Origin of the sequence: Oceanicella actignis, from assembly GCF_900111545.1 — a bacterium.
Lineage (GTDB): Bacteria > Pseudomonadota > Alphaproteobacteria > Rhodobacterales > Rhodobacteraceae > Oceanicella > Oceanicella actignis.
Genome location: NZ_FOHL01000002.1, coordinates 78843 through 135002, shown reverse-complemented (window position 1 = coordinate 135002; position 56160 = coordinate 78843). Strand labels below are relative to the sequence as shown.

48 protein-coding genes, 1 tRNA gene and 1 pseudogene (1 of these 50 cut by a window edge) are annotated in these 56160 nt (G+C 71.0%); 21 read left to right on the top strand and 29 right to left on the bottom strand.

Going from position 1 to position 56160, the window contains the following annotated elements; translation table 11 throughout:
- Positions 1–484, bottom strand: partial view of an NAD kinase gene (locus BMW67_RS03290; protein ID WP_072746105.1) — the 5' portion only. The gene continues 305 nt to the left of window position 1, outside the view; only the first 484 of its 789 coding nucleotides appear in the window; it begins with the start codon at positions 482–484; the stop codon falls past the left edge of the window.
- A 387-nt stretch (positions 485–871) separates the two neighbouring features.
- Between BMW67_RS03290 and glyA the strand changes: the two genes are divergently transcribed.
- From glyA to ilvN, 5 genes are all read left to right on the top strand, one after another.
- Positions 872–2170: a serine hydroxymethyltransferase gene (gene glyA, locus BMW67_RS03285; protein WP_072745959.1), complete on the top strand. Its 1299-nt coding sequence runs from the start codon at positions 872–874 to the stop codon at positions 2168–2170.
- A 138-nt stretch (positions 2171–2308) separates the two neighbouring features.
- Positions 2309–2773: a transcriptional regulator NrdR gene (gene nrdR, locus BMW67_RS03280; RefSeq protein WP_072745960.1), complete on the top strand. Its 465-nt coding sequence runs from the start codon at positions 2309–2311 to the stop codon at positions 2771–2773.
- Positions 2774–2777: 4 nt separating this feature from the next.
- Positions 2778–3953, top strand: coding sequence for a bifunctional diaminohydroxyphosphoribosylaminopyrimidine deaminase/5-amino-6-(5-phosphoribosylamino)uracil reductase RibD (gene ribD, locus BMW67_RS03275; RefSeq protein ID WP_072745961.1), 1176 nt, complete (start codon positions 2778–2780; stop codon positions 3951–3953).
- 385 nt (positions 3954–4338) lie between these two features.
- Positions 4339–6093, top strand: a complete 1755-nt coding sequence (locus BMW67_RS03270; RefSeq protein WP_072745962.1) for an acetolactate synthase 3 large subunit — start codon at positions 4339–4341, stop codon at positions 6091–6093.
- A 98-nt stretch (positions 6094–6191) separates the two neighbouring features.
- Entirely contained in the window at positions 6192–6761 is a 570-nt protein-coding gene (gene ilvN / locus BMW67_RS03265) for an acetolactate synthase small subunit (protein WP_072745963.1), read from the top strand.
- A 325-nt stretch (positions 6762–7086) separates the two neighbouring features.
- On the opposite strand, the gene BMW67_RS03260 is transcribed toward ilvN, so the two are convergent.
- The 5 genes from BMW67_RS03260 to BMW67_RS03240 all read right to left on the bottom strand — a co-directional run bounded on the left by BMW67_RS03260 (position 7087) and on the right by BMW67_RS03240 (position 12932).
- Positions 7087–7911: an ABC transporter permease subunit gene (locus tag BMW67_RS03260; protein ID WP_072745964.1), complete on the bottom strand. Its 825-nt coding sequence runs from the start codon at positions 7909–7911 to the stop codon at positions 7087–7089.
- Positions 7908–8801, bottom strand: coding sequence for an ABC transporter permease subunit (locus tag BMW67_RS03255; RefSeq protein ID WP_072745965.1), 894 nt, complete (start codon positions 8799–8801; stop codon positions 7908–7910). Before BMW67_RS03255 ends, BMW67_RS03260 begins: the two co-directional genes overlap by 4 nt.
- Positions 8798–9943: an ABC transporter ATP-binding protein gene (locus BMW67_RS03250; protein WP_072745966.1), complete on the bottom strand. Its 1146-nt coding sequence runs from the start codon at positions 9941–9943 to the stop codon at positions 8798–8800. Before BMW67_RS03250 ends, BMW67_RS03255 begins: the two co-directional genes overlap by 4 nt.
- Positions 9944–9947: 4 nt before the next feature.
- Entirely contained in the window at positions 9948–11045 is a 1098-nt protein-coding gene (locus tag BMW67_RS03245) for a polyamine ABC transporter substrate-binding protein (RefSeq protein ID WP_177174478.1), read from the bottom strand.
- Between the two features lie 204 nt (positions 11046–11249).
- Complete coding sequence (locus tag BMW67_RS03240) at positions 11250–12932, bottom strand: ArnT family glycosyltransferase (protein ID WP_072745967.1); 1683 nt, start codon at positions 12930–12932, stop codon at positions 11250–11252.
- 196 nt (positions 12933–13128) lie between these two features.
- Between BMW67_RS03240 and BMW67_RS03235 the strand changes: the two genes are divergently transcribed.
- Positions 13129–14130 (top strand): MBL fold metallo-hydrolase, encoded by a 1002-nt coding sequence (locus BMW67_RS03235; protein ID WP_245728443.1) that lies wholly within the window; start codon positions 13129–13131, stop codon positions 14128–14130.
- A 94-nt stretch (positions 14131–14224) separates the two neighbouring features.
- Here the strand turns inward: BMW67_RS03235 and BMW67_RS03230 are convergent, their stop codons facing one another.
- The 4 genes from BMW67_RS03230 to BMW67_RS03215 form a co-directional block, all read right to left on the bottom strand.
- Positions 14225–15217, bottom strand: a complete 993-nt coding sequence (locus BMW67_RS03230) for an NAD(P)H-dependent flavin oxidoreductase (RefSeq protein WP_072745968.1) — start codon at positions 15215–15217, stop codon at positions 14225–14227.
- Positions 15218–15306: 89 nt separating this feature from the next.
- Positions 15307–16338, bottom strand: coding sequence for a zinc-binding dehydrogenase (locus tag BMW67_RS03225; RefSeq protein WP_072745969.1), 1032 nt, complete (start codon positions 16336–16338; stop codon positions 15307–15309).
- Between the two features lie 146 nt (positions 16339–16484).
- On the bottom strand, positions 16485–17723 hold the full coding sequence (locus tag BMW67_RS03220; protein WP_072745970.1) for an acyl-CoA dehydrogenase family protein: 1239 nt from the start codon (positions 17721–17723) through the stop codon (positions 16485–16487).
- On the bottom strand, positions 17720–18430 hold the full coding sequence (locus BMW67_RS03215; RefSeq protein WP_177174477.1) for a TetR/AcrR family transcriptional regulator: 711 nt from the start codon (positions 18428–18430) through the stop codon (positions 17720–17722). The genes BMW67_RS03220 and BMW67_RS03215 overlap by 4 nt, the downstream gene beginning before the upstream one ends.
- A gap of 119 nt (positions 18431–18549) precedes the next feature.
- Here BMW67_RS03215 and BMW67_RS03210 point away from each other — a divergent pair, with 119 nt between their 5' ends.
- The 4 genes from BMW67_RS03210 to BMW67_RS03195 are packed head-to-tail and all read left to right on the top strand — an operon-like array spanning position 18550 to position 21756.
- Complete coding sequence (locus tag BMW67_RS03210; RefSeq protein ID WP_072745971.1) at positions 18550–19368, top strand: SDR family oxidoreductase; 819 nt, start codon at positions 18550–18552, stop codon at positions 19366–19368.
- The gene (locus BMW67_RS03205) at positions 19368–19946 is read left to right on the top strand and encodes a MaoC family dehydratase (protein WP_245728442.1); all 579 of its coding nucleotides are present in this window, start codon (positions 19368–19370) and stop codon (positions 19944–19946) included. Before BMW67_RS03210 ends, BMW67_RS03205 begins: the two co-directional genes overlap by 1 nt.
- Positions 19943–20983 (top strand): phosphotransferase, encoded by a 1041-nt coding sequence (locus tag BMW67_RS03200; protein WP_072745972.1) that lies wholly within the window; start codon positions 19943–19945, stop codon positions 20981–20983. The genes BMW67_RS03205 and BMW67_RS03200 overlap by 4 nt, the downstream gene beginning before the upstream one ends.
- Entirely contained in the window at positions 20980–21756 is a 777-nt protein-coding gene (locus BMW67_RS03195; protein ID WP_072745973.1) for an SDR family NAD(P)-dependent oxidoreductase, read from the top strand. Before BMW67_RS03200 ends, BMW67_RS03195 begins: the two co-directional genes overlap by 4 nt.
- 245 nt (positions 21757–22001) lie before the next feature.
- On the opposite strand, the gene BMW67_RS03190 is transcribed toward BMW67_RS03195, so the two are convergent.
- The 7 genes and pseudogenes from BMW67_RS03190 to BMW67_RS03160 form a co-directional block, all read right to left on the bottom strand.
- Entirely contained in the window at positions 22002–22496 is a 495-nt protein-coding gene (locus BMW67_RS03190) for a GAF domain-containing protein (protein ID WP_072746110.1), read from the bottom strand.
- A gap of 59 nt (positions 22497–22555) precedes the next feature.
- The gene (locus BMW67_RS03185) at positions 22556–23569 is read right to left on the bottom strand and encodes a glycosyl transferase family protein (RefSeq protein WP_072745974.1); all 1014 of its coding nucleotides are present in this window, start codon (positions 23567–23569) and stop codon (positions 22556–22558) included.
- A gap of 20 nt (positions 23570–23589) precedes the next feature.
- On the bottom strand, positions 23590–24378 hold the full coding sequence (locus BMW67_RS03180; protein WP_072745975.1) for a hypothetical protein: 789 nt from the start codon (positions 24376–24378) through the stop codon (positions 23590–23592).
- A pseudogene (locus BMW67_RS03175) lies at positions 24375–25220 on the bottom strand (ABC transporter permease); the annotation flags it as partial. The pseudogene BMW67_RS03175 and the gene BMW67_RS03180, both read right to left, overlap by 4 nt.
- Before the next feature lie 20 nt (positions 25221–25240).
- Positions 25241–26509, bottom strand: a complete 1269-nt coding sequence (locus tag BMW67_RS03170; protein WP_072745977.1) for an ABC transporter permease — start codon at positions 26507–26509, stop codon at positions 25241–25243.
- Between the two features lie 174 nt (positions 26510–26683).
- Entirely contained in the window at positions 26684–27811 is a 1128-nt protein-coding gene (locus BMW67_RS03165; RefSeq protein ID WP_072745978.1) for an ABC transporter substrate-binding protein, read from the bottom strand.
- Between the two features lie 76 nt (positions 27812–27887).
- Complete coding sequence (locus tag BMW67_RS03160) at positions 27888–28976, bottom strand: ABC transporter ATP-binding protein (protein ID WP_072745979.1); 1089 nt, start codon at positions 28974–28976, stop codon at positions 27888–27890.
- A gap of 351 nt (positions 28977–29327) precedes the next feature.
- Here BMW67_RS03160 and BMW67_RS03155 point away from each other — a divergent pair, with 351 nt between their 5' ends.
- The 4 genes from BMW67_RS03155 (at position 29328) to BMW67_RS03140 (ending at position 33341) form a co-directional block, all read left to right on the top strand.
- The gene (locus BMW67_RS03155; RefSeq protein WP_072745980.1) at positions 29328–30218 is read left to right on the top strand and encodes a LysR family transcriptional regulator; all 891 of its coding nucleotides are present in this window, start codon (positions 29328–29330) and stop codon (positions 30216–30218) included.
- A 176-nt stretch (positions 30219–30394) separates the two neighbouring features.
- Positions 30395–31582 carry a glycosyltransferase gene (locus tag BMW67_RS03150; RefSeq protein WP_072745981.1) on the top strand — a complete coding sequence of 396 codons (1188 nt, stop codon included), beginning with the start codon at positions 30395–30397 and terminating at the stop codon, positions 31580–31582.
- Positions 31579–32403, top strand: coding sequence for a class I SAM-dependent methyltransferase (locus BMW67_RS03145; protein ID WP_072745982.1), 825 nt, complete (start codon positions 31579–31581; stop codon positions 32401–32403). Before BMW67_RS03150 ends, BMW67_RS03145 begins: the two co-directional genes overlap by 4 nt.
- Positions 32400–33341, top strand: a complete 942-nt coding sequence (locus BMW67_RS03140; protein WP_072745983.1) for a lysylphosphatidylglycerol synthase domain-containing protein — start codon at positions 32400–32402, stop codon at positions 33339–33341. Before BMW67_RS03145 ends, BMW67_RS03140 begins: the two co-directional genes overlap by 4 nt.
- 137 nt (positions 33342–33478) lie before the next feature.
- Here BMW67_RS03140 and pdxH read toward each other — a convergent pair whose 3' ends face one another.
- Complete coding sequence (gene pdxH / locus BMW67_RS03135) at positions 33479–34126, bottom strand: pyridoxamine 5'-phosphate oxidase (protein ID WP_072745984.1); 648 nt, start codon at positions 34124–34126, stop codon at positions 33479–33481.
- 243 nt (positions 34127–34369) lie between these two features.
- Between pdxH and fabI the strand changes: the two genes are divergently transcribed.
- From fabI to BMW67_RS03120, 3 genes are all read left to right on the top strand, one after another.
- The gene (gene fabI, locus BMW67_RS03130) at positions 34370–35185 is read left to right on the top strand and encodes an enoyl-ACP reductase FabI (protein ID WP_072745985.1); all 816 of its coding nucleotides are present in this window, start codon (positions 34370–34372) and stop codon (positions 35183–35185) included.
- A 29-nt stretch (positions 35186–35214) separates the two neighbouring features.
- Positions 35215–35721, top strand: a complete 507-nt coding sequence (gene gpt / locus BMW67_RS03125; protein WP_072745986.1) for a xanthine phosphoribosyltransferase — start codon at positions 35215–35217, stop codon at positions 35719–35721.
- A 320-nt stretch (positions 35722–36041) separates the two neighbouring features.
- Positions 36042–37673 carry a long-chain fatty acid--CoA ligase gene (locus tag BMW67_RS03120; protein ID WP_072745987.1) on the top strand — a complete coding sequence of 544 codons (1632 nt, stop codon included), beginning with the start codon at positions 36042–36044 and terminating at the stop codon, positions 37671–37673.
- A gap of 50 nt (positions 37674–37723) precedes the next feature.
- Here the strand turns inward: BMW67_RS03120 and BMW67_RS03115 are convergent, their stop codons facing one another.
- On the bottom strand, positions 37724–39430 hold the full coding sequence (locus tag BMW67_RS03115) for a PHA/PHB synthase family protein (protein ID WP_218139750.1): 1707 nt from the start codon (positions 39428–39430) through the stop codon (positions 37724–37726).
- A 344-nt stretch (positions 39431–39774) separates the two neighbouring features.
- Between BMW67_RS03115 and BMW67_RS03110 the strand changes: the two genes are divergently transcribed.
- From BMW67_RS03110 to BMW67_RS03100, 3 genes are read left to right on the top strand one after another with little or no spacing between them, the layout of a single operon-like run.
- Entirely contained in the window at positions 39775–40506 is a 732-nt protein-coding gene (locus BMW67_RS03110) for an SDR family NAD(P)-dependent oxidoreductase (RefSeq protein WP_072745989.1), read from the top strand.
- Between the two features lie 20 nt (positions 40507–40526).
- Positions 40527–41534, top strand: a complete 1008-nt coding sequence (locus BMW67_RS15925; RefSeq protein ID WP_083581084.1) for an amidoligase family protein — start codon at positions 40527–40529, stop codon at positions 41532–41534.
- A 35-nt stretch (positions 41535–41569) separates the two neighbouring features.
- Positions 41570–42235 carry a gamma-glutamyl-gamma-aminobutyrate hydrolase family protein gene (locus BMW67_RS03100; RefSeq protein ID WP_245728441.1) on the top strand — a complete coding sequence of 222 codons (666 nt, stop codon included), beginning with the start codon at positions 41570–41572 and terminating at the stop codon, positions 42233–42235.
- 427 nt (positions 42236–42662) lie between these two features.
- On the opposite strand, the gene BMW67_RS03095 is transcribed toward BMW67_RS03100, so the two are convergent.
- A complete protein-coding gene (locus tag BMW67_RS03095) occupies positions 42663–44108 on the bottom strand; it encodes an aldehyde dehydrogenase family protein (protein ID WP_072745991.1) in 1446 nt (481 codons plus the stop codon).
- Positions 44109–44229: 121 nt separating this feature from the next.
- Here BMW67_RS03095 and BMW67_RS03090 point away from each other — a divergent pair.
- Positions 44230–44306, top strand: a tRNA-Arg gene (locus tag BMW67_RS03090).
- A gap of 471 nt (positions 44307–44777) precedes the next feature.
- On the opposite strand, the gene csx16 is transcribed toward BMW67_RS03090, so the two are convergent.
- From csx16 to cas6, 9 genes are all read right to left on the bottom strand, one after another.
- On the bottom strand, positions 44778–46298 hold the full coding sequence (gene csx16 / locus BMW67_RS03085) for a CRISPR-associated protein Csx16 (protein WP_091764133.1): 1521 nt from the start codon (positions 46296–46298) through the stop codon (positions 44778–44780).
- Positions 46295–47614: a TIGR02710 family CRISPR-associated CARF protein gene (locus tag BMW67_RS03080; RefSeq protein WP_072745992.1), complete on the bottom strand. Its 1320-nt coding sequence runs from the start codon at positions 47612–47614 to the stop codon at positions 46295–46297. The genes csx16 and BMW67_RS03080 overlap by 4 nt, the downstream gene beginning before the upstream one ends.
- On the bottom strand, positions 47601–49091 hold the full coding sequence (csm5, locus tag BMW67_RS03075) for a type III-A CRISPR-associated RAMP protein Csm5 (protein WP_072745993.1): 1491 nt from the start codon (positions 49089–49091) through the stop codon (positions 47601–47603). The genes BMW67_RS03080 and csm5 overlap by 14 nt, the downstream gene beginning before the upstream one ends.
- The gene (csm4, locus tag BMW67_RS03070; protein ID WP_072745994.1) at positions 49088–50020 is read right to left on the bottom strand and encodes a type III-A CRISPR-associated RAMP protein Csm4; all 933 of its coding nucleotides are present in this window, start codon (positions 50018–50020) and stop codon (positions 49088–49090) included. The genes csm5 and csm4 overlap by 4 nt, the downstream gene beginning before the upstream one ends.
- On the bottom strand, positions 50017–50913 hold the full coding sequence (csm3, locus tag BMW67_RS03065; RefSeq protein WP_218139747.1) for a type III-A CRISPR-associated RAMP protein Csm3: 897 nt from the start codon (positions 50911–50913) through the stop codon (positions 50017–50019). The genes csm4 and csm3 overlap by 4 nt, the downstream gene beginning before the upstream one ends.
- Positions 50835–51281 carry a type III-A CRISPR-associated protein Csm2 gene (gene csm2 / locus BMW67_RS03060; protein ID WP_072745996.1) on the bottom strand — a complete coding sequence of 149 codons (447 nt, stop codon included), beginning with the start codon at positions 51279–51281 and terminating at the stop codon, positions 50835–50837. The genes csm3 and csm2 overlap by 79 nt, the downstream gene beginning before the upstream one ends.
- 12 nt (positions 51282–51293) lie before the next feature.
- Positions 51294–53822 carry a type III-A CRISPR-associated protein Cas10/Csm1 gene (gene cas10 / locus BMW67_RS03055; RefSeq protein WP_125458972.1) on the bottom strand — a complete coding sequence of 843 codons (2529 nt, stop codon included), beginning with the start codon at positions 53820–53822 and terminating at the stop codon, positions 51294–51296.
- Complete coding sequence (csm6, locus tag BMW67_RS03050; RefSeq protein WP_072745998.1) at positions 53809–54600, bottom strand: CRISPR-associated ring nuclease Csm6; 792 nt, start codon at positions 54598–54600, stop codon at positions 53809–53811. The genes cas10 and csm6 overlap by 14 nt, the downstream gene beginning before the upstream one ends.
- Before the next feature lie 273 nt (positions 54601–54873).
- Positions 54874–55782: a CRISPR system precrRNA processing endoribonuclease RAMP protein Cas6 gene (gene cas6, locus BMW67_RS03045; protein WP_125458973.1), complete on the bottom strand. Its 909-nt coding sequence runs from the start codon at positions 55780–55782 to the stop codon at positions 54874–54876.
- Between the last annotated feature and the right edge of the window lie 378 nt (positions 55783–56160).

Here is a 56160-nt window from a genome sequence, read left to right as displayed (position 1 = left end):
AGCCCGCGGGCGTGGCCACCATCACCCCGTCGCAGACCAGCTCGGCCAGGCGCTCCTGCCCGTCGATCAGGATGCGCACCTTGGCGGCCTGATGACGCTGGCGGAACAGCGCGACCTCGTTGATGGCCAGCGCCTCATGCGCGCGCCCCGACAGATCGACGGCGGTCATGCGCAGCGGGTTGATGCGCGCCGATTCGGCCCGGCGCAGCCGCGCGATCAGCCCGTCGGGCGAGTAGTCGTTCATCAGAAAGCCCACCGTGCCGCGGTGCATGCCGTAGACGGGCAGGTTCAGCCCCTCGGTCTCGTGCAGGGTCTGCAGCATCAGCCCGTCGCCGCCCAGCGCCACGATGACGTCGGCCTCCTCGAGCGGCGCCTGGCCGTAGCGCTCGGTCAGGGCGCGGAAGGCGCGGCGGGCGGCGGGCGCCTCGCTGGCGCGGAAGCTGATCCGCTCGAAGCAGCGCGCCGCCGCGCCCCCCTCGGGCATGGGCGCGCCGCCCGCGCCGACGTCCATCTCATCCGCCCTCGCGCTCACATCCCGCTCCCCTTGCGCGCGCCGCCGCCCCGCCCCGCCCCGCGCGGGCCGCGCGCGAATCGCCATGCCGCGCGCCGGGCGGCGGCCGGCGCCGATCCGCCCGGCGCGGGGCGCAGAATGGCCCGCGCGGGCCGAGGCTTCAAGAACGCGATGACGCCGATCGCGGCGCGGCGCCGCCGATCGCGAACGCGCGCCCCTCATCGGCGGCGCCCCGGGCGCGACGCTTCGCCCCCGACCCGCCAGGCGCCGCATCCGGCGCGAGACAACGCCGCCCGGGGCCGCTAAACAGACCCGGCGCCGCCCGAAGGCGGCTTCGCCGACTGTTCAGGAGACACGCCCATGACGGACGCCACCGCCCGCGATCCCGGTTTCTTCACCCAGCCCCTGGCCGAGCGCGACCCCGAGCTGGCCGCCGCCGTCGCCGCCGAGCTGACGCGCCAGCGCGACGAGATCGAGCTGATCGCGTCGGAAAACATCGTCTCGCGCGCGGTGCTCGAGGCGCAGGGCTCGGTGCTGACGAACAAGTATGCCGAGGGCTATCCGGGCCGGCGCTACTACGGCGGCTGCCAGCATGTGGACGTGGCCGAGAACCTGGCCATCGAGCGCGCGCGCAAGCTGTTCGGCTGCGCCTTCGCCAACGTCCAGCCCCATTCGGGCAGCCAGGCCAACCAGGCGGTGTTCATGGCGCTGATGAAGCCCGGCGACACCTTCCTGGGCATGGACCTGTCCTCGGGCGGGCACCTGACCCACGGCGCGCGGCCCAACCAGTCGGGCAAGTGGTTCAACGCCGTCCATTACGGCGTGCGCCCGCAGGACTGCATGATCGACTACGACCAGGTCGAGGCCCTGGCGCGCGAGCACAAGCCCAAGGTGATCGTGGCGGGCGGCTCGGCCGTGCCGCGGCGCATCGACTTCGCCCGCTTCCGCCAGATCGCCGATTCGGTCGGCGCCTGGCTGCACGTGGACATGGCCCATTTCGCGGGGCTGGTCGCCGGCGGGCAGCATCCCTCGCCCTTCCCGCATGCGCATGTGGCCACCACCACCACCCACAAGACCCTGCGCGGCCCGCGCGGCGGCATGATCCTGACCAATGACGAGGAGCTGGCGAAGAAGTTCAACTCGGCCATCTTCCCCGGTCTGCAGGGCGGGCCGCTGATGCATGTCATCGCCGCCAAGGCCGTCGCCTTCGGCGAGGCGCTGCGCCCCGAGTTCCGCGACTACGCCGCGCAGGTGGTGCGCAACGCCCAGGCCCTGGCCGACGAGCTGATGAAGGGCGGGCTCGACATCGTCACCGGCGGCACCGACACGCATCTGATGCTGGTCGATCTGCGGCCCAAGGGCGTGACCGGCGCCGACGCCGAAAAGGCGCTGGGGCGCGCGCACATCACCTGCAACAAGAACGGCATCCCCTTCGATCCCGAAAAGCCCACCGTCACCTCGGGCATCCGCCTGGGCACGCCGGCGGGCACCACCCGCGGCTTCGGCGAGGACGAGTTCCGCGCCATCGGCCGCATGATCGTCGAGGTGATCGACGGCGTCGCCGCCCGCGGCGCCGAGGGCGACCCCGAGGTCGAGGCCCGAGTGCGCGAGCGGGCCGTGGCGCTGTGCCGCGCCTTCCCGATCTATCCCGGCCTCTGAGCGCCCCGCCCCGCGCCCCCGCGCCCCTACGGGGGCCGGGCGGCGCGGGGCCGCATCTCGGGCCTGCGCGCGCGCCCTACCCAAGACCTTGCCGGGCGCCTATAGTGGCTGCGCCCGATCGAGGATGAAGGACCACAAATGCGCTGCCCCTTCTGCGGAAACACCGACAGCCAGGTCAAGGACAGCCGTCCGGCCGAGGACCACGCCGCCATCCGCCGCCGCCGCTCCTGCCCCGCCTGCGGCGGCCGCTTCACCACCTACGAGCGCGTCCAGCTGCGCGACCTGACCGTCATCAAGAAGAACGGCCGGCGCGAGGATTTCGACCGCGACAAGCTGGCCCGCTCGATCCGCATCGCGCTGCAAAAGCGCCCCATCGAGCCCGAGCGCGTGGACCAGATGATCTCGGGAATCGTGCGCCGGCTCGAAAGCCTGGGCGAGACCGACATCCCCTCGGAGGCCATCGGCCAGATCGTCATGGAGTCGCTGGCGCGCATCGACACCGTGGCCTATGTGCGCTTCGCCTCGGTCTACAAGAACTTCCAGGAGGCCGACGACTTCGAGGATTTCGTGGCCGAGCTGCGCCCCCCCGCCGCGGAAGACTGAGCGCATGCCCGCCCCGGCGGCTTCCGCCCCCACGCCCCCCGACCCCGAGACCGACCGGCGCTGGATGCGCGCGGCGCTGTCGCTGGCGCGCCGGGCGCTGGGCCGCGCCGCGCCCAACCCCGCGGTGGGCTGCGTGCTGGTGCGCGAGGGGCGCGTGATCGGGCGCGGCTGGACCATGCCCGGCGGCCGCCCCCATGCCGAGCGCGTGGCGCTGGACCAGGCGGCGGCGCTGGGCGGCGCCGAGGCCGCGCGCGGCGCAACGGCCTATGTCACGCTCGAGCCCTGCGCCCATCACGGCCGCACCCCGCCCTGCGCCGATGCGCTGATCGCGGCCGGGGTGGCGCGGGTGGTCGCGGCGACGGGCGATCCCGACCCGCGCGTGAACGGCAAGGGGCTGGCGCGCCTCGGCGCGGCGGGGATCGCGGTCGAGACGGGCGTGCTGCGCGCCGAGGCCGAGGCGCTCAACGCCGGCTTCCTGATGCGCCACCGCGCCGGGCGCCCGCTGGTGACGCTGAAGATGGCGGCCAGCCTCGATGGGCGCATCGCGCTGGCCTCGGGCGAAAGCCGCTGGATCACCGGCCCCGAGGCGCGCCGGCGCACGCATCTGATGCGCGCCGAGGCGGACGCGCTGATGATCGGCTCGGGCACGCTGCTGGCCGACGATCCGGCGCTGGACGTGCGGCTGCCGGGGCTCGAGGACGCCAGCCCGGCGGCGGTGGCGCTGGACGGGCGGCTGCGGATGCCGCCGCACGGACGCCTGGCGCGGGCGGCGCGCGCGCGCCGCGTGCTGGCGCTGCACGGCCCCGACGCCGCGCCCGAGGCCGCCGCCGCGCTGCGCGCGCTGGGGGTCGAGACCGTGCCCGTCGCGCGCGGCGCGGACGGGCGGCTCGACCTGCGCGCGGCGCTCGGCGAGCTGGCCGAGCGCGGCTTCAACTCGGTGCTGTGCGAGGGCGGCGGCGCGCTGGCGGCGGCGCTGATCCGCCAGGACCTGGCCGACGAGCTGGCCTGGTTCCACGCCGGCGCGGCGCTGGGCGCGGATGCGCGCCCGGCGGTGGGGCCGCTGGCGCTGGCCGGGCTGGCGCTGGCGCCGCGCTTCGAGCTTGTCTCGCACGAGCGTCTGGGCGCCGACGTGCTGACGCGCTGGCGCCGGCGCGAATCGGCCGGCGGCGACGGCGAATGACCCGCCGCCGGGCGCCGCGATGGATTTTGTTGCGCAGGGCGACGCCTTGCCGCACGAAAATTCCGCGCGAGGGCGCGAAATCGCATCCGGCGCTCTTGACCCCGCCGCGCGCTGTGGTAACGATCGGCGCATCGGAAAGGATCGGATCATGGATCGTCTCGTACTTGGATGCTGGCGCGCTGACCGTCGGACGTGACCCCGTCCGGCCCCGTCGCGCGCATGCCCCCCGCCGGGGGTTTTTTTGTGTCCCGCGCCGAGCCGCCCCATGGCCCGCCCGGCCCCGAACGCCCGCCTGGCCGCGCGACGCGGCGGCGGGCTCCACACGCAGCCACCGCGCGGACCGGCCGACCGGCCCGCATCGACGGACAGCATACGGAGAAGAGCGATGTCCCGCGAAATGACCGGCGCCCAGATCGTCGTCCAGGCCCTGAAGGATCAGGGCGTGGACACCGTGTTCGGCTATCCGGGCGGCGCGGTCCTTCCGATCTATGACGAGCTGTTCAAGCAGAACGACATCCGCCACATCCTGGTCCGCCACGAGCAGGGCGCCGCGCACGCGGCCGAGGGCTATGCGCGCTCGACCGGGCGGCCCGGCGTGCTGCTGGTCACCTCGGGCCCCGGCGCCACCAACGCCGTCACCGGGCTGACCGACGCGCTGATGGACTCGATCCCCATCATCTGCCTCAGCGGACAGGTGCCCACCTTCCTGATCGGCAACGACGCTTTCCAGGAAGCCGACACCGTGGGCATCACCCGCCCCTGCACCAAGCACAACTGGCTGGTCAAGGACACCGCGCGCCTGGCCGGGGTGATCCACCAAGCCTTCTACGTCGCCACCCATGGCCGCCCGGGCCCAGTGCTGATCGATATCCCCAAGGACGTGCAGTTCGCCATGGCGCCCTACGTCAAGCCGGACAAGGCCCCGCGCCTGCCCTACGCGCCGCGCGTCAAGGGCGACCCCGAGCGCATCCGCGAGGCGGTCGAGCTGATCGAGAACGCCCAGCGGCCCATCATCTATTCGGGCGGCGGCGTGGTGAATTCGGGCCCCGAAGCCAGCCGCCTTCTGCGCGAGCTGGCGGACGAGACCGGCTTTCCCGTCACCTCGACGCTGATGGGGCTGGGCTGCTATCCGGCCTCGGGCAAGGGCTGGCTGGGCATGCTGGGCATGCACGGCACCTTCGAGGCCAACATGGCCATGCATGACTGCGACGTGATGATCTGCATCGGCGCGCGCTTCGACGACCGCATCACCGGCCGCACCGACGCCTTCTCGCCCGGCTCGAAGAAGATCCACATCGACATCGACCCCTCGTCGATCAACAAGAACATCCTCGTTGACGTGCCGATCGTGGGCGACGTCAAGAACGTGCTGGCCGACATGATCGCGCTCTGGCGCGAGCGCGGCGCGCGCACCCGCGCCGACCGGGTGGACAACTGGTGGCGGCAGATCAAGGAGTGGCGCTCGGTGCAGTGCCTGCGCTACCGCAACTCGGACAAGATCATCAAGCCGCAATACGCGCTGCAGCGCCTGCAGGCGCTGACCGCCGACCGCGACCGCTACGTCACCACCGAGGTCGGCCAGCACCAGATGTGGGCCGCCCAGTTCCTGGGATTCGAAGAGCCCAACCGCTGGATGACCTCGGGCGGCCTCGGGACCATGGGCTACGGCGTGCCGGCCTCGGTCGGCGTGCAGATCGCGCATCCCGACGCACTGGTCATCAACGTGGCCGGCGAGGCCAGCTTCATGATGAACATGCAGGAGATGTCCACCGCCGTGCAGTATCGCCTGCCGGTCAAGCAGTTCATCCTGAACAACGAGCGCCTGGGCATGGTGCGCCAGTGGCAGCAGCTTCTGCATGGCGAGCGCTACTCGGCCAGCTGGTCCGAGGCCCTGCCCGACTTCGTCAAGCTGGCCGAGGCCTTCGGCTGCAAGGGCATCCGCTGCGACGATCCCGCCGACCTGGACGACGCCATCCGCGAGATGCTCGACCATCCCGGCCCCGTCATCTTCGACTGCGTGGTCGAGAAGCACGAGAACTGCTTCCCCATGATCCCCTCGGGCAAGGCGCATAACGAGATGCTGCTGGGCGACGCCGCCACCGAGGGCGCGATCGAGGCCGGCGGCGCCGTGCTCGTCTGACCGCGCGGGGCGGCCGCGCGCCGCCCCGCCTTGGCGCCCCGACCGGGGCCTTTTCGCATCGCGGCCGCGCCGGCGGCCATGCCAGGGATCGACACGACATGAACGCTCTTCGCATCAAGCGCGGCTCGTCCTCGCACTCGGCCTACAACCTGCGCCCGGCCCTGAAGGAGGGCGAAGAGCGCCGCACCCTCGCCGTTCTGGTCGAGAACGAGGCCGGCGTGCTGGCGCGGGTGATCGGCCTGTTCTCGGGGCGCGGCTACAACATCGAAAGCCTGACCGTGGCCGAGACCGACCATGTCTCGCACCGCTCGCGCATCACCATCGTCACCACCGGCACCCCGGCGGTCATCGAGCAGATCAAGGCCCAGCTGGCGCGCATGGTGCCGGTCTACGACGTGCACGACCTGACCACCGAGGGCCCCGCCGTCGAGCGCGAGATGGCGCTGGTCAAGGTCGCCTGCACGGGCGAGGCCCGCGTCGAGGCGCTGCGCCTGAGCCAGGTGTTCCGCGCCAATGTGGTGGACACCACGCTGGAAAGCTTCGTCTTCGAGCTGACCGGCGCGCCCGAGAAGATCGACGCCTTCGTCGAGCTGATGGCGCCGCTGGGTCTGGTGGACGTGGCGCGCACCGGCGTCGCGGCGATCACGCGCGGCCCCAAGGGCATGTGACCGCGCCGGGCGGCCCCGCACGCCGCCCGGCAAGCGGCCGCAACGGCTTCGCGGCCCCGCGCGCATCGCCGCGAACAAGGGCGCGGGCGGGGGCGCGCGACAGCCGCAGGCGCAGCCGGACCGCCCATCCTGCTGCGACGCCCGTCCATCCCGCGGCGGCGCCCGGCCCGCGATCCGCGGCGCGCGCCCAGCGTCCCCGGCGGGCGGCTTGCCCCGGACCCCTCTGCGCGCCGCCGATCCGGCGCCGCGCTCGGGCCTCGCCGCGGCGCTTGGGCGGCGGGCCGGACCGGCGCGGCGGATCCGCCCCGGCCCTTTCAGCCCCCGCTCAACCCTCGTCGCGCGGCGCGCGCCGTGCGGCCGGCGTCAGACCGCCGCGCAGCATCGTCGCGGCCAGGATCGCCGCCACCGCCACGATCATCAGCGTGGCCAGCGCGTTGATCTCGGGCGAGACACCCAGACGCACCTTCGAGAACACCACCATCGGCAGCGTCGAGGCCCCCGGCCCGCTGACGAAGCTGGCGATCACCAGATCGTCGAAGCTGAGCGTGAAGCTCAAGAGCCAGCCCGATACCAGCGCTGGCGCCAGCGCCGGCAGCGTGACGTCGAAGAACACCCAGGGCTGGCGGGCGCCAAGGTCCATGGCCGCCTCTTCGACGCTTTCGTCCATGTCGGCCATGCGCGCCTGCACGATCACCGCCACGAAGGCCATGCAGAAGGTGGCGTGCGCGATCACGATCGTGTCCACGCCGCGCCCGGCCGGCCAGCCGAAATTCGTCTCCATGATGATGAACAGCAGCAGCAGCGACAGACCCGTCACCACCTCGGGCATGACGATGGGCGCCGTGGCCATGCCCGCCAGCAGAAGCCGCCCGCGAAAACGCCCGAAGCGGCTCAGCGCATAGGCGATCATCGTGCCGAAGACCGTGCCCACCGTGGCGGCCATGACCCCGACCTTGACCGAGATCCACGCCGCCTCCAGCACCTGGTCGTTGGCCATGAGCTCGCCATACCAGCGCGTGGACCAGCCGCCCCACACGCTGGCCAGCTTCGAGGCGTTGAAGCTGTAGATCATCATGATGACGATGGGCGCGTAGAGCATGGCGAAGCCCAGCGCGGCCCCCGTCGGAACGACCCATCCGCGGCGTTTCATTCCTTCACCCCCAGCGCGTTGCGGATGAACATGATCGGCAGCGCCAGGAAGGCGAGCATGGCGATCGCCACCGCCGAGGCCACCGGCCAGTCGCGGTTGTTGAAGAACTCGGTCCACAGCACCTTGCCGATCATCAGCTGATCGGGCCCGCCCAGCAGCGCCGGGATCACGTATTCGCCCACCGCCGGGATGAAGACCAGAAGGCAGCCCGCCGCGATGCCCGGCGCCGACAGCGGCAGCGTCACCGTCAGGAAGGCCCGCGTCGGCCCGGCGCCAAGGTCGTGCGCGGCCTCGAGCAGCGAATCGTCCAGCTTCTCGAGCGTGGCGTAGAGGGGCAGCACCATCAGCGGCATGTAGCCGGTGACGATGCCCGCATAGACCGCGAAATCGGTCTGCAGCATGACGATGGGCGCAAATCCCAGCGCCTCGAGCAGCGTGTTGACGAAGCCCGTGGGCGCCATCAGCCCGATCAGCGCATACATGCGCAGCAGGAACGAGGTCCAGAAGGGCAGCACGACCAGCATCAGCAGCATCGGCCGCCGCCGCGGCGCGGCGCGCGCGATCGCCAGCGCCATCGGATAGGCGATGACGAGGCAGATCAGCGTGGCGCTGGCCGCCATCCAGATCGAGTTGAGATAGGCCGTGTAGTAGAGCGGGTCCTCGAGCAGGAACAGGTAGTTGCCGAAGTTGAGGATGATCGTCAGCACCCCGTCGGCCCATTCCCAGATGTCGGTGAAGGGCGGCCGGGCGATGGCGGGCTCGGCCAGGCTGACGCGCAGCACCACGGCGAAGGGGATCAGGAAGAACACCCCCAGCCAGGCCATGGGCGCCAGCGCGACCAGCGCCCGGCCCATGCGCGCCAGCGGGGCGCGGCGGCGCGGCGCGCTCATGACGTCAGCGCCACGCCGGCCTCGGGCGGCCAGCTGATCCAGGCGCGGTCGTTCCAGGTCAGCCCGTCGGCGTGGCGGCGCTCGACATTGGCGCGCGTCACCCGCACCGTCTTGCCCCCGTCGAGGCGCACGCGGTAGTGCGTGAGGCCGCCCAGATAGGCGATGTCCTCGATCACGCCTTGCGCGGCGTTGCGCGCGTCGTCGGGGCGGGCGGCGGTCAGGCGCATCTTCTCGGGGCGCACGGCGACCCACAGCGTCTGCCCCATCTGGCAGCTGAGCCCGTGATGGATGAAGATCTCGGCGCCCAGATCGGTGTCGCCCAGCAGGACGTGATCGGCCTCGTCCTCGACCACGCGGCCCTCGAAGATGTTCACCGAGCCCACGAACTCGGCGATGAAGCGGTTGCGGGGGTATTCGTAAAGATCGCGCGGCGCGTCCACCTGGATCAGCTCGCCCGCGTCCATGACCCCGATGCGGTCGCCAAGGGTCATCGCCTCTTCCTGGTCATGGGTGACGACGATGAAGGTGGTGCCCAGCTTTTCCTGGATGTCGAGCAGCTCGAACTGCGTCTCCTCGCGCAGCTTCTTGTCCAGCGCCGACAGCGGCTCGTCCAGAAGCAGCGCCTTGGGCCGCTTGACCAGCGCGCGCGCCAGCGCCACGCGCTGACGCTGGCCGCCCGAAAGCTGCGCGGGCTTGCGGTCGGCGAAGGGGGTCAGCTTGACCAGCTCCAGCATCCGCGCCACGCGCTCGGCGCGCTCGGCGCGCGGCACGCCGTCCTGGCGCAGGCCGTATTCCACGTTGCGCGCCACGCTCATGTGCGGAAACAGCGCGTAGGACTGGAACATCATGTTCACCGGCCGCGCCCAGGGCGGCACGCCGGTCATGTCCTGCCCGTCGATCTCGATGCGCCCGCGGTCGGGGGTCTCGAATCCGGCCAGCATGCGCAAGAGCGTGGACTTGCCCGATCCCGAGCCGCCCAGAAGGCAGAAGATCTCGCCCTCGCGCACCTCGAGCGTCAGGTCGTTGACCGCAACGAAGCCCGAGAAGGTCTTGGTCACCCCGCTGATGCGGATGAAGGGGCGGCCGTCGGCGCGGTCCCGGCCGGCGGCCGCCGCCGCGGGGGCGGCGGCGGTCTGGCTCATCGGGTCAGTTCCCGGTCTTCACCCGCGTCCAGGCGCGGTTCACGATCCGGTCGGTGCGCGCGTCATAGGCGACGGCGGTCCACAGGCGCTTCTTCACCTCCTCGGGCGGGAAGATGCCCGGATCGGCCAGGATCTCGGGATCGACATAGGCCAGCGAGTCCTTGTTGGCGTTCGCATACCAGACGTAGTTGGTGATGTCGGCCGTGATCTGCGGATCCATGATGAAGTTGATGAACTTGTGCGCGTTGTCCGGGTGCGGCGCGTCGGCCGGGATGGCCAGGTTGTCGAACCACATCAGCGCGCCCTCCTTCGGGATCACATAGGCGATCTCGACGCCGTTGCCGGCCTCGTCGGCGCGGTCGCGGGCCTGGAACACGTCGCCCGACCAGCCGACCGACAGACACACGTCGCCATTCGCGAGGTCGGTGATGTATTGCGACGAGTGGAAGTAGCGCACATAAGGCCGGATCTTCATCAGAAGCTCGGCGCCGGCCTCGATGTCCTCCTTCTTCTTCGACTGCGGATCGAGGCCCAGATAGTTCATCGCCGCCGGGATCATCTCGGTCGGCGCGTCGAGCAGCGTGATGCCGCAATCGGCCAGCCTGGCGGCGTTCTCGGGGTCGAAGACCAGCGCCCAGCTGTCGGTCGGCGCGTCATCGCCCAGCCGCTCGGCCACCTTGCCGACGTTGTAGCCGATGCCGGTGGTGCCCCACATGTAGACCACGGAATGCTCGTTGCCCGGATCGTGCGCCGCGGCCTTGGCCATGATCTCGGGGTCCATGTGGCGCAGGTTCGGCAGCTTGGACTTGTCCAGCTTCATGTAGACGCCGGCGGCGATCTGGCGCTGGAGGAAATCGCCCGTGGGCACGACCACGTCGTAGCCCGAATTGCCGGCCATCATCTTGGCCTCGAGCACTTCGTTCGAGTCGAAGACGTCGTAGGTCACCTTGATGCCGGTGGCGGCCTCGAACTTGGCGATCGTGTCTTCGGCGATGTAGTCGGACCAGTTGTAGACGTTGAGGACCTTCTCCTCCTCGGCCTGCGCCCCTGCGGCGGCCAGGGCGAGGATGAACGGAGAGATGCGGGCCAGATGCGACTTCATGCTTCACCTTCCTGTCATCGGCGCGGGCGGATCCTTGGGCGCCCGCCGCGCGCTGCGCCGGGCGGGGACGAATCGCTGCGCGCCCCCGCGCCCGGCCTCAGGCCCCGACAATAGCCGCGCCTGCGCGCCTGCGGCAAAGCGAAACTGCCCTTGAAGGCCAATTTCGTGATCACGCACGCCCCGAACGTGATCACGCCGGCGGCGTCAATAGCCGCGGAACCCCTGCACGATCCAGATGCCGTATGCGACCGAGCGGTCGGCATGGGTGGCGAAGGCGCCCTCCTCCCACAGCTCGGCGCGGGCGAAGCGGCGGGCGATGCGCGCCGCCTGCTCGGGGTTCTGGATGACCAGGACCATGACGCGCGCATCCCCCGGCTCGAGCCGCGAGGTCATCTCGAAATGGTTAGAGGGCGCGCCGTCCGGGTCCCACACGGCGATGTCCGCAAGCCCCAGCCCGCCCAGATACATGCACTCGGACAGGCGGCGGCGGTCGTTCGAGGCCAGCGCGTCGGCGCCCTCCTCCTCGAGCGCGGTCAGCGCCCGCTCGCACAAGGGCGCGCCGTCGCGCATCTTCTTGAACGGATCGAAGCGGCGCGGCAGCGACGGGCCGGCCAGATCGTAAAGCGCCCCGGCCGCCAGCACCGCCGCCGCGGCGACGGCGCCGATGACCAGATGCGCGCGCAGCGCCCGCGACCAGCCGCGCTCGAGCAGCCAGCGCGCGGCCAGGATCGCGCCCGCCACATAGGCCGGCGCCGCCCAGTTGGGATTGGCCTGGCTGAGCAGCGCCTGCACGCACATCGCCGCCAGAAGCGGCGCGCTCATCCACGCCGCAAGCCGCGCGCGCCAGTCGGCGCGCCAGCCGCGCGCGCGCGCCGCCCGCCACAGCCCCGCCAGCAACGCCGCGAAGGCCACGGGACCGAACACCCCCAGCTGCGCGCCCAGGAACTCGGCCAGCTTGCCCGGATGCAGGCCGGCGCGCGCAAGCTCGGCATTCTCGGACAGATGCGCGATGGTGGCGAAGCCATGCGTGGCGTTCCACCACAGATTGGGCGCCAGAACCGCCAGCGCCGTCGCCGCCATCGCCGCCGCCCCCATGCGCGCGCGTCGATCCGCCGGCCCCTGGCGCGCGAACAGCGCATAGCCCAGAGCCGACAGGGCGAAGGCGATGGCGGTGTATTTGGCCAGCAGCCCCAGCCCCAGCCCCAGCCCGGCCACTGCCCACCAGCCGGTCTGCGCGCCCTCCCGCGCCGTCATCGCCCGCGTCAGCGCCCACAGCGCCAGCGCCCAGCCCGCCATCATGGGCGGATCGGTGGTCATCAGCATGGCCGACACCGAAACCCCCGGCGCGGCGGTGTAGAGCGCCGCCGCCCAGAACCCGGTGCGCGCATCCCAAAGCCGCCGCGCCGCGGCGAAGATCAGCGCCCCGATCGCCAGATGCGCGACGGGCGAGAAGAAGCGCAGCGAGAAATCCGAAAGCCCCAGCAGCTCGGTCGAAAGGCGGATGAGCCAGGCCGTCAGCGGCGGCTTCGAATAATAGCCCAGGTCCAGCGCCTCGGCGTAAACCCAGTATTGGGCCTCGTCGAAATGAACCGGGACGATGCCCAGGGCGTTGATCGCAAGGCGCAGCGCGAAGACCCCGAGCAGCAGCAGAGCCGCGCGCGCCCACCAGCGCCGGTCATCGGCGCCGGGCGCGCCGGGCGGGCTCTTGCGGCGCGCTTTCGCGGGGCCGCGCGCGCCCGCCTTCGCCGCCCCCCTGGCCGGCGCCTTCTCGCCGCCCTTCGCGCCGCCCTTCGCCGCCCGCGCGCCGGATCTTGCGCCGGCGCGCCCGCGCCCGCCGGAACCGGCCGCCGGACCGCCGGACCGAGGGGTGTCGCCTTGCTCGCTCATGCGCCGCTCCCACGCTGACCATGGCGCCGCGCCCGCGCCGCGCCGCCCGCGCGCAGCTTTGCCCCGAGCCGCCGCCCGACGCAAGGCGCGCGGGGGTCGCGGGGATGGCGGCGGCGGTGGCGCGCCCAGACATTCCGTTGTATGAATGAATGCAGCCCCGCGCGCCCGCCCGGCGCGCCCAGAGAAAGGACCGCGCATGACCGACGCCCGACGCATGCTTCGCCCCGCCGCCCCGTCGCGGCGCGACCTTCTGCGCCTTGCCGCCCTGGCGCCCGCCCTGTCCCTGGCCGCGCCGCTGCGCGCGCTGGCGCTCGGCCCGGCTCCGGCCGATCAGGCGCCGGGCTGGTTCCGCTTCATGCTGGGCGAGACCGAGATCACCATCTGCTCGGACGGCGCGCTCAAGACCCCGACGACGCTGCTGGGCGTCAACGCCCCGCGCGAGGAGGTGGCCGCCTATCTGGCCGCGCACCATCTGGACGCGCAGACCAACTACGCCCACACCAACCACGTCGTCATCCGCCGCGGGCAGCGCGTGGCGCTGGTCGATCTGGGCTCGGGCTCGCGCTGGCAGGCCACGGCGGGGCGGCTGCCGCGGAACATGCAGGCCGCCGGCCTCGCGCCGGACGAGGTGACCGACGTCTTCGTCACCCACGCCCATCCCGACCACATCTGGGGCGCGATGGACGATTTCGACGAGCCGCTCATGGTCAACGCCCGGCACCGCATCGGCGCCGACGAGCGCGCCTTCTGGATGCAGGAGGGGCTGATCGACCGGGTCGAGCCGCAGATGCAGCAATTCGTCGTCGGGGCGCGCAACGCCATCGAAGCGCTGGGCGACCAGCTGACCGACATCGCCCCGGACGAAGAGCTTGCGCCGGGCATGCGCGCCGTGGCCACGCCCGGGCACACGGCCGGGCACATGTCGCTGCTGGTCGAGGATCCCTCGGGCGCCCGTCTCATGGCGCTGGGCGACGCGATGAACCACGCCCTCATCAGCGTCGAGCGCCCCGACTGGCATTTCGGCTTCGACGCCGACCGCGAGATGGCCGCGCGCACGCGCCGCGCCCTTCTGGCGCGCGCCGCCGACGAGGGGCTGGTGGTGGTCGGCTACCACTTCCCCTTCCCCGGCGTCGGCCACATCATCCGCGAGGGCGAGGGCTTCCGCTTCCTGCCGGCGCTCTGGCGCTGGCCCGAGTGAGCGCCCGGGCGCCCGAGCCATGCCCGGGCGCCCGGCCGCTTCGCCTGCGCGGCGCCTGTTCGGAACGCGCGTTCCGGGCGCCTGTTGCGGGCGCTTACTCGGCGGCGCGCTCGCGCGCCGGGGCGGCGCCCAGACACAGGCGCGCGCGGGCCTCTTCGTATTCGCGCTTGAAGCGGGCGACGAGCTGCGCGGCCGGCAGCACCTCGCGCACCGGGGCGATCCCCTGCCCGCAGCCCCAGATGTCCTTCCAGGCCTTGGCCTTGGTGTTGCCGCCCGAGCCGAAGTTCATCTTCGACGGATCGCTTTGCGGCAGGTTGTCGGGATCGAGCCCCGCCGCCTCGATCGAGGCGCGCAGATAGTTGCCGTGCACGCCGGTGAAGAGGTTGGTGTAGACGATGTCCTCGCCGCGCCCGGCGACCACGCCCTGCTTGTAGGCGTCCGAGGCGCGCGCCTCTTCGGTGGCGATGAAGGGCGATCCGACATAGGCCAGATCCGCCCCCATCGCCTGCGCCGCCAGCACCGCCGCGCCCGTGCCGATGGCGCCCGACAGCAGCAGCGGGCCGTCGAACCACTCGCGGATCTCGGACACCAGCGCGAAGGGCGACAGCGTGCCCGCATGCCCGCCCGCGCCCCAGGCCACGGCGATGAGCCCGTCGGCGCCCTTCTCGATCGCCTTGCGGGCGAACTTGTCGTTGACGACGTCGTGCAGGACGATGCCGCCATAGGAATGGATGGCCTCGTTCACCTCTTCGCGCGCGCCAAGCGAGGTGATGACGATCGGAACCTTGAACTTCACGCAGGCTTCGACGTCATGCATCAGCCGGTCGTTCGAGCGGTGCACGATCTGGTTCACCGCGAAGGGCGCGGCGGGATTGTCGGGGTTGGCCTGGTTGTGGCGGTCGAGCGCTTCGGCGATGGTCTCGAGCCACTCGTGCAGCTGCTCGGCCGGGCGCGCGTTCAGCGCCGGGAACGAGCCCACCACCCCCGCCTTGCACTGGGCGATCACCAGGTCGGGGTTCGAGATGATGAAGAGCGGCGAGGCCACCATGGGCACGCTCAGATTCTGCAAGATGGGCGGCAGCGACATGCGCAAGGTCTCCTGTGTTCGGCGCCGGCGGGCGCGGCGCGGGGCGTGCGGATGGCGCGCGGGCCCGAAGGCCCGCGGGCGCGGCGCGCTCAGGGCGTGATCATCACCTTGCCGTCGGGGCGGCGCAACGCTTCGGCCAGGCCCTCGACCACCTGATCGAGCGGCAGCCTGGCGCTGACGTCGGTGCGCCACTTGCCGGTGGCGAAGCGCTCCTGCACCTCCTGCACGACCTTGATGCGCTGTTCCATGGGCGTGGACTGCATCCAGCGCGTCAGCCAGAAGCCCTCGATGCGCTTGTTCATGAAGATGAACTGTCCCATCTGCGTCAGCCGCGGCGCCTCGGACGAGAGCTTGCCGTAGGTGATCCAGCGCGCGCCGCTGCGCATGGCGAAGAACATGTCGGCGCTGTTCTGGTCGCCCACAGCGTCGAGCAGGATGCGCGGCTTGCGCGCGGCGGCGACGGCGGCGAAACGCTCGTGAAAATCGGGGGCGGTGGTGACCAGCACCTCGGCCGCGCCCAGCGCCCGCAGCGCCTCGGCCTGCGCCTCGCGGCGCACGGTGGCGATGGCCGGGATGCCGTGGTCGCGCCCAAGCCCGATGGCCAGCTTGCCCAGCTGGCTGCCGGCGGCGGTGAAGACGAAGCTTTCGGCGCCGTCCTCGCGCACGATGTCGAACATGGCCATGGCGGTCAGCGGGTTGACGATCTGCGCGGCCGCGTCCTCGTCGCGCAGGTCGGGGCGCACGGGGATGCAGGCCGAGGCGTCGGTCAGCGCGTATTCGGCCCAGGCGCCCGAATGGGTGGCGACGAAGGCCACGCGCTGGCCCACCAGCGACTCGGCATAGGCGCCCTTGCCCGCCACCACCGTGCCGCAACCCTCGAAGCCGGCGGGCGCGCCCTTGACGCGCGGCTGGCCGTATTCGCCCTTGATGAAGTGGATGTCCGACGGGTTGACCGAAGCCATCGCGACCTTGATCAGCACCTGCCCCTCGGCGGGCTGGGGCACGGGAATCTCGCGCAGCTCGAGAAAGGGCGCGGCGTCGTCCAGGGTCGGGCCCGTGGCCGTGCCCGAATATCCGTCATGCAGCTGGACGACGGCCTTCATCGTCTGGGGAATGGTCATGGGCTTTGCTTCTCCTGTTGAATGCGCGCCGGATGCGCCGGCGCGTCGGCCCCGGCGCGCCGAACCGCCTGGGGCGGGGCGCGCCGGGGCGCGGGACCGGGGATTGGGGCGCGGGACCGGGGCGGGCGGGGCCGCCCCCGCCGCGCTCAGACCTTCTGCTGGGTATGCTTCTTGAGCTCGGCGCGCGCGATCTGGCGCCGGTGCACCGCGTCGGGGCCGTCGGCCAGGCGCAGCGTGCGCACATGCACCCACATGTCGGCCAGGGGGGTTTCCTGGCTGACGCCGGCGCCGCCGAACATCTGCACCGCCTCGTCGATAACCTTGAGCGCGACGCGCGGCGCGACGACCTTGATCTTGCTGATCCACGGCGCGGCGGCGCGCGCGTCGCCCTGGTCCATCATCCAGGCCGCCTTCAGGCACAGAAGGCGCGCCTGCTCGATCTCCATGCGGCACTCGGCGATGATGTCGTAGTTGGCGCCCAGCTGGTAGAGGGGCTTGCCGAAGGCCTCGCGGGTGAGCGAGCGCTTGATCATCAGCTCGAGCGCCGCCTCGGCCTGGCCGATGGCGCGCATGCAGTGATGGATGCGCCCCGGGCCGAGGCGCCCCTGGCTGATCTCGAAGCCGCGGCCCTCGCCCAGAAGCAGGTTCTCGACCGGCACGCGCACGTTCTCGAACTTCAGATGCAGGTGGCCGTGGGGCGCGTCGTCATGGCCGTAGACCTGCATGGCGCGGATCTTGGTGATGCCCGGCGTGTCGGCGGGCACCACGATCATCGAGTGCTGCTGGTGCTTGGGCCGGTTCGGGTCGGGCGTGTAGACCATGGTGATGTAGACCTTGCAGCGCGGATCGCCCGCGCCCGAGGACCACCACTTCTCGCCGTTGAGGACGTATTCGTCGCCCTCGCGCACGCAGGACATGCGCATGTTGGTCGCGTCCGAGCTGGCCACCCCCGGCTCGGTCATCAGATAGGCCGAGCGGATCTCGCCGTTGAGCAGCGGCTTGAGCCAGCGCTCCTTGTGCTCGGGCGAACCGTAGCGCTCGAGCACCTCCATGTTGCCGGTGTCGGGGGCCGAGCAGTTGAAGGTCTCGGCGCCCAGATGGGCCTTGCCCATCTCTTCGGCCAGATAGGCGTATTCGACGGTGGTCAGGCCCCAGCCGTTCTCGGAATTGGTGAGCCAGAAGTTCCACAGCCCCTCGGCCTTGGCCTTGGCCTTGAGCCCCTCGAGGATCTCGGTCATGCGCGGGGTGAAGGACCAGCGGTCGCCGTTCTTGCCGACCTCGGCCAGGAATTCCTCCGAGGCGGGCGCGATCTCGTCGCGCACCATGGCGGCGACGCGCGCGTGCAGCGGCTTGAGCCGCTCGGTCATGCCCAGATCCATGCTCATGCTTTCTCTCCCTTTTCCGCCGCCGGGCCGTGCAGGCCGTGCAGGCAATAGGCGGCGATCTTTTCGATCAGTTCGTTGCGGTCGGCCTCGGTCTCGCCCTCGCGCGGGCGATACCAGAAGACGGCGCCGTTGGCGGCGGCCAGCATGGTCCGCGCCGTCAGCGGCACGTCGCAGGGGGCGTAGAGGCCCAGCTCGACGCCCTCGGCGATGGCTTTCTCGAACAGGCGCTGGTGCCTGTCGCGCAGCGCGATCAGCCCGGCCAGGGCCTCGCGCTGTTCGGGGGTGGTGGCGGCGCGCAGATGCAGGTCCACGCCCTGCAGCGCGACGCGGTGATAGGGCCGGTCGCGCAGGATCGAGCGCAGATGCGCGCGCAGCATCCGCGCCATGCGTCCCTCGGGCGGGCCGGCGGCGGCCGCGGCGGCGGTCTGTTCGTGGATCAGCTCGAGCGAGTAGCGCACCACGTCCACGAACAGGTCCAGCTTAGAGCGATACCAGTGATAGACCCGCCCCTTGGTCGCGCCCATGCGCCGCGCCACGTCGTCGATCGAGGCCGCGCCGAACCCCTTTTCCATGAAGCACTGCGCCGCGGCGTCCAGCACCTCTTCGCGCGGCGAACGCGCCCCCTCGCGCCCGCCCGCGGCTTCCGCGCGGGCGGCGTCGGGGCTGTCGGGGGCGTTTGCGCCGGCGGCCGGTTCGGCGGGGGTCATGCGGGCTCCGATGGCGGTTGCGTTGACGCGACTCATGCTACATACTACCCGGTATGTTGTCCAGTCCGCAGAACGACGGACCGCGACGCGAAACGACGATCGCTCTCAGGGAGGAACGCATGAGCTATCTCGAGGACATGTTCGGCGTCGCCGGCAAGACCGCGCTGGTCACCGGCGGCGCGACCGGAATCGGCCGCATGATCGCCGAGGGCCTGGCGGCGGGCGGCGCGCGGGTGCTCATCGCCTCGCGCAAGGGCGAGGATTGCGCCCGCGTCGCCGAAGAGATCAACGCCCTGGGCCACCCGGGCAAGGTCGAGGGCTTCGGCGGCGACGTGGGCACGGAGCAGGGCGTGGCCGACCTGGCCGCCGAGGTCGCGCGCCGCACCGACCGCCTGCCGATCCTGGTCAACAACGCCGGCGTGTCCTGGGGCGCGCCGCTGGGCCAGTTCCCCTGGGACGCCTGGGACAAGGTCATGCGCGTGAACGTCGCGGGCCTGTTCCACCTGACGCAGACGCTGCTGCCGCTTCTGGACGCGGCCGCCACCGACGACGACCCCGCGCGCGTCATCAATCTGGGCTCGGTCATGGGCGCCTGGCCCATCGGCGACGGGGCGTATTCCTATTCGGCCTCGAAGGCGGCGGTGCATCACCTGACGCGCATCCTGGCCAAGGAGCTGGCGCACAAGCGCATCACCTTCAACGCCTTCGCCCCCGGCCCCTTCCAGTCGCGCATGACCGCCTTCGCCACCGGCGACGCCGAGAAGGCCGCCCGCGTCGCCGCCGGCGTGCCGCTGGGCCGCATCGGCCGGCCCGAGGACGTGCAGGGCGCGGCGCTGTTCCTGTGCTCGAAGGCCGGCGCCTACGTCACCGGCGCCATCCTGCCGCTCGACGGCGGCATCGGCGTGCACACCGGCGGCGATCTGTTCGGGAGGGACTGATGCACGACGGAAGCCTCGGCGCGCCCGCGCCGCACCCCAACGCGATGGAGCACGACATGACGCAGATCCAGGATTTCGACCCGCGCGAGCGCCCGGCCCCGGTCTGGACGGTCGAGCAGCTCATGGCCGCCCAGGGCCAGGAGATCGGCGTCTCGTCCTGGATCGAGATCACGCAGGAGCGCGTGAACATGTTCGCCGTCGCCACCGACGACCGCAACTTCATCCACGTCAACCCCGAGCGCACGCGCCGCGAGGCGGGGCTGCGCGGGACCATCGCGCATGGCTTCCTGACGCTGTCGCTGCTCTCGGCCATGAGCTACGAGGTCACGCCCCGCATCGAGGGCGCCACGCTGGGCCTGAACTACGGCGTGGACAAGGCGCGCTTCCTGACCCCCGTGCCCGTGGGCGCGCGCGTGCGCGGGCGCATCTCGCTGGCCGAGGTCACGCGCAAGCCCGGCGCGCTCATCATCGCCTGGGACGCGGTGGTCGAGATCGAGGGCGCCGAGGTGGCCGCGGGCGGACGCCCGGCCATGATCGCCCGCTGGCTGAGCCACATCACGCTGGGGCACAAGGCATGAGCGCGAATCCCGCGGCCACGCTCGACGTCGCGGCGCTGGGCCCGTATCTGGAGGCCAACATCCCCGGCTTCCGCGGCCTGCGCGCGGCGGTCAAGTTCCCCACCGGCCAGTCCAACCCCACCTTCCGCCTCGAGGCGGACAGCGGCCTTTACGTGCTGCGCGCCAAGCCGCCGGGCAAGCTGCTCAAATCCGCGCACCAGGTCGATCGCGAGTTCCGCGTCATGCGCGCGCTCGAGGGCACGAACGTGCCCGTGCCGCGCGCGCTGTTCCTGGCCCCCGAGGACAACCCCATCGGGCGCATGTTCTACGTCATGGAGCATCTCGACGGGCGCGTGCTGTGGGACCCGGCCCTGCCCGACATGACCCCGCGCGACCGGGCCGAGATCTACGACGCCATGAACGCGACGCTGGCGGCGCTGCACGACGTCGACGTCGAGGCCGCCGGGCTGGCCGATTTCGGCAAGCCGGGCAGCTATTTCGTGCGCCAGCTGGGGCGCTGGACGCAGCAATACCGGGCCTCGGCGGTCGAGCCGATCGCGGACATGGACGCGCTCATCGCCTGGCTCGAGCGGCATGTGCCCGAAGACGACGGGCAGGTCTCGCTGGTGCATGGCGACTACCGGCTGGACAACATGATGTTCGCCCGCGACGAGAACCGCGTCATCGCGGTGCTGGACTGGGAGCTGTCCACGCTGGGCCATCCGCTGGCGGACCTGGCCTATCAGTGCATGCAGTGGCGCCTGCCCCATGAGGGGGGCTTCCGCGGCCTTGCCGGCGTCGAGCGCGGCCCCGCCACGGGCATTCCCACCGAGGCCGAATACGTGGCCGCCTATTGCCGGCGCCGCGGCATCGCCGAGATCCCGGACTGGACCTTCTGCCTTGCGTTCAGCTTCTTCCGCCTCGCCGCGATCCTGCAGGGCGTCTACAAGCGCGCGCTCGACGGCAACGCCTCGAACCCCGAACGGGCGCTCGAGATCGGCAAGAACGTGCCGCGCCTGGCGGCGCTGGCCATGGACTGCATCAGGGAGGATTCATGAAGAAGCGTTTCGACGGCCTGGCCGTCCTCATCACCGGCGCGACGGGGGGCTTCGGCCGCCTGGCCGCCGCCGCCTTCGCCGAGGAAGGCGCGCGGCTGGTCCTGTCGGACCGCGCGCCCGCCCCGCTCGAATCGCTGGCCCAGACGCTGGACGCGGAATGCGTGACGCTGGCCGGCGACGTTGCCGATCCCGCGCTGCACCGCGACCTGGTCGCCCTGGCCGAGGACAGCTTCGGCGGCCTCGACGTGGCGGTGAACAATGCGGGCATCGCCCACCCCGCCGCCCGGCTCGAGGACATCTCGGACGAGGACGCGCGCGCCGTGATCGAGATCGACCTCCTGGCCGTGTTCTACGCCATGAAGGCGCAGATCCCGGCCATGACCGCGCATGCCGCGCGCACCGGGCGCGGCGCGGCCATCGTCAACATCGCCTCGGTGGCGGGGCTGGCGGGGGCGCCGACCATCTCGGTCTATTCGGCGGCCAAGCACGGGGTGGTGGGGCTGACGCGCTCGGCCGCGGCCGAGAACGCGCGCCGCGGGCTGCGCGTGAACGCCGTGTGCCCCGCCTTCGCGCGCACGCCCATGGTCGAGGCCGGCCTGCTGAGCGGCGAGGACCAGGCCGAGGCCGAGCGTCGCCTGACGCGCGGCGTGCCCATGCGCCGCGTCGCCGATCCGGCCGAGATCATCCCGGCCATCCTGTTCGCCGCCGATCCGGCCAACAGCTTCATGACCGGGCAGACCCTGGCGCCGGACGGCGGCATCACCGCCATCTGACGCCGATGCGCAGGGGCCGCGCCGCGCGGCCCCCGCCTTCGCGCCCTGGCGCGGACCGGCGAAGCGCGGCCGAAGCCCGGCGCGAGGCCCCCAGACCCAATCCGGCCCTCGCAATCCGGCCCTGCGAGGCCGCGGCGCGGTTGCTCGGCCATCTTTCCGGCCAGCCGCCGGGCGCGCTTCGCTCGACCTGCCGCGACGCCCTGGCTTCCGCGGCCCGCTGCAGGCGGCCCCGGCGCCCGCGTCCCTCAGCCTGCCGCCCGGCCGTCCGCCGAGCCCGCGCCAAGGCGCCCGAAGACCTCGGCCAGCATGGCCTCGATCTCGGCGCGGTCCTGATCGTCGAAGAAGGCGGGCCGGTCGCTGTCCACGTCCAGCACCCCCAGCAGCGCACCCCGCCCGTCGAAGACCGGCGCGACGATCTCCGAGCGCGTCGAGGACGAGCACGCGATGTGCCCCGGAAAGGCGTCCACGTCGTCCACCACCTGCGTGCGCCCGGTGCGCGCCGCCGCCCCGCACACCCCGCGCGAGAACGGGATGGTCAGGCAGCCATGACCGCCCTGATAGGGGCCGATCTTGAGCGTCTCGCCCCCGACGTTGCGATAGAAACCCACCCAGTCCCAGCCGTCGAAGGCGTGGAACAGCTCGCATGCCACCGTGGCCATCAGCGCCACCACGTCCTCCTCGCCCTCGGTCAGGGCGCGGATGCGCGCGCGCGTCTCGCGCCAGATCTCGGTCTTGTCCATGCTCTCGCCCCCATTTGCATGCGCGCGCCCATCCATGCGCGCGCTCGTCTGCGGCGCGCTCATGCCGCCTCGTCCATGCGCGCGCGCCACAGCGCCCATGCGCGCGCCTCGGCCGCCTCGAGATCGGGCGCCAGCCCCGCCGACAGCAGCGCCAGCGCCGCCGTGCCCGCGACGGTCGCCGCCGCGTAGGGATCGTCCTCTTCGCCGCGCCAGACGGCGAGAAAGCGCGCGGCCGAGGGCTCGGGCTCGGCATGGCGGCGCGCCGGCGCCTCGATCAGCGGCGGGGCCGTCTCTTCGAAGGCGCGCCCGTGCTCGAGACGGAACAGCTCGACCCTCTTGGCCGGGACGCGCTCGGCCTCGCCGCCGCCGCCCTTGACCGCGATCATCGAGCGCGCGCCCAAAAGCGCCGCCGCCTGCTGCTGCAAGGCGCGGTAGGAGGGGTGGAACACCCCCTGCACCGAGGCCCCCGCCCCCGCCGGATCGAACAGCTTGAGCGCCGTGTTCGCCGGCGAGCGCAGGCCCAGCACCTTGCGCAGGCGCAGCACGCGCAAGAGCTCGGGGTCGATCGCCTCGAGCGGCGCATAGGCCAAGCCCGTCGCGGCCAACGCCGCGGCGGCCTCGGCGGGCGTGCGCGCCGGCGCGATCCCCAGCGCCTCGAGCGCCGCGCGCGTGTGCAGCGGATGGCTCATGTGGCTGTTGTAGCCGTGCATGAACACCCGCGCCCCGCCCCGCGCGGCCAGAAGCGCCGCCAGCACGAACCACGGCGCCCCGCGCGAGCGCCCCGCCGCGTAGGAGGGCCAGTCCAGCGTCGCGCCGATGCCCGCCCAGGGCCGGGCGCGCGCGCGCATGGCGTCGACGAAGCCGGCGATCTCGTCGGCGCTCTCGCCGCGATAGCGCATGAGCATGAGCAGCGCGCCCACCGCCTCGGGCGCGGCGCGGCCGTCAAGGATGCGCGCCATGGCGTCGGCGGCCTCGGCGCGGGTCAGATGGCGCGCGCGGCCCGGCCCGCGCCCCAGCGCGCGCACATGCGCCGCAAAGGCGGCGTCGTCTTCGTCGGATCGTCCGGTCGTCATGGCGCGTTCGGCTCCTGCGGCTACGGGCGGGCGGGGGCCAGACGCAGCGCGTTGCTCAGCCGCCCGGCGGCCTCGGGGCCGACGGCGCCGCAGATTCGCACCGCCCCGCCCGGCTCGGCCGCCAGGCAGTAATCATGCGATCCGGCGTCCAGATTCAAGGCCATGCGCGGCGCCGCCTGCGCCGCCAGCGCCAACGCAGCCTCGTGCAGCGTCAACGGCGCGCCGCTGTTCCACAGCCCCACCGCCCCGTCGGCGCGCTGGAAAAGGATGCGGCGACGCGCGCGCGGCGCGTCCTCGGCCGGGCGCAGGTCCAGCGCGCCCTCGCGGATGAGCAGATGGGACTGCATCGCCGAGGCGCCCGCCCCCTCGGCCGCGCGCGCGAAAGCCACGCGCCCGGCCAGCGTGGACAGGTCGTGCACGCGCCCCCCAAGCGGCACGGCGCGCACCTGCGCGATGCGCAGCGCGCCGTCCGCGCCGATCAGCGCCAGCCCGTCCATGCGCGCAAGCTCGAGGCTGACGCGCCGGCCCTTGCGGATGAACACGCCCACCGGCTTGGGCTTGCCGCCCGCCCGCCGGTCCGTGGCGGTGTAGGCGCCCGCAGCCTCGACCGCGCCGGGGGGCGGGCGCCCCAGAAGGTCGGCGTCCTCGGGCAGCAGCAGAAGCTGGGCCTCATAGGCGCCCGGACAGGCGAAGAACTCGATCCGCGCGGGCGGCTCGGCCTCGGGCGCGGGCGCGCAGCCCGCCGCCGCGGCCGCGGCCCGAAGCGCCAGCGCGGCCGCAAGCCCGAGCGCGCGGCGCGCCCGACTCACGAGGGGGTGATGCCGCGCAGACGCTCGGAGCGGCGGCGCAGCAGCTCGAGCACCGTCAGCAGGATGACCGACAGCGTGACCAGGATCGTGGCCACCGCCAGGATGGTCGGGCTGATCTGCTCGCGCAGGCCCGTGAACATCTGCCAGGGCAGCGTCTTCTGCCCGGCCGAGCCGACGAACAGCACCACCACCACCTCGTCGAACGAGGTGATGAAGGCGAACAGCGCGCCCGACACCACGCCCGGCAGGATCAGCGGCATCTGCACCTTGAAGAAGGTGCGCACCGGCCCCGCCCCCAGATTGGCCGCCGCGCGCACCAGCGAGCGGTCGAAGCCCACCAGCGTCGCCGTGACCGTGATGATGACGAAGGGCGTGCCCAGCGCCGCATGCGCCAGCACCACGCCCCAATAGGTGCCCTGCAGCCCGATGCGCGAGTAGAAGAAATACATGCCCGCGGCCGAGATGATCAGCGGCACGATCATGGGCGAGATCAGCACCGCCATGATCGTTCCCTTGAAGGGCATCTTGCCCGAGCTGAGCCCGATCGCCGCCAGCGTTCCGAACGCCACCGACAGCAGCGTGGCCATGGGCGCGATCGCGAACGAGTTGCGCAGCGCGTTCTGCCAGCCCGAGTCGGTGAAGAAGTCGCGGTAGTGATCCAGGCTGTAGCCGGACGCTTCGAAGCGCAGCATCTCGGGGGTGAAGGTGAAGAAGGGCTGCGCGTTGAAGCTGAGCGGGATGATGATCAGGATCGGGATGATCAGGAACAGGAAGATCAGCGCGCAGATGAAGCGGAAGGCGTAGTGCCAGCCGCGCTGCAGCGGAGTCGCGTAGGGGGGGAGCTTGCTCATGGTCCGTCTCCTCAGCCCAGCTTGACGTTGTCGATGCCGACGATCTTGTCGTAGGCCCAGTAGAGCGCCAGCACCAGGATCAGCAGCAGCGAACTCAGCGCCGCGGCCAGCCCCCAGTTCAGCGACACCGAGATGTGGTAGGCGATGCGGTTCGAGATGAAGGTGCCCGACGTGCCGCCCACCAGCTCGGGGGTGATGTAGTAGCCGATGGCCAGGATGAAGCACAGGATCGCCCCCGCGCCGATGCCCGGGATGGTCTGCGGGAAATAGACCCGCCAGAAGGCGGTCCAGTCGTTGGCGCCAAGGCTCTTGGCCGCGCGCACATAGCTGGGCGGCACCGTCTTCATCACCGAATAGAGCGGCAGGATCATGAAGGGCAGCAGGATGTGCGTCATGGCGATGATCGTGCCCGTCTGATTGTTGATCAGCGCCAGCCGGTGCGCGTCGTCGATCAGCCCGATCCCGACCAGCAGGTCGTTGATCACGCCCTGCTGCTGCAGCAGCACCTTCCACGCCGAGGTGCGCACCAGAAGCGAGGTCCAGAACGGCAGCAGCACCAGGATCATCAAAAGGTTCGAGGTGCGCGCGGGCAGGTTCGCCAGCAGCCACGCCACAGGATAGCCCAGCAGCAGGCACATCCCCGTGATGACCGCCGAAAGCGAGATCGTGCGCCAGAACAGCTTCAGGTAGATGCGGTCCTTCTCGTCGCGCAGATGCACGCCCTCAGCGTCGCGCTGCATGTCGAGCGCGGCCAGGAAGTAGCCGTCGGTGAAGCGCGGCGAGAACTGCTTGATGACGCGCCAGGTCTCGACGTCGGCCCAGTCGTCGTCGGCCTTGACGAATTGCGGCTTGAGCGGCTTGTCGGGATCCATGCGCTTGATCCGCCGGCCCATCTTGCGGAAGACCGACGAGATGCCCGACTTCTCGTAGTTGAGCCGCTGGCCCACCTGGGTGTGCTTCTTCTCGGCGACGGCGACCTTGAGATCCTCGTAGAGCGCGCGGAACACCGGCTCGTCGGGGGCCTGACCGCTCGCCGGATCCCAGTCCTCGAGCGCCTCGACCGTGCGCGGCAGCGTGTCGGCGACGATCTCGTTCTCGACCGAGCGGAACAGCATGTCGCCGATGGGGGCGATGAAGGTCAGCAGGATGAAGCCCAGAAGCGGCGCCGTCAGCAGAAAGGCGCGCAGCCGCAGCCGCCGCTCGGCCCGCCGCAGCGATACCTTCAGCGGCGTTCCGTCCGCGGCCAGGACCGGCCCGCCATTCGCGCTCGCGTCGCTCATCTTCGCCTCGCTCGCTTGCTTGTTTCCGATCGGCGCCCCGTGGGGCGTCGCGCGCCTCGGCGCGGTCCGCCATGCGGGCCGCCCCGGGGGGCGCGGGGTCGGGCGCGGCGAAGGATGCCGCCGCGCCCGCGCGTCATCGGCGGCGGCCCGCCCGGAAGACGGGCCGCGCGCGGCTCACTGGCTCAGCCAGGCCTGGAACTTGGCGTCCAGATCGTCGCGGTAATCCGCCCACCACTCGTAGTTGTAGAGCAGCGTGTTCTTGGCGTTGTCCGGGTTGGTCGGCATGTGCGGCGCCATGTCGATGCCCAGCTCGGCATGCTTGCCGACCAGCGGAGCCGACGACTTGCGCGCCGGGCCGTAGGCGATGTACTTGGCCTGGTCGGCCAGACGCTGCGTGTCGGTGGCGAAGCGCACGAAGTGCAGGGCGCGGTTCTTGCGGTCCTCGGGCAGGCCGGCGGGGATGACCCAGCCGTCAAGATCGAACACCTGCATGTCCCACAGCATGCCCACGGGCTGCTTCTGCTCGGCGATCAGCGCGAACAGGCGGCCGTTGTAGGTCGAGCCCATCACGACCTCGCCGTCGGCCAGCAGCTGCGGCGTCTCGGCGCCGGCGGTCCACCAGATCACGTGGTCCTTGATGGTGTCGAGCTTGGCGAAGGCGCGGGCCTGGCCCTCTTCGGTCTCGAGGACGTCGTAGATGTCCTCCTTGGCGACGCCGTCGCAATAGAGCGCCCATTCGAGGTTGCCGATCGGCCGCTTCTCGAGCGCGCGCTTGCCCGGATACTTCTCGAGGTCGAAGATCGCGCAGATCGAGGTCGGCGGCTCGGACACCATGTCGGTGCGGTAGCCCACCGCCGTCGAGTAGACGATCTGCGGGATGAAGCACTCGGTCACCAGAAGGTCGCCGAAATCGACCGAGGCGGGCGTGCCGTCGGGGGCGGGCGCCAGCTGGGTGTCGGGGTCGATGGGCATGGCCAGGCCCTCGTCGCACAGACGGATCGCGTCCGAGGCCACCACGTCCACCACGTCCCAGGTGATGTTGCCCGCCTCGGCCATGGCGCGCATCTTGGCCACGGCCTCGGCCGAGCTCTCGTCCCAGATGACGTTCACGCCGGGGTTGAGGGCCTTGTAGGGCTCGACATAGGCCTTGCGCTGCGATTCCTGATAGGCGCCGCCCCACGAGACGATGGTCATCTCGTTGGCGCAGTTCTCGCAAGGCGGCATGTCCTCGGCCATCGCGGCCCAGCCGGCGGCGGACACCGCGGCGGCCGCGCCAAGGCCAAGCATGGTCTTGAGATTCATGACATAACTCCCGTTTGTCGTTGTGGTCTTCGATAACCGACGTCGCCGCGCGGCAAGGCGCGGCGCGCCGGATTCCTCATTCCGCGTCCAGCGCGCGGCAGTCCTCGGGCCGCCAGGACAGCGTCGTCACCTCGCCCACCGTCAGCGCCGCGTGCTCGGAGGCGTTGGGCACCTTGACGATGAAGTCGGTGTTGCCGTGCACCTCCATCCGGCAACGGATGTGGTCGCCCAGATAGATCAGCTCGAGCACGCGCGCCTCGACCGAGTTGAAGTCGGGCTTGGCGCCGATCTCGACGCGCTCGGGGCGGATCGACAGCCGCGTGCGCGAGCCGGGGCCGGCGATGTTCACCGCCAGGGCGCGCGCCGTCTCGCCATTGTCGAAGCGCACCAGGCACAGCTCGCCCTCGACCGCCTCGACGGTGGCGTCGAGCTTGTTGTTCTCGCCGATGAACTGGGCCACGAAGCTGTTCATCGGCTTCTCGTACAGCGTCGCCGGATCGTCCAGCTGCTGGATGCGCCCGTCGTTGAACACGGCGATGCGGTCCGACATGGTCAGCGCCTCGGACTGGTCGTGGGTGACATAGACCACCGTCACGCCCAGACGCTCGTGGATGTGCTTGATCTCGAACTGCATCTGCTCGCGCAGCTGCTTGTCCAGCGCGCCCAGCGGCTCGTCCATCAGCACCAGCGGCGGGTCGAACACCAGCGCGCGCGCCACGGCGATGCGCTGCTGCTGACCGCCCGACAGCTGCGCCGGGCGGCGGCTGGCGAAGTCGGACATCTGCACCATGTCGAGGGCGCGCGCGACCTTCTCCTCGATCTGGGCGCGGCTCATCTTGCGCACCTCGAGCGGGAAGGCCAGGTTCTCGGCCACCGTCATGTGCGGGAACAGGGCGTAGTTCTGGAACACCATGCCGATGCCGCGCTTGTGCGGCGGGACCGAGTTGATCGGCCGCCCGTCCAGCAGGATGTCGCCATGGGTGGCGGTCTCGAAGCCTGCCAGCATCATCAGACAGGTGGTCTTGCCCGAGCCCGACGGGCCGAGCATGGTCAGGAACTCGCCGCGCCCGATGTTCAGATTCAGGTCTTTGACGACCAGCGTCTCGCCGTCATAGCTTTTCTGGACGTGATCGAACACGACGAAGGCGTCGTCGGCGCTTGTCATATGACCTTCCCTGTTCTTCGTTGTCGTTTGTTGTCGTTTTTGTCGCGCGCCCCTTTGCGCCGGCGGGCGCCGGAACGTCATCGGCGCAAGCTAAACACGTCGCGGCGGGGGGTTACAAGGGCATTGAACGACATTCGAAGGCTGTAAAACGACGCGCCGCCCCGCCTTCGCGCGGCGCGCGAAGATGCCCGGCGCGTTTCGCGCGCCGCGCCGTTGCGCCGGACGGCCCGCCGCCCGGCGCCGCGCGAGCGCGCGCCGCATTGACCCCGCCCGCGAAACATGCGGTTCTGAAGGCGTTCGCCGATCTTCCGACCACCCTTCACGCGGAGCGCGCATGACGGCGCATCGTCCATGGACCGTCTGAGCGAGATGGAGGCCTTCGCCCGCGTGGTCGAACTGGGCGGCTTCACCGAGGCCGCGCGGCGCATGGGGGTCTCGAAATCGGCCGTGTCCAAGGCCGTCGCCGCGCTCGAGGAACGGCTGGGCGCGCGGCTGCTGACCCGCACCACGCGCCGCGTGGCGCCGACCGCGATCGGCGCCGCCTTCTACGAACGCGCCCGCCGCGTGATCGAAGAGGCCGAAGAGGCCGAGCGCATGGTCACCGCGCTGCACGGCGCGCCGCGCGGCGAGCTGCGCGTCTCGGCCCCGGTCAGCTTCGGGCTGCGGGTGCTGGCGCCGGCCGTGGCCGATTTCATGCGCCAGAACCCCGAGGTGACGCTGACGCTGTCGCTCGACGACCGCTTCGTCGAGCTGGTGTCGGCGGGCTTCGACATGGCGGTGCGCATCGGCCGCCTGCCGGACTCCAGCCTCAAGGCGCTGCGCCTGCGCAAGGTCGATCTGCTTCTGGCGGCCTCGCCCGAGTATCTGGCGCGCGCGGGCGTGCCGCGCCGCATCGAGGACCTGGCCGACCACCAGCTTCTGCGCTACGCCCATCAGGCGACGGGCGCCAGCTGGCGGCTGCGCGGCCCCGGCGGCGAAGAGCGGCAGGTGCGCGCGCGCGGGCGTCTGGTCGCCGACAATGGCGACGCCCTGGCGCTGGCGGCCGAAGCGGGGCTGGGCATCGTGCTGAGCCCGGATTTCATCATCGCCGAGGCCTTGGCGGCCGGGCGGCTGGTCGAGGTGCTGCCCGAATGCCGCCCCGAGCCGGCGGCCGCCTATGCCGTCCGCCCCGCGGGGCCTTTCCCGCCGCCGCAGCTCAGCGCCTTCGTCGACTTTCTGGCCCAGCGGCTGCGCGATGACTGAGGCTGCCCGGCGACGGCGCGATGACGGCGCGATGGACGGCGCGATGACGGGGCGATGACGGCGCGATGACGGGGCGATGAGATGGGCGGGGCGATGACGGGGCGACGAGATGGGCCGGGCGATGGATGACCGAGGCTGCGCAACGACCGGGGCGGGACGATGACCGAGGCCGCGCGATGACCGCCGCCGCGCCGCGCCCGCCGCGCGTGGTCCTGTGGGGAACCTGCGACCTGGGCAAGCCGCGCACGCGCATCCTCGTCGAAGGGCTGCGCGCCCAGGGCGTCGAGGTGATCGAGATCGTCGCCCATGTCTGGGAGGGCGTCGAGGACAAGAGCGTCCTGCCCCGACGGGCGCGCGCGCTGCGCCTTGCGCGCATGGCGGCGGCCTGGCCGGCTCTGGCCGCGCGCTATGCGCGCGCGCCCGCGCATGACGCCGTTCTGGTCGGATACATGGGCCAGTTCGACGTGCTGCCGGCCGCGCTGCTGGCGCGCCTGCGCGGGGCGCGGCTGGCCTGGGACATGTTCCTGTCGCTGCACGACGCCGTCGCCCATGACCGCGCCCTGGCGCGACCGCGCTCGGCGGCGGGGCGGCTGCTGCGCGCGCTCGAGCGCGCGGGGGCGCGGCTGGCCGACGTGGTCTTCGTGGACACGGCCGCGCATGCGCGCCGCATCGAAGGGCTGCTGGACCTGCCGCCGGGCGCGCTGGCGCATGTGCCCGTCGGCGCCGAGCCGGCGGCCTTTCCGCGCCTGCCGCCGCCGCCCCCGCCGGCCGCAAGGCGGTTGCGGCTGCTGTTCTACGGCCAGATGATTCCGCTGCACGGCGTCGAGACGATCCTGCGCGCGGCGCTGTCCGAGCGCGGCGCCGCGCATGACTGGACGCTGATCGGCCGCGGCCAGCAGGAGGGGCTGGTGCGCGAGGCGCTGGCGCGCGCGGGCGCACGCGCGGCGCATGTGCGCTGGCGCGAGTGGGTTCCCTATCGCGAGCTGATCGCGCAGATGCGCCGCGCCGACATCTGCCTCGGCGTCTTCGGCGGTTCGGGCAAGGCGGGCTGCGTGACGCCCAACAAGGTGCACCAGGCCCTGGCCGCCGGGCGCCCGGTGGTCACGCGCGACGGACCGGCGCTGCGCGAGCTGGCGGCCGCGATCGGCCCCGAGCCGGGCCTCGAGGCCGCCGCGCCCGAAGATCCCGAGGCGCTGCTCGACGCCATCGACCGCCTCGCCGCGCGCGGCCTGCCCCAGCCCTCGGAACGCGCCGCGCGCGTCTTCTCGCCCGAGGCGATCGGCGCGCACGCGGCGCGGCTCATCCTGCCCCGGGCGCCGCGCGCCCGCGAACGCGAAGACCAGACGCAGAGCGCCAGGCCATGACCAGCGAGCAGAGCGGCGCCGTCGCCGGCCCGACCTTCCACCCCGTTCACGGACCGGCGCTTGCGCAGCTTGGCTGGACGCCGGCGCCGCGCTATCTGCTGCGCCGCGATCGCGTGCTGCGGGCCCTGCGCGGGCTGCGGGGCGCGCGCGTGCTCGACATCGGCTGCGGCGCCGGCGCGCTGCTGCGCGAGCTGGCGCAGATGGGCCACCGCGGCGCGGGGCTCGAGCGCTCGGCCCAGGCGCGCGCCCTGGCCGCGGTCATGAACCCCCCCGGCGGCCCGGTCGAGATCCGCGCCGAGCCTGCGCCCGACTGGGATGGGGCCTTCGACGTGCTGTGCTGCTTCGAGGTGCTCGAGCACATCGAGGACGATCTGAGCGCGCTGCGCGCATGGACGCGCATGCTGCGCCCCGGCGGGCTTGCGCTGCTGTCGGTCCCCTCGCGCCCCGAGCTCTGGGGGCCGGCCGACGTCTGGGCGGGCCATGTGCGGCGCTATCGCCGGCCCGGCTTCCGCGCCCTGATCGAAGGCGCGGGGCTGCGGGTCGAGCGGATCGAGAGCTACGGCTTTCCGCTGGCCAATCTCATGGAGCCGCTGCGCCATCGCGTCTACGCGCGTCAGCTGGCGAAGCCGGACCGCGCCGAGGCCGATCCGCAGACGCTGACGCTGCGCAGCGGCGCCGACCGCAGGGCGGAAACGCGCATCTGGCCGCTGCTGGCCTCGTGGCCGGGTTCGCTGGCCATGCGCGCGGCGACGCTGGCGCAGCGTCCCTTCCTGCGAACCGACCTTGGAAACGGCTATCTGGCCGTGGCGCGCAAGCCATGAGGGCGGGGCGCGCGGCGCGGCTGCTCGGCGCGGCGGCGGCGCTCGGCGCCGCGCTCTGGGCGCTGCGCCAGGGCCTGCACGCGATGCCCTCCATCGCGCCGGGAGATCCGCGCGTTCTGGGCGCGCTGGCCGCCTCGGTCGGGCTGTATCTGGCGGCGACGCTTTGCGCGGCCGAGGGCTGGCGCCAGATCCTGCTCGCAACCGGCGCCGGGGCGCGGCGACGCCTCGCCTGGTCGCAATTCCTGACGGCGCAGATCGGCAAGTATCTGCCGGGCAACGTTCTGCATCTGGCCGGGCGCGCGGGCCTTGCGCTGCGCGACGGCGTTCCCGCGCCCCTGGCGGCGGCGGCGATGGCGCTGGAGCTGGCGCTGAGCGCGGCGCTGGCGCTGGCGGCGGCGCTGGCGGGCGCGGCCGCCCTGCCCGGTCTGCGCGCCGCGCTGGCGGCGCAGGCGGGCGGCGCGGCGCAGCTGCTCGATCAGGCGCAGGAGCTTGGCGGCTGGGCGTGGGGCGCGGGGGCGCTGGCGGCCGCGCTGCTGGCGGGGGCGGTGTGGATGGGGGCGCGCCTCGCCCCCGTCCTGCGCGCGGCGCTGGGGCGGGCGCGGCCCGGGCGGCTGGCCGCTTTCGCCGCGCTTCAGCTTGCGGTGCTGGCGCTGCTGGGGCTGTCGCTGCAGGCGGCGGGAAGGGCGACGGGCGCGGCGATGGACGCGCCGACGGCCATGGCCGCCTTCGCCGGCGCGTGGCTCGTCGGCATGATCACGCCCGGCGCGCCCGGCGGGGCGGGCGTTCGCGAGGCGGCGCTGGTGCTGGCGCTGGGGCCGAGCGTGGGCGCGCCGGCGGCGCTGGCCTGCGCGCTGGCCCATCGCGCGGCGTCGATGCTGGGCGATGCGCTGGCCTGCGCGCTGGGCCTTGCGCTGCGCGCGGGACTGCGCGCCCGATAGGCGCCGGCCCGCAGCCGGGCGAGGCGGCGCGGGGCCGAACCCGATGCGCGCCCGAAGCAGGATCCGGCGCCCGGATCAAGGCCCCGCCGGGGCCCCGTCAAGGCCCGTAAAGGCCCGTCAAGGCGCGCCATGGCCCGTCAGGGATTGAGCCGCGTCACCGTCCATTCCTGCGACAGCGGGTCCTGTCGCGTCCAGCGGAAGCGGTCATGCAGGCGGTGCGCGCCGTCGGCCCAGAACTCGATCTGCAGCGGGCGGATGCGAAAGCCGCCCCAGAAAGGCGGGCGCGGCGGCGCGCCCATGAAGCGCGCGCCCGCCTTGGCCGCCTCGGCCATCAGATGCGCGCGCGAGGACAGCGGCTCGGACTGACGCGAGGCCCATGCCCCGACGCGCGACGCCAGCGAGCGCGAGGCGAAATAGGCGTCGGCCTTGGGGCCCTCCTCGCGCTCGACCAGACCGCGGGCGCGGATCTGGCGGCGCAGGGTCTTCCAGTGAATGACGAAGGCCGCGCGCGGATTGGCCGCCAGCTGCCGCCCCTTGGCCGAACCGTAATTGGTGTAGAACAGGAAGGCGCCCCCTTCGGCGGCGGGCTCGATCTCCTTGAGCAGCACCATGCGCACATCGGGCATGCCGTCGGGGTCGGCCGTGGCCAGAGCCATGGCGTTGGGATCGTTCGGCTCGGTCCTTTCCGCCTCGGCCAGCCACGCGGCGGCCAGCGCGAAGGGATCGTCGCCGGCGAAGATGCCGCCGCGCGGCTCGGTCTCGATGATGCGGGGGGGCTGGGTCATGGGCGCGCTCCTGCGGTTGCTGCCGGCGCAGCATAGCGCGCGCGCCGCGCGCGGCAACGCCCCCGCCCGACCCCCGCAACGCCCCCGCCCCGCTTGCGCCCCCGGCCCGGCGCGCGCCCTGCGGAGCGCTCCGCCCCGCGGCCTTCGCCGGACCCTGCGCCGCGCCCGCGCCGCGGCCGGGCTTGATGCTGCGCGCGATATGGCCTAATTGCTCCGCACCCGAAAAGCGACAGGAGCAGGGGCATGGCTGGACTGATGGCGGGCAAGCGCGGCCTTATCATGGGCGTGGCGAACAAGCAGTCGCTGGCGTGGGGCATCGCGCAGGCCTGCGCCGCGCAGGGCGCCGAGCTGGCCTTCTCGTATCAGGGCGAGGCGCTGGGCAAGCGCGTGACGCCGCTGGCCCAGTCGGTGGGCTCGGACCTGGTGCTGGAGTGCGACGTGACCCAGCCCGGCTCGATCGACGCGCTGTTCGAGACGCTGCGCGCGCGCTGGGGCAAGCTGGACTTCCTGGTCCACGCCATCGGCTTTTCCGACAAGAACGAGCTGCGCGGCCGCTACGTCGACACCAGCCCCGAGAACTTCGCGCTGACGATGAACGTCTCGGTCTATTCCTTCACCGCCGTCGCCCAGCGCGCCGAGAAGATGATGCCCGAGGGCGGCGCGATGCTGACCCTGACCTATTACGGCGCCGAGCGCGTCATGCCGCACTACAACGTCATGGGCGTGGCCAAGGCCGCGCTCGAGGCCTCGGTGCGCTACATGGCCATGGACCTCGGGCCGAAGGGCATCCGCGTCAACGCGCTCTCGGCCGGGCCGATCAAGACGCTGGCGGCCTCGGGGATCGGCGACTTCCGCTACATCCTCAAGTGGAACGAGCTCAACTCGCCCCTGCGCCGCAACGTCACGCAAGAGGATGTGGGCAAATCCGCGCTCTATCTGCTCTCGGACCTGTCCTCGGGCGTGACCGGCGAGACGCACCATGTGGACGCGGGCTATCATGTGGTCGGCATGAAGGCCGAGGACGCGCCCGACATCGACGTGGTCCAGGGCCGCAAGTGACCGCCCGCAGCCGCAGCAGGAGAGACCCCATGGCCGCCGACCGCCTTCCCCACGAAAAGGGCTTTCACGTCAGCTGGGACCAGATGCACCGCGACAGCCGCGCGCTGGCCTGGCGGCTGGACAAGCAGGGCCCCGGCGAGGACGGCGCCTGGAAGGCGGTGGTCGCCATCACCCGCGGCGGCATGGTGCCCGCCTGCATCGTCGCGCGCGAGCTGGACATCCGCATCGTCGACACGATCAGCGTCAAATCCTACGACCACCAGACCCAGACCGAGGCCAAGGTGCTCAAGGCCCCCGACGCGGCGCTTCTGGGCGACGGCGAGGGCGTGCTGGTGGTGGACGACCTGGTCGACAGCGGCAAGACGCTGGAGCTGGTGCGCAAGCTCTACCCCAAGGCGCATTTCGCCACCGTCTACGCCAAGCCCAAGGGGCGCGCGCAGGTGGACACCTTCATCACCGAGGTCAGCCAGGACACCTGGATCTTCTTCCCCTGGGACATGGCGCTGCAATACGTCGAGCCCTATCGCGGACGCTGAGCGGCGACGCCGGACCGGCGCGGGCGGGCCGCCAAAAAAAGGGCCGCGCCGGGCGCGGCCAGTCTGACAGGGAGGAGTCCAGCCGACGGAAACCACCAAACCGCCGGCTGAGTCCCACTATGACCTGAAATAGTTAACAACGCCTGAAGGCGCGCGCCCCTTCGCGCGCTTTCGCCGCGCTTGCGCCCCGCCGGGCCTTGCGATTTTCTCTGGCGGCGCGCGCCCGACTGGCGCATTGTGCGCCCGACGCAGGCGGCGCGGAACAAGGTTCCGCAACGTCGCCCGCGCGCCGAACCCAAAGACGAAGCAGGAGCCGCGACATGCTCGGCCAGATGATGAACACCCAGCTCCGAATCTCTTCGATCCTGGAGCACGCGAACGCCGTCTTCCCCCATCAGGAAATCGTCACCCGCACCCCCGAGGGCCCCGTCACGCGCGCCACCTTCCGCCAGATGCGCGACCGCGCCCATCGCCTGGCGCACGCGCTTGCGCGGCTTGGCGTCAAGCGCGCCGACCGGGTCGGGACCATCGCCTGGAACACCCAGCGCCATGTCGAGGCCTACTACGCGATCTCGGGCATGGGCGCGGTGTGCCACGTGATGAACCCGCGCTACGCGCACGAGCAGCTGGTCTACATCATGAACCATGCCGAGGACGAGGTGCTGCTCATCGACCGCACCTTCATCCCGCTGGTCGCCGCCCTGCGGCCCAAGCTGCCCAGGCTGCGGCACGTCATTCTCATGACCGAGGCCGAGGCGCAGCCGACCGGCGCCGACGCGCCCTTCGAGATGCTCAACTACGAAGAGCTGCTGGCCGCCGAGGACGGCAAGGGCGACTATCCCTGGCCCGAGCTGGACGAGAACTCGGCCGCCGGGCTGTGCTACACCTCGGGCACCACGGGCAACCCCAAGGGGGTGCTCTACTCGCACCGCTCGACCGTGCTGCATGCCATGGCCACCGCGCTGCCCAGCGCCGTCAACATCGCCGAAACCGACAGCGTGATGCCTGTGGTGCCGATGTTCCACGTCATGGCCTGGGGCCTGCCCTATTCGTGCATGATCGGCGGCGCCAAGCTGGTGATGCCCGGCCCGAACCTGGACGGCGCCTCGCTGTTCGAGCTGATGGACGCCGAGGGCGTGACCATGGCCGCCGGCGTGCCGACCATCTGGCTCGGCCTTCTGTCCGAGATGCGCAAGCGCGGCCGCGCCCCGAACGGCTTCAAGCGCACGCTGATCGGCGGCTCGGCCCCCGCCACCGCCATGATCGCCGCCTATGAGGGCGAGTTCGGCATCGACGTCATGCAGGGCTGGGGCATGACCGAGATGAGCCCCGTCGGCTCGGTCGCCACCATCCCGCCCTCGAAGGCGCATCTGCCCTTCGACGCGCGCATGGCGCTCAAGTCCAAGCAGGGCCGGCAGGTCTTCGGCGTCGAGCTCGACATCGTGGACGAGAACGACCGCCCCCTGCCCCATGACGGCAAGACCTCGGGGCGGCTGGTGGCGCGCGGGCCGTGGATCGCCTCGGGCTATTACGGCATCGACCAGTCGCCGCTGACCTCGACCGGCTGGCTCGACACCGGCGACATCGCCACCATCGACGAGGACTCGTTCGTCACCATCGTCGACCGCGCCAAGGATCTGGTGAAGTCGGGCGGCGAGTGGATCAGCTCGATCGACGTCGAGAACGCGGCCATGGGCTGCCCGGGCGTCGCGCAGGCGGCGGTCATCGGCGTGCCCCATCCCAAATGGGACGAGCGCCCGCTGATCATCGTCGTCGCGGCCGAAGAGAACCCCGCCGACAAGGAGCGCGTCATGACGCATCTGGCCAAGGTCCTGCCCAAATGGCAGCTGCCCGACGACGTGGTGTTCATCGACGCGATGCCGCTGGGCGCGACCGGCAAGATCCTCAAGACCGAGCTGCGCGAGCGCTTCCGCGACCACCTGACGGGTTGACCCGCCCCGCAGCGCGCCCCGCCGCCCCCGACCGGGCGGCGGGGCGTCGCTCATTTCATGTGCACATAGCTTCCGGGCGCGTCGGGCAGCGCATCCGGGTCGACCCCCGGCGCGCCCATGCGCGGCGGATCGACCGGCGCGCCCGACAGATCGGCCAGCCACGCCGCCCAGCTGGGCCACCACGAGCCCTCGCGCAGCTCGGCCGCCGCCATCCAGGCGTCGGGGTCCAGGCGGCGCGCGTCATGGTGCGTCGTGCGGATGCGGTGGCGCCGGCGCGGATGCCCGGGCTCCGAGACCACGCCGGCATTGTGCCCGCCATTGGTCAGCGCAAAGGTCACGTCCGCATCGGCGAGGTTGTGGATCTTGTAGACCGAGCGCCAGGGGGCGACGTGGTCCGTCTCGGTTCCCAGCGCGAAGATGGGCGTGCGCACGTCGCGCAGCCAGACCGGGCGCCCCTCGACCTCGAACTTGCCCTGCGCCAGCTCGTTGTTCAGGAACAGCTTGCGCAGATATTCCGAATGCATCCGGTAGGGCATGCGCGTGCCGTCGGCGTTCCAGGCCATCAGGTCGGTCATGGGCGCGCGCTCGCCCATCAGGTATTCGCGCATCATCCGCGACCAGATCAGGTCGTTCGAGCGCAGGATCTGGAACGCCCCCGACATCTGCCCCGCCGAAAGCACGCCCTGCTCCCACATCATGTCCTCGAGGAAGCTGACCTGGCTTTCGTTGATGAACAGCAGCAGCTCGCCCGCCTCGGAGAAATCCGTCTGCCCGGCGAAGAAGGTGATGCTGGCAAGGCGGTCGTCGCCCTCGCGCGCCATGGCGGCCGCCGCGATGGCCAGCAAGGTGCCGCCCAGGCAATAGCCCGCCGCATGCACCTTCGCCGGCCCGACGATGGTCTGCACCGCGTCGAGCGCGGCCATGGGCCCCATAAGACGGTAATCCTCCATCGACAGGTCGCGATCCTCGGGGCCCGGATTGCGCCAGTAGATCATGAACACCGTGAAGCCCTGCTCGGTCAGCCACCGGACCATCGAGTTGTGCGGCGACAGGTCCAGGATGTAGCCCTTCATGATCCAGGCCGGGATCAGCAGCACCGGCTCGGGGCGCACCTTGTCGGTGGCGGGCGCGTATTGCACCAGCTCGATCAGGCGGTTGCGATAGACCACCTTGCCCGGCGTGCAGGCGATGTTCTCGCCCACGCGGAAGGCTTCGACGCCCGCCGGCGGCCTGCCCGAGACCATGCGCGCCCAGTCGTCCCAGAAATTCGCCGCCCCGCGCACCAGATTGGCGCCGCCCTCGCGCATGGTGCGCTCGAGCACCTCGGGGTTGGTCAGCGGGTTGTTCGCCGGCGAGAACACGTCCAGCGCCTGGCGGGCGCCGAACTCGAGCGCGCGCTCGTTGGCCTTCGAGACGCCGCGCACCCCCGTGGTCGCGTTCCACCACCATTGCTGGGTCAGCAGGAAGGCCTGCTGCATCAGGTTGAAGGGCGGCTTGCGCCAGCCCTCATGCGCAAAGCGCCGGTCCTGCGGCAGGGGCGCGATGCAGGCCTCGCCCTCGCCGCCCGTCAGCGCGCATGACAGGGCGAAACGCTGGAAACGCAGCAGCTTGCGCCCCGCCTTGTGCGCCAGAAGCGCCTGCTTGCCCGGCGATGCGGCCAGATGCACCGCCCAGTCCGACCAGATGGCCGCCATGGCGGCGGGCGACAGCCCCCCGGTCAGGCGCGCAAGCCCCGCGCGAAAGGCGCGGTCGGCCATCAGCGCGGTCTGCTCGGCGCCGTCGGCCGGCTCGGACCGGGGCGCCGGCCCCGGCAGCGGCGCGAATTCGGGCGCAGGGGGCGCAACGTCGCCGGCGGGGGCGCTGGCGGCGGGGGCGGCTCGGGCGCTGCGGGCGGGCTTGGCGTTGGCGGGGTCGGACATGACGGGCTCCCTGGCTCGATCCGCTGGCGGCGCCGCGCGCCCGGGCCGGGCGCGGCGTCGCGCCGCCCGCAACAGGTAGGGCGCTTGGCGCCGCAGCGCAACATGACGCGGCGCCGCGGTTTACAGCCGCGCCCGTTCGCGCCAAGCTGCGCGCGGCAAGCTGGACGAACCGGGAGGCGAAGATGGCGGACAAGGGCGCGGCGCTGATCATCGGCGCGGGCGACGCCACCGGCGGCGCGGTGGCGCGGCGTTTTGCGCGCGAAGGCTACGTCGCCTGCCCCGTGCGGCGCTCGGCCGACAAGCTGGCGCCCCTGGTCGCGCGGATCGAGGCCGAGGGCGGGCGCGCGCGCCCCTTCGCCGCCGACGCCCGGCGCGAGGACGAGGTGCGCGCGCTGGTCGAGACGATCGAGTCCGAGGTCGGCCCCATCGAGGTCTTCGTCTTCAACATCGGCGCCAACGTTCCCGCCCCGATCCTCGAGCAGGACGCGAAGCGCTACTTCAAGATCTGGGAAATGGCCTGCTTCGCCGGCTTTCTGAGCGGGCGCGAGACCGCCCGCCGCATGGCCGCGCGCGGACGCGGCACCATGATCTTCACCGGCGCCACCGCCTCGCTGCGCGGCGCGGCCGGCTTCGCCGCCTTCGCCGGCGCCAAGCACGCCCTGCGCGCGCTGGCCCAGAGCATGGCGCGCGAGCTGGGGCCGCTGGGCGTGCATGTGGCCCATGTGGTCGTGGACGGCGCCATCGACACCGCCTTCATCCGCGACAACTTCCCCGACATGCACGCCAGCCGCCGCCCGCTGGACGGGCTCTTGAACCCGGACAGCATCGCCGAGGAATACTGGCGCCTGCATGTCCAGCCGCGCGACGCCTGGACCTTCGAGATGGACCTGCGCCCGTGGATGGAGCGCTGGTGAGCCCCGGCGAAAGGACCCCCATGCGCGAGACGACCGAACAAGGCCCCTGGCTGCCCGCCGACCCGCGCGAGGACGCCGGCGCGGGCGCCGCGCGCTGGCTGCGGCCGCCGCGCCCTCTGGCCCAGGGCGGGCGCGAGCGCCTTCTGGGCGTCGAGCTCGAATTCTCGGGCCTGTCGGCGGCCGAGGCGGCCGAAGCGGTGGTGCGGGTCTTCGGCGGGCGCGCGCGCCAGCTGTCCGAGCACCGCGCCCTGGTCGAAGGCGCCGAGGCGGGCGATTTCGAGGTCGAGCTGGACTTTCGCTGGGCCCATGACGGCGCGCGCGATCCGCGCCTGCGCAAGATCCTGGGCGATCTGGGCGAGGCGCTCTTGCCCATGGAGGTGGTCTGCCCGCCCATGCCCCTGAGCCGCGCCCCCCGTCTCGAGGCCCTGCGCGAGGCGCTGCGCCGCGCCGGCGCGCGCGGCGTCGAGGAGCTGCCGCTGCATGCGCTGGGCGCGCAGCTGAACCCCGAGCTGCCGGACCTGGGCGTCGGCTACATCCTGCGCGCCGCGCGCGCCTATCTGCTGCTGAGCGACTGGCTGCGCGACGAGATCCAGCCCACCGCCGCGCGCCGCATCCTGATGTTCGCGCGCCCCTTTCCGGCCGGCTGGGGGCGGCTGATCCTCGACCCGGACTACGCGCCCTCGCTGGCGGGGTTCATCGACGACTACCTGCGCTGGAACCCGACCCGCAACCGCGAGCTGGACCTGCTGCCGCTGCTGGCGCATCTGGACGAAGAGCGCGTGCGCCGCGCCCTGCCGGACGAGAAGATCAACCCGCGCCCGACCTGGCACTGGCGTCTGCCCAACGCGCTGGTGGACGACCCGGACTGGACGCTTTCGCTCGAATGGAACCGCTGGGTGACGGTCGAGCGGCTGGCCGAGCGCCCCGACCTGATCGCCCGCCACGCGCGCGTCTGGATCGAGGATTCGCGCCTGCCGCTGGCGCTCGACCGGGTCGAGCATGCGCGCGCGATCCTGGACGAGCTGTGAGCGCGGCGTCCTCGCCTCGGCGCCCGGTGGTGGGCGTGACCAAGGGCCGCGGGCGCGGCTGGGCGCTGTGGGCCTTCGCGGCGCTGTCGCTGCGGCTGCACGGCGCGCGCCCGCGCCGCATCGAGCCGCCCTTCTCGCCCGAGGCGGCGCGCGGGCTTGACGCGCTCATCGTGGGCGGCGGCGACGACATCGGCGCGACGCTCTATGGCGGCGAGCCGGCGCCGGACATGCGCATCGACCCCGAGCGCGACGCGCTCGAGCTGCGGTTGCTGGAAGAGGCCTGGCGGCGCCATCTGCCGGTGCTGGGCATCTGCCGGGGCGCGCAGATGCTGAACGTGTTTCTGGGCGGCACGCTGCATGCGGACATCGCCCAGGCCTACCCCCATGCCCGGCGCCTGCGCACGCCGCTGCCGCGCAAGCATGTGCGCCTTGCGCCGGGCACGCGGCTGGCGCGAATCATCGGCGACGAGGCGATCGTGGTCAACGCGCTGCATCACCAGTCCATCGACCGGCTGGGCCAGGGGCTGCGGGTGGCGGCGCGGGACGAATACGGCATCGTCCAGGCGGTCGAGCATCGCGGGCGGCTGCTGCGCATCGGCGTGCAGTGGCACCCGGAATTCCTGTTCTACGCGCGCAAGCACCGGCGCCTGTTCGCGGCGCTGACCGACGCCGCCCGCGCCCACGCGGCCACGGCCGCCTGACCCGCGGCCGCTACCCGGCGCGGCGTCGCCGCCCGGCCGGCGCGGCGCGCCCGAGAGCCGCTCGCCCGCCCGCAAGGCGCGGCGTTTCGCGCAATGCGTTCGTCATGGCGCCCCCTCGGCGCGGCATCGGCAAGGCGCGCGCCGGCGGCCGGTTCCCCCGCAAGGCGCGGCTTGGCGCGCAGTGCGTTCGCCAGGGCGCGCCCGCGGCCCGCTTGACGGCCGCCGCGCGCACGGCCCGCACGCGCGCCGCCCATGCGCGCCCCGCCCCCGCGGGCGGCCCGCGGCGGCAAGCCCCGGGCCGCCCGCGCGGCGCCCGGTCCCGGCGCCGGCAGGCCGCCCTCGGCGGTCATGCGCGCCCGCGCAACACCGCGCCCCGGGAACCGGCCCGCTTGCGCCAGGCGCCCGCCGCGGGCGGGCGATCGCGCGCTCAGTCGGCGTCGGGGGCCCAGCCGCTGACGGCCTTGACCTCGAGGAACTCCTCCAGCCCCCAGACGCCGCCCTCGCGCCCGTTGCCCGAGGCCTTGACCCCGCCGAAGGGGCTGCCCGCCGCGCGCGACTTGCCGTTCATCTCGACCATGCCCGAGCGCAGGCGCCGCGCCACGCGGTTGCGGCGCGCGCCGTCGCGGCTCTGGACGTAGTTCGTCAGGCCGTAGGGCGTGTCGTTGGCGATGGCGATGGCCTCTTCCTCGTCCTCGAAGGGAATGATCGACAGGACCGGGCCGAAGATCTCTTCGCGGGCGATGGTCATCTGGTTGTTCACGTCGGCGAAGACGGTCGGACGCACGAACCAGCCGCGGTTGAAGCCCTCGGGGCGGCCGGGGCCGCCGGCGACCAGGCGCGCGCCCTCGTCGATGCCGATCTGGATCAGGCGCTGGATCTTGTCGAACTGCGCCTGGCTGACCACCGGGCCGATGTGGCGGCCGGGCTCGGAAGCGGGCCCGACCTTGACCGATTGCGCCGTGCGCGCGGCGATCTCGACCGCCTCGTCGTAGATCTCGCGCTGGACCAGCATGCGGGTGGGCGCGTTGCACGACTGGCCGGTGTTGTTCATGCAGTGCAGCGTGCCGCGCTTGACCGCGTTCTCGTCCGCGTCGGCGAAGATGATGTTGGCGCCCTTGCCGCCCAGCTCGAGATGCACGCGCTTGAGCGTGTCGGCGGCGTTCTTCGAGATGGCGATCCCCGCCCGGGTCGAGCCGGTGAACGAGATCATGTCGATGTCCGGATGCCCCGAGATCTGCGTACCGGCCCCCGGCCCGTCGCCGTTGACCAGGTTGAACACGCCCGCCGGCGCGCCCGCCTCGTGCACGATCTCGGCGAAGATCATGGCCGAGAGCGGCGCGATCTCGGAGGGCTTGAGCACCATGGAGCAGCCCGTCAGCAGCGCCGGCACGACCTTGAGCGCGATCTGGTTCATGGGCCAGTTCCAGGGCGTGATCAGCCCGCACACGCCGACGGGGTCGAGCAGGATGCGGTCCTCGGGCGCATGCGGGCCCAGGGGGCGTTCGAACTCGAAATTCTCGAAGGCGGTCAGGAAGTTGCGGATGTGCCAGCTGCCCGCCGGAACCTGCTGGCCGCGCGCCATGTCGATGGGGGCGCCCATCTCGCGGCTGATGGCGTGGGCGATGTCCTCGGCGCGGCGCTCGTAGATGGCGAGGATGTTCTCGACCAGCTCCTTGCGCTCGGCCCGGGTCGAGAAGGCCCAGCTGTCGAAGGCGCGCCGCGCGGCGGCCACCGCCGCGTCCACATCCGCCTGCCCGGCCAGCGAGATGACGGCGAAGGGCTCTTCGGTCGAGGGGTCGATCACCTCCAGATCCTCGGGGATGGCCGGGGCCGTCCAGCGGCCGTCGATGTAGAATTCGCGTTTCTCGATCATGCGAGGCTCCCTTGCGCGTCAGCGTCCGTCGCCCGCGATCTCGCCCCATTCGGCCCGCCAAGGCAAGAGCCAAGCGCGCCGTGGTTGACCGCCCCCCGCGCCGACCGCTAAATGCGCGCAAGGCCCCTTAGCTCAACCGGATAGAGCAGCTGACTTCTAATCAGCAGGTTGCAGGTTCGAGTCCTGCAGGGGTCGCCACAAGCCGATCAGGTCCACAGCTTGGTGCATTGCCGAGTGCGGCCAGAAGCGGAGCGCCTGACCCGCCCCCGAACATTGCCGCCTTGAGATGTGGCGTTTTCTCAACGTCTCGAAGGAACAGACGGATGCGAAGACGCTGTTTCATGAAAGCGATCATCACGGGATGGTCTGGCAACGGGAGACCGGGATGCCCACGGCACATGTCCGCGCGCTTCGCCCCGACCTCAGGCTCCGCCAGAATGCCCCCGCTCGGCAGATCTCGGCTCGCAAGTCGCCTGCCGGGCGGCGGATGAACGGTTCATGCCCGACGCTCGTTCGTTTCACTGTCCGTCCTCCGCCTTGGAACGGCCTCCCATCGAGTGCGGCGGAAAATTCCGCAACAGGTCACATACCCCGCAAGAGAGGGATTCCTTGACGGCGCGGCCAACGGAACGGGTCGCGCAACGATCCAGCCGGAATGGAAGCGACCGGTCATCCCAACTTGCGAGCATGCATCCGCACGAGCCGGGCCCCGGCCGCCTGAAGTTCGTCGGCGGATAGTTCATGTCCGCGGCGCTCGTTCCCGAGATTGACCGAAAGAATGTCGCAGATCACGCCAAGATCGCAAAGACGGGCGACCAATTCGACCGGCAAGGTGCCAACCACGCGATCGCCTGGCCGCAGCGCGGCGATGTGCTCATCCGTCATGTGCCGGACGATCTCGTCGCCTAGGATGCCTTGAGCGCGCAGCCAGTCGACGGCGCCCGGATGGCGCGTCACGATGATGGTCCTGGGAGGCTCGGCAATCTTGTCGACCAGGGTCTTGACGTTCGCGGCCAGCTTCTCGCCGGGCTCGGGATTGCCGCGCATGCCCGCATGCAGAAGATCGTTGCGCCAGCTCCAGAGACCGCGGATTCCGCTCGCCTCGGCGGCGGCGCGCTCGGCCCTCTCCCGCGCCTCCCGATCGAAGTCCGCCCGCCCGGCGCGGATCGCCTCGGGGGTCGCGGCGACTCGGCTCACGATTTCCTCGCGGGCGACGGCGGCCGCTTCCATGAGGCGCCCGAAGCGCCGGTAGAGCTGCGCCAATGCAGAGCTCGCTCGACGCGCTTGCGGAGCGGCCAGGCCCTGTTCCCGAGCCGCCGGTTCGGGCACGATCAGATCCTGGGTCATCTCGAGCAGGTCGTTGATCAGAGGAACCAGCGCGGGATGGTCCCGATCGCACTCTTCGGCCCAAGCGCGCAGCGCCTTGTGCAACGCTTGGGCTGACGGCTCTTCAAACTTGCCGTTTCGCTCGACGCCGACCAGCAGAGCCGCCATGCGCGTGGCGGCCAGATCGGCGGCGAACCGGCGCAAGGGATTGACGAGGCGGCTTCTTGCGTATTCCCGCTCGCCCCGCCTTGCCCGCTGGGCGATCCGCCGGCGCTCGGCCTCAAGCGCCTCGGCCAGGGGCCGGGCGTCGCCGGTGCGTTTGAACGTGGCCGCCGCCTGCGCGAAATGCATCATCTCCACAAACGGCGACAGGTCCCAGATGGGGGCCATGTTGTCGGCCTTCGCCTCGAAAGCTCCGTAGACGATGCGCATGTCCCGGGGCAAACGTCCCGCAGCGGAAAGCACCGCAAGACCCGCCCCCGCGAAAAACGGCTGCGCCCGAAATCCGTGGGTTATGTCGATGACGAGGGGCGTTTGGGCATCTTCGGAAAGGGTGTCGCGCATGATGCGGAACTGTTCGCGCAATTCCGCTTCGGATCTGCCCGACGGGATGCGCCGCATGCAGACAACCCGCCCATCCTGTTCCAGAGCCTCGCCGAGGGCCTCGCCATTGGCTTTTTCGGCCTCGCTCGTCGCCAGCACGATCACCCGCTCGCAATCCAGCAACCGGGCCAACGCCTGGGCTACGAAACGCGACTCGGCGATGCGATCGCCGAGGAAATAGGTGGTGGCGCTGTATTGCCCGGTTCCCAGAAAAGTGACCAGACGCGGGTGCGGAGATGGGTCTTCCTTGGACGTCGTCATGTATCAGGCCACTGGTTCGGCAATTGCTCGAGCGTAGGTCGCCCCAGAAGGTCTTCCCACAAGATCGCACGCCTTTGCAGGAACCAACTGCGCGCCTCGCGCCAATCCCTGCTGGCGAGCGCGACGAAGCCATGGGCGAGGATGGACTGGTTGCGTGCGCTTTGCCACGGAGGCGGACCTGCGGAGGGCCAGACCTCGCCAAACGGATCGCGGCCTTCCAGCCTGGCCAGAAGCTTGCGCGCATCGGAAAGGGCGAGACGGTAAAGATCGCGCCCGGTTTCCGCGTCGCGGCGCGCCGGCAGCCTGGACTTCAGCGCGTCGGGCAGGAGCCGACCCTCAACCCTGGCGGCGTCGATCCCGTGCCGCCGCCACAGCCGGGCCTGGACGGCGGCTTCGGCCAGACGATAAAGGCGCGCCACCGCGTCATCATACAATCCGTTGTCGGCCCGCCGATTGGCGTTCAGCCACAGGTCTTCTGCCAGCTCGGGACAAGGCTGGCCGGATTTCTCCGCAAGAGTCCGCAGGCGCCGAACCAGGCCAGACGATCGAAACGCTTCGGCCCAGGGCGCGCCCTCGTCAAGACCGGCGACCAGGATCGCCCAAGCCCGTTTGTGATCGAACCTGTCCCAGGCTTCCAGAACCGACAACGTCTTGGACCATTCCTCGCAGCGGCGCGCCCAGGCGCGAGGCGCCCGGCGCGCCATGGCCGAGATGTCTCTTTGCAGCCGACTGGCCACGGCCAAGGCGGAGCCGTATTGGCGACGGCCCAAAAGATCGCGGATCATGACGAAGCTTCGCCCAAGCCCGACAAGATCGCCGGGCATTTCCACCGCTCTTTCCGTCCCGGCCGCGACCTTCGACAGGTCGGACCGGCGACCGGCCATGAATTGCAGCCTGACGTTCGGGTGGGCGGTGGCCGCCAGAACCATGGCCGCCGTCATCGTCTTGGTGCCGCCGGTATAGTCGACGACCACCCTGCCGCGTCTCGCCTGGGTGGAGATGCAATCGTCGATCCGGGCCAGCGCGCGATCCAGATCGTCGGGCGGAACCTCGAGAACCTCCCACTCGCGGGGACATTCCGGAAGATTGGCCAAGCCCGGTCCCCGTCCTTCCGGGGGGCCATGGCTGATGTCGTCATCCTCGACCATCGCCCGCGAGCTGGGGCTGCCATCGGAGCCGTCCGACACCACGAAGACGATGCGCCCGGGCCTCAGCTGCGTGATCGCCGTTGCGAGCGGCTGCGGACTGCCTCCGACCGAGAGGACGAGAATCTCGGCGTCATTCGAAAGCTGCGCTTGCGCCTCAGGCATCGCCATCGATCTGATCCACCCGAATTGGCTCGGGCCCATCCCCGAAATCGACAAGGACCTGGTCAGAGGGCTTGTGAGCGCGCGTGACGTCTTCGGCCAGAATGGCTTCCTCTCCGCCCACCAGTATCCGCGCGCCCTTCGCATGGAGCAGCTGCGACCCCAGCGCCGTGTCGCGTCGTCCGGCCTGTTTGCTCCCATGACCGGCGCCGGCCGAGATGCTTGGATTCGGGCGATGGACCGGCGGCGAAAGATACCTGTCCGGCGCCTTCCGCGCCCACGCGTCGGCGCGGACCAGCAAGGCCCAGCCAAAGGGCGCAGGATGGCCCGACAAGTCGATGACGTGGCGGGTCGAGCCTTCCTCCGCGAAACGGCCGCTCCCCTTTGCCTGAGGGCGCTCCACTCTGCGCACGGGCGCCAGCGACTTCGCTTCGGCATGAGCCGCCCAGCCGATCCGCAACAGGGCGGCCTCGGGGTTCTCGCCCCCGCGGTCGAATGCGTCGAACAGCTTCAGGCAATCGTGCAGGCGCCGCCCCTCGGGCCCGCCGAAGTATTTTTCAAGTTCGCGGCGCCATAGCTCGCCATGATGAACCTCGAGCGCCTCGAGAAGACGGGCCACGCTGGCGATCTCGCTCCTGGGACTGCGCTTTGCTTCGGCGTCGAGATGGGCGCGCCGCCGACGCACCTGCTCTGCCCTCAATCCCAAGGCGACGCGCATGATCGGCGGCTCGCCGCCATCCATGACGGAGCGCAGCCTTTCGTAGTGCATCTGCTTCTTGTCATCGAGGCGATAGCCGTCCCTGGCCTTTTTCCAGTCGCCGACCTTGTCGATGCGCGTCCCGTCGACCGGAACCCTGACATCGCCGACAAAGACGTCGCGGAACGGATCGGCGTCGGTCTCGTCCTTGCCCTTCGCCAAATCGAGAAGGGTCCGCTCGAGCTCCTTCGCGCAGGCCGCGCGGCTGTCCTTCCCGCGCGGCGGCATTGCGGCCCACGATTCCAGATGGGGAATTTGCCAGGGATCGCGGCCGCGCGCCTGCTGCTTCTTCCGATCCCACAAATGGCGCAGCCATGCGGTGCGCAGCGCGCCTTTCAGCGAAGACCCCGGAACGATCGGCCGCCCGCCCGAGCGGTGGAAGGCGTTGATCAGGTTCAGGCGCCCGTGGCCATCGCGCCGCAGATCGACGTTGCGGGCGCTGTCCTGGCCGATGGGAATCCGTTCCAGAATCTCGTCGTCGCGCGCACGCTCCTGCAAGGACCTGATCAAGCCCTGCGGGTCCCTGTCGAACTTCGCGATCAAGTCGGTTCGCATCCTTGCGTCCAGCCGAGCCAGAACGGCCCGCGCCGCAACGCGCTCGACAAACGCGCGATCCTTGCTCAATCGGTAGTCTTCGGGCAGAAGTCGCGCCTCCTCCCCGCCGCCCACGTGGATGGGCGTAAGCGGGACAAGGACGAATTCATGCGTTGCGAACTGAACTGACGTCACGCTGCCGCCTCCGCCCCTTCGGAAAATGGAATGGCGATATGTCGGGCGTTCAGCCTGATCTCGGGCCGCTCATGGTGAAGCCCTTCGAGCATCCGGCCAAACGGCCCTTGATGCCTGGGCCGGAACGTCATGCCCGGCCGGGTCAGAAGCACCGGCCGCTTGAACGGGCTGACGCCGGCCAGCGTCAGGCGGGCGCCTGCGCGCCCGTAATGCGGCTCGAGCCGCCACAATGCGTCTTCCATGCCCTGCGGATCGACGACGCCGCGCGAAAGGCTCATGCGCCGCTCGCCGCTGGCCCGAAGCAGCTCGCCGTCTTCGACGACCGCCTCTACGGTCCACCGTCCGCGGCCTGTCGAGGAGTCCCGGCCGAAGCCTTGATCTCCGAGAAGTTCGAAAAGGCTTTGCACGCGATCAGCAGCATCCAGGGTCTGCACGTATACGTCGGCGCGGCGCGGATCCGCTCCTGCAACCGGGGCGGTCTGCGCGAAACGCCAATCCTCTTCCAGAAAGAACAGCCCACCCTCCGCGAGCGTGCCCCGCCCGGACCGATGAACATGATTGTGCGCAAGCCGCCGCATGCTGGCGGGCTCCGGCATCAGCGCATGTTCGGGCAGAGCGGTCTCGTCCCACCCGGAGCGATGCTTGAGCCATGCCTCGCGCGAAACGAAGGCCAGCCTTTTCCGCTTCTTGACGGTTTCGAGCTTGTCCGCGGACAGGGCCCTCGGCTTGACCAAGGGGCGCGGAAGATGGCCTGACGGGAAGCCATCGGACACGATCCAGGCTCGGCGAGGGTCGTCCAGCCACCGCCCAAGGGCGCTCTCGCCATCGCCGTCGCGGATCAGCCAGCACAGCTGGCCGAACAATGTGGGTCCGACCAAGGGCGTCCCCAGCGGGGACTCCAGCCTCAGCGTCACGCGATAGAGGGTCATTGCGCGGGCTCGTCGGCTCCGAAAGCGCGCCTGACCGCCGCGAGTATCTCGGAAGGCGGCGCATCCGTGCCGAAGGCGTGCCCCTTGCGGATGTTGTCGAGCTTTTCCTCGCTCGCCGGCCCCTTCAGCGCAAGATCGGCGAAGCGGACGCGGCCATAGCCGCGCGATCCCGAGCCGCCCAAGGCATCCTGTTCAAGCAGATCGAACCCCTGGATGGTCCAAGCCAGGCACTTCAGGTCGTCCGCGCCGTGATCGCCCCCGACCGAAAACACCCGAAACGCAGCCTCGAAGGAAAAACGGGCGCCTGGGGGCACGCGCTCGGTTTGTCGCGCGCCCACGCCGTCCAACGCCTTTCCGGCAATCCTGTCTATGGTGACCTCGGTCTTGATCTCGGTCAGCTCGCCGCCGGAAGACAGCGCCCGCTCGCGCCACTCGCCATCCAGCATGGCGTCGCGCACCAAAAGCCGCGTCGGGCCTTCAAGCCACGCCTCTTTCTTGGCCGCCGTTCCGAAGATGCGAAGGATCGGATCGCCAGGCGAGACGTCGTCGCTTGTCCATCCCCAGACTTTGCCGTCCCCATTGGCGCGCACCTTTCCGAACGCCCATTCCATGAGAAAGCGCAGCTTTCCCTTGATGGATGATCCTGGCACGTAGGGGTCGCCTTGCGGCGTCTTGACCACAGGGTTGTCGATCCCGCCGATCTGGATCTCGTCGTTGCCGGCGCCGATATGCAGCCCCGTCTCGACCACCAGCGTCGCCGTCAAGATCCCCTGGCCAAGATAGGCGTCGACGGTTCTTTGCGAAATGCTCATGATCATCCCCTCCGGCCGTTTGCGTGCCGCCCCGCCTCGCTCCGGCCGGGTTTGTTCTGTTCGTCGAATACGCGATGCCATGCCACCACGGCTTCGAAGTGGCGCGCGAACACCTTGAAGTCTTCGATGCCGCGCACCAGCGCGGCGTGGTGCGCGGCGAACTCGGCCAGGGCTTGGCGCGCCTTTTCTCTGGCGGCCGCGTAGGCGGTCGTCGCCTTGAGAAAGGCCATGGCCACCAAGGCCTGTTCGTCAACGGCCTTCTCCCCGTCAAGCTCGATCTTCCGCAGATCCGCTTTCGTCTGCCCGAAGAACCGGCGAACCTGAGAGGGTTTTATTTGCGCCCAGTTCTTCGCCTCGGCCCGAGCCTCTTCGTCGAACAGTTCATGCCGCGGGACTCCGTCGGAGGTGAAATAAGCCCTCGGACGGCCGGTGGATGTTTGCGCGTTCATGACCTTGCAGCCTCACCTGTTTCTGTAAATCGCGTGGCTGATCGCAAGCCGGGCGCCTGGGACAACGCGATCCGCTCCCGACCATCCGTCGTCAAGCCCGAACAAGCCGAGGATGGCCTGACGGATGTCTTCGTTTTCCGGCCCCTTGAGGTTCCGCGCCATCTGATAGCCAAGCCGCGCCATCCAGGCGTAGTCCGACGACCGGGCTGCGCCCCTGGCCACCCTTTGCCGGGCGTCGTCGATCGCCAGAAGACGATACAACATCGCGATGGGAAGCCGACGGTCGCGAATCCAGCGATTCAGGTCGCAGGCCCGATCAAGCGCCCGCGAAAAAGCGCTCCATTCCATCGGCGAGGCTTCGATCGCGCTGATGCGGTCGCGCCCCGCATCCTTGGCTTCGGCAAGACGTTTTTCGGCTTCTCGCGCGGCGATGGAAATCGGGGTTCGCGGATCGAACAAGGCGATTCCGACCGAGAAGGTCAGATCCGGATTTCCCCCCGAGAATATCGAAAAGTCTTCTCGCAACGCTCGGGCAAGCTCCAACCCCTGCCGCCATGGCAGCACGAGCATGAAGTCGTCGCCGCCGGCATAGACGGTGTAGCTGTCGGGAAAGCGTTCCCGCAAAAGCCATGGCAGTCGAAGGGTGAAATAGGCGTCGATCATCCGCGACAGCGCCGCGCTGCGCGCGATCGACCACCTCTCGCCCAGGCCGCCGGCGAAGATCCGTCCCAGGCGATCCACGTCGCCCTTCACGAGGGCGAGCATTTCGCGTCCGAACGGCCGACCGTTCTCGATCTCGCGCGCGTCCCTCGCCAGCGCCTCGAACGTCTTGACGCCGGACGGTTCGACGTCTTCGAGGTCCTCGTATCGGCTGACATCGTCTTCGAACCGCGCGACCCAGGCCGGCCCCGGGCGCAGCGGCGCGGGCCCATGCGCGGGCTTGTCCAGCAGCCATCGCCAGCCAAGGCCGTGATCGTGCCGGTCTTCGCCCTCTCCCATGGGCAGGAGGTAGTCGTGCCACAGCAGGGTCTCGGCCGACGCGGCTCCCGCCTTCGCCTCTCGGATCACGACGGCGCGCGACTTGGGCAAGTGCGCCCCCAGCAACCGTTCGCCGGCGCATGCCCGGCAAAGGCCGTCCTTCTCGGCGGAAGACGCGCTCGCGGCCGGCGCGGCCACCGCCGGTCGCACCCCGCAAGTCGTGCAAGCGCCGGCGGCTGTGAACTCCATCCGCACGACGCCTTGCGCCGCCTGCTCTGCGAACAGCCGCAGCTTGGCCATTTCGGCGGTCATAGCGATGCTTTCGCGCACCGCCTCGGCCCGACTCTGCGGAGCGCCGGCCGCGTTCGGCGTGGCGATGAGGTCGCCGGCGCTAAACGGATCTGACAGCGCGAGACCCAGCGCCAGCTCTCCGCTGTATTGCTCGATGAACCAGGCGTCGAAACGCCGGCGCAAGGCGTCGACGATGTCCTCTGCGTCGGCCACATTCGGCACAAGCGCCAGAAAGCGCCCACCGGCAGCCTGCAGGGCGGCGCTCATGGGCAATCCGAAGGCGCGCAGCGCTTGGCGAATTGCGGCGTCTGCGATCAGCTGGAACCGAAGCGAGCGCCCCCGCAAGGTCTTGTTCAACCCCTTGACGCCTTCGCTTTGCAGCCTAAACAGGGTGGCCTGCAGGCCGGACAGGTCGCCGATCAGAAAGCGAAAGGCCGGGAGCGAACGATCGGTCTGCATGGACCGCTCGAACAGCGTGCCGCTCCTTTCATGATAACGGTAAAGCACGCCCGCAAACGCCGCCGCCGCGCGCGAATGATCGTGCAGGGAAACGTCGGGCTGGTCCATCGTCGAGGACGGGATCGACCACAGGAACCTCTCGGAGAGGGAGAGGACGCATTCTTCAAAAGCGGACGGATTATTGGCGCAACGTCGCGCCGCATCGTTCCATTCGGATTGGAACTGATCCCAGACGCGCGCATAACCGCTTTCGACGTCCTCGCCGCGGATCCGGGATGCGGGCGCCAGGGCCTCGGCGGCAAGCTCGCCCGGCAAATGATGGCCGCGCTTCGCGTGCGCGTCGCCAAGACGAACCGACGTGGCGATGGCTTCGATCGGCGTGCGGCGAAACCGGCTTCGGGCCGGCCCGCTCGCGTTCCAGGTCTCCTCGGCCTCGACGTCCTTCGTCTTGCGCTCGAAACCGGCCGCCATTCGGTCGGCCAGGGTCACGATCTCCGACAGCGCCAGCCCGGGCGCGCCTGGGGCGGCCTGCAGCGGGCGGTGATGATAGACCGCAAGGTTCCGGACCCAAGCGCGATCCGCGCCGGCGGGCCAGAACAGCCGGCCCGCTTCGCACTGGTCGAAGAACCAGTCGCTCCACAATGCGTGCCAGTGGCTCGGCCGACCGTTGCGCATGGGCAGCACATCCGATTGCCGGTCCAGCAGCTCCTTGGGCATGCCGCCGCGAACGGCCCGCTGGATCAGCTTTCCGATATCATGGAGCAAGCCGGCCAGCGCCACTTCATGAACCGTTGGAAGGCTATGCTTGTTCAAGAGCGTCTCCTTGGCGAAGGCGGATGTCTTGCGGCGTCAGGGCGAGGCGGCATTCGGATTGCGCGCGCGCCCCGTGGCGCCTTGCCAACGCTCCGCCGCCCGGCCGCATCCCGCAGTCGCGCGCCAGCGCATTCAGCCGAGAAACCTTCTCCTCAACCCATTCGCCGTCGAGCGGATCCGGAAGATCGAGCCGACGCGCCCGCGGCGCCTTGCGATAATGCGCCATGAAGGCTTCGCGCGGCGCGCCGGTTCTCGGCACGCCCCGCCCTGACAGGCATGCCTCGGCCAGCATCGCCAGGAACGCGAGCGGCGCCGGAGGCCAGTCCATGGCCATCCCATCCCACCAGAGCCGGCCCTGCGCAGGGTCCACCACCAACCTTGGGGCGTCGATCGCATCGTCGAAGGCCGCTTCGACCGCCGCGTGCGGATCGAGCCCGCCGGGCAGCGCCTTGCGAAGGCGTGGAAAGGGCAAATCCAGCAGGCGGACGCGCGCCTCGGCGGCATCGACCGCTCGGCCGTCGGGGCCAAAGAACCGGCGCGCGCGCCGGGCCGGAAAGAAGAAGTCGGATCCTGCGAGCCATTCCGGCTCTACAAGAACATGGCTCAGACGGTCCTGCGGCCGGCCGTGCAAGGCCATGAGCGCGCCCAGCATCGCTGCGGCCGGCTTTCTGCCGCCCGCGATCGACACATGCAGCGAACCTTCGTCAGAGGCGGTCAACTCGCCGATGAGAGCCGAAGCCCTGCGCGCGAACAAGGCCAGGGCCCTGGCCGCGTCCATGTCCCCGCTGTCGCTGTCGATCTCGACGATTTCGGCCCCGCGCCAAGGCCGCAGCCCCGCTTGCGCCCCACTCGCGCCCCCAGGCCGCGATGCGCCCGCTTGTCGGATGCAGCAGATGTTCGCGCACGACGCGCGCCCCCCGCGGCGTCGTCATCAGAATGAGGCGCGACGGCAGACCCTCGCCCGCCGCGTGCAGCGCGTGCAAGGTCTCGGTCACGACCTGCGGCGAAAGGCCGACCGAAACCAGCAACACCTTGCGTGCGCGCTCTTCAGTCAAAGGGGTTCTGCCTCCACCTGGCCCAGCCCCATGCTCGTGCCTTTTCCCAGGTGCATGAGCGGCAGCCACCGCGCCAGCTCGCGAATGCCCGGAGCATCCGCGAAATCCACCGTCGCCTCGCCAACCATGCCGCCGATCGCCTGCGTCGCCTTCTGACGCGCCGAGCGCCGCACCAGCCGCCGCCACGAAAGATCTCGGGCCAGGATGCGCACCCGCGTCGCCTCGGCCGTCAAGGCGGCGAAATCCAGCGCCGTCGCGCCATCGCCATGAAACGTCGCCATCAGCCCCACGCGACGCAAGATCGCCCGCCCCAGCGTCGCGCCGTCAAGGGTTTCGCCGTCGATCGGCTTGCCATGCCGCATCAGCCGAACCGGCGTGACGAAGACCAACCGCGTTCTTTCGGCCAAGGCCGGCGGCGCCGCCTGCGGAGCCGGCGCCGGGCAGCCGCCTCCGGGCTTCCAGCCTTCGCCCCCGGCCAGGGTCACCTCGCACAGATCGAACGGCGTCCGCTCGGGGCCCAAGCCGCGCCCGGCAGCCTCCTCGACCGCGCGCGCGATGAAGGGCGCGTCGCCAAGCGCGGCGCCGAAAAGGTTCATCCCGAAGTCGATCCGCCCGACCTTCTCGCCCCGCGCGGGGCGCAGATTGGCGCGCAGCACGAAAGGATGCGGCGCGCGGTCATAGCGACCGCCCTCCGCCGCGCCCGCCCGCGTCTCGAACAGGCGGACGTAAAGGCACCCGCGCACCAGCGGGCACCCCTCGCAATCGCGCCGCCGCATGGCGCAGACCAGCCGCCTGAGGGCATGCCCGAACGCCCCGCGCAGCATCGAGCCGTCGAAGGCCGGGGCGATGAAAGGCGCTCGCGGCGAAAGCGAAAACCGAACCCAACTGTGCTGCACCTCAAGCATGCAACGCACCATATCGAAACGCGCAATGAGGGCAAGCCGCGACAAGCTTGTCGTCCCATTCCTTGCGGCCCGTCCGGACGATCCGCTTGCCCGCGCGGCCAGCCGCGGCTAGCCTGCGCTGGGCCCAGGGGCGAAGCCGCGGCGCGCCGCATCGCGCGAAGGCCAAGCCGGCCGGGCCGGGCGCGGGAATCTTTCGCAGTTCGCCGCGCGCCGCTCTTTGAAAACTCGGGGTTTTTTCCGCCCATGAAGAACCGTTTCCGTCTCAAGTCGCCAGCATCGACGCGACTTTCGCAACTGGCTCGAATCGCCCTTTGGCATCAGCGACTTGCCAAGGGGGGTGAGTCGAAAGACATGCCCCGCCACCAAGGGGATTAAGAC

Bases quoted from the DNA above. Each gene is read 5' to 3' on its own strand.
- glyA (WP_072745959.1), top strand. From the start codon at position 872: ATGACGGACGCCACCGCCCGCGATCCCGGTTTCTTCACCCAGCCCCTG.
- nrdR (WP_072745960.1), top strand. From the start codon at position 2,309: ATGCGCTGCCCCTTCTGCGGAAACACCGACAGCCAGGTCAAGGACAGC.
- ribD (WP_072745961.1), top strand. From the start codon at position 2,778: ATGCCCGCCCCGGCGGCTTCCGCCCCCACGCCCCCCGACCCCGAGACC.
- BMW67_RS03270 (WP_072745962.1), top strand. From the start codon at position 4,339: ATGTCCCGCGAAATGACCGGCGCCCAGATCGTCGTCCAGGCCCTGAAG.
- ilvN (WP_072745963.1), top strand. From the start codon at position 6,192: ATGAACGCTCTTCGCATCAAGCGCGGCTCGTCCTCGCACTCGGCCTAC.
- BMW67_RS03260 (WP_072745964.1), bottom strand. From the start codon at position 7,911: ATGAAACGCCGCGGATGGGTCGTTCCGACGGGGGCCGCGCTGGGCTTC.
- BMW67_RS03255 (WP_072745965.1), bottom strand. From the start codon at position 8,801: ATGAGCGCGCCGCGCCGCCGCGCCCCGCTGGCGCGCATGGGCCGGGCG.
- BMW67_RS03250 (WP_072745966.1), bottom strand. From the start codon at position 9,943: ATGAGCCAGACCGCCGCCGCCCCCGCGGCGGCGGCCGCCGGCCGGGAC.
- BMW67_RS03245 (WP_177174478.1), bottom strand. From the start codon at position 11,045: ATGAAGTCGCATCTGGCCCGCATCTCTCCGTTCATCCTCGCCCTGGCC.
- BMW67_RS03240 (WP_072745967.1), bottom strand. From the start codon at position 12,932: ATGAGCGAGCAAGGCGACACCCCTCGGTCCGGCGGTCCGGCGGCCGGT.
- BMW67_RS03235 (WP_245728443.1), top strand. From the start codon at position 13,129: ATGACCGACGCCCGACGCATGCTTCGCCCCGCCGCCCCGTCGCGGCGC.
- BMW67_RS03230 (WP_072745968.1), bottom strand. From the start codon at position 15,217: ATGTCGCTGCCGCCCATCTTGCAGAATCTGAGCGTGCCCATGGTGGCC.
- BMW67_RS03225 (WP_072745969.1), bottom strand. From the start codon at position 16,338: ATGACCATTCCCCAGACGATGAAGGCCGTCGTCCAGCTGCATGACGGA.
- BMW67_RS03220 (WP_072745970.1), bottom strand. From the start codon at position 17,723: ATGAGCATGGATCTGGGCATGACCGAGCGGCTCAAGCCGCTGCACGCG.
- BMW67_RS03215 (WP_177174477.1), bottom strand. From the start codon at position 18,430: ATGACCCCCGCCGAACCGGCCGCCGGCGCAAACGCCCCCGACAGCCCC.
- BMW67_RS03210 (WP_072745971.1), top strand. From the start codon at position 18,550: ATGAGCTATCTCGAGGACATGTTCGGCGTCGCCGGCAAGACCGCGCTG.
- BMW67_RS03205 (WP_245728442.1), top strand. From the start codon at position 19,368: ATGCACGACGGAAGCCTCGGCGCGCCCGCGCCGCACCCCAACGCGATG.
- BMW67_RS03200 (WP_072745972.1), top strand. From the start codon at position 19,943: ATGAGCGCGAATCCCGCGGCCACGCTCGACGTCGCGGCGCTGGGCCCG.
- BMW67_RS03195 (WP_072745973.1), top strand. From the start codon at position 20,980: ATGAAGAAGCGTTTCGACGGCCTGGCCGTCCTCATCACCGGCGCGACG.
- BMW67_RS03190 (WP_072746110.1), bottom strand. From the start codon at position 22,496: ATGGACAAGACCGAGATCTGGCGCGAGACGCGCGCGCGCATCCGCGCC.
- BMW67_RS03185 (WP_072745974.1), bottom strand. From the start codon at position 23,569: ATGACGACCGGACGATCCGACGAAGACGACGCCGCCTTTGCGGCGCAT.
- BMW67_RS03170 (WP_072745977.1), bottom strand. From the start codon at position 26,509: ATGAGCGACGCGAGCGCGAATGGCGGGCCGGTCCTGGCCGCGGACGGA.
- BMW67_RS03165 (WP_072745978.1), bottom strand. From the start codon at position 27,811: ATGAATCTCAAGACCATGCTTGGCCTTGGCGCGGCCGCCGCGGTGTCC.
- BMW67_RS03160 (WP_072745979.1), bottom strand. From the start codon at position 28,976: ATGACAAGCGCCGACGACGCCTTCGTCGTGTTCGATCACGTCCAGAAA.
- BMW67_RS03155 (WP_072745980.1), top strand. From the start codon at position 29,328: ATGGACCGTCTGAGCGAGATGGAGGCCTTCGCCCGCGTGGTCGAACTG.
- BMW67_RS03150 (WP_072745981.1), top strand. From the start codon at position 30,395: ATGACCGCCGCCGCGCCGCGCCCGCCGCGCGTGGTCCTGTGGGGAACC.
- BMW67_RS03145 (WP_072745982.1), top strand. From the start codon at position 31,579: ATGACCAGCGAGCAGAGCGGCGCCGTCGCCGGCCCGACCTTCCACCCC.
- BMW67_RS03140 (WP_072745983.1), top strand. From the start codon at position 32,400: ATGAGGGCGGGGCGCGCGGCGCGGCTGCTCGGCGCGGCGGCGGCGCTC.
- pdxH (WP_072745984.1), bottom strand. From the start codon at position 34,126: ATGACCCAGCCCCCCCGCATCATCGAGACCGAGCCGCGCGGCGGCATC.
- fabI (WP_072745985.1), top strand. From the start codon at position 34,370: ATGGCTGGACTGATGGCGGGCAAGCGCGGCCTTATCATGGGCGTGGCG.
- gpt (WP_072745986.1), top strand. From the start codon at position 35,215: ATGGCCGCCGACCGCCTTCCCCACGAAAAGGGCTTTCACGTCAGCTGG.
- BMW67_RS03120 (WP_072745987.1), top strand. From the start codon at position 36,042: ATGCTCGGCCAGATGATGAACACCCAGCTCCGAATCTCTTCGATCCTG.
- BMW67_RS03115 (WP_218139750.1), bottom strand. From the start codon at position 39,430: ATGGCCGACCGCGCCTTTCGCGCGGGGCTTGCGCGCCTGACCGGGGGG.
- BMW67_RS03110 (WP_072745989.1), top strand. From the start codon at position 39,775: ATGGCGGACAAGGGCGCGGCGCTGATCATCGGCGCGGGCGACGCCACC.
- BMW67_RS15925 (WP_083581084.1), top strand. From the start codon at position 40,527: ATGCGCGAGACGACCGAACAAGGCCCCTGGCTGCCCGCCGACCCGCGC.
- BMW67_RS03095 (WP_072745991.1), bottom strand. From the start codon at position 44,108: ATGATCGAGAAACGCGAATTCTACATCGACGGCCGCTGGACGGCCCCG.
- csx16 (WP_091764133.1), bottom strand. From the start codon at position 46,298: ATGACGACGTCCAAGGAAGACCCATCTCCGCACCCGCGTCTGGTCACT.
- BMW67_RS03080 (WP_072745992.1), bottom strand. From the start codon at position 47,614: ATGGCGATGCCTGAGGCGCAAGCGCAGCTTTCGAATGACGCCGAGATT.
- csm4 (WP_072745994.1), bottom strand. From the start codon at position 50,020: ATGACCCTCTATCGCGTGACGCTGAGGCTGGAGTCCCCGCTGGGGACG.
- csm3 (WP_218139747.1), bottom strand. From the start codon at position 50,913: ATGGCATCGCGTATTCGACGAACAGAACAAACCCGGCCGGAGCGAGGC.
- csm2 (WP_072745996.1), bottom strand. From the start codon at position 51,281: ATGAACGCGCAAACATCCACCGGCCGTCCGAGGGCTTATTTCACCTCC.
- csm6 (WP_072745998.1), bottom strand. From the start codon at position 54,600: ATGGACGCGGCCAGGGCCCTGGCCTTGTTCGCGCGCAGGGCTTCGGCT.
- cas6 (WP_125458973.1), bottom strand. From the start codon at position 55,782: ATGCTTGAGGTGCAGCACAGTTGGGTTCGGTTTTCGCTTTCGCCGCGA.